The sequence below is a fragment of the Peribacillus sp. NPDC097264 genome (assembly GCF_050277925.1).
GTDB lineage: Bacteria > Bacillota > Bacilli > Bacillales > DSM-1321 > Peribacillus.
Genome location: NZ_JBNNSR010000011.1, coordinates 1 through 57671, shown reverse-complemented (window position 1 = coordinate 57671; position 57671 = coordinate 1). Strand labels below are relative to the sequence as shown.

At 38.0% G+C, this 57671-nt stretch carries 52 protein-coding genes and 1 pseudogene (1 of these 53 running past the window's edge); 44 read left to right on the top strand and 9 right to left on the bottom strand.

Annotation, left to right across the window (positions count from 1 at the left end; all coding sequences use genetic code 11):
• The 23 genes from ACQKL0_RS17175 to ACQKL0_RS17065 all read left to right on the top strand — a co-directional run.
• Nucleotides 1–290: the end of a flotillin family protein gene (locus ACQKL0_RS17175; protein WP_427688805.1), read on the top strand. 1261 nt of this gene lie to the left of the window's left edge; 290 of the gene's 1551 nt are visible here — the last part of the coding sequence; its start codon lies off the left edge, out of view; it ends in the stop codon at nucleotides 288–290.
• A 987-nt stretch (nucleotides 291–1277) separates the two neighbouring features.
• Nucleotides 1278–2516 (top strand): acyl-CoA dehydrogenase family protein, encoded by a 1239-nt coding sequence (locus ACQKL0_RS17170; RefSeq protein ID WP_427688803.1) that lies wholly within the window; start codon nucleotides 1278–1280, stop codon nucleotides 2514–2516.
• 90 nt (nucleotides 2517–2606) lie between these two features.
• Complete coding sequence (locus ACQKL0_RS17165) at nucleotides 2607–3680, top strand: phosphotransferase family protein (RefSeq protein ID WP_427688801.1); 1074 nt, start codon at nucleotides 2607–2609, stop codon at nucleotides 3678–3680.
• Nucleotides 3681–3892: 212 nt separating this feature from the next.
• The gene (locus ACQKL0_RS17160; RefSeq protein ID WP_427688799.1) at nucleotides 3893–4651 is read left to right on the top strand and encodes an SDR family NAD(P)-dependent oxidoreductase; all 759 of its coding nucleotides are present in this window, start codon (nucleotides 3893–3895) and stop codon (nucleotides 4649–4651) included.
• Nucleotides 4652–4919: 268 nt separating this feature from the next.
• Nucleotides 4920–6089 carry a thiolase C-terminal domain-containing protein gene (locus ACQKL0_RS17155; RefSeq protein WP_427688797.1) on the top strand — a complete coding sequence of 390 codons (1170 nt, stop codon included), beginning with the start codon at nucleotides 4920–4922 and terminating at the stop codon, nucleotides 6087–6089.
• A gap of 2 nt (nucleotides 6090–6091) precedes the next feature.
• A complete protein-coding gene (locus ACQKL0_RS17150) occupies nucleotides 6092–6514 on the top strand; it encodes a Zn-ribbon domain-containing OB-fold protein (protein ID WP_427688795.1) in 423 nt (140 codons plus the stop codon).
• A gap of 71 nt (nucleotides 6515–6585) precedes the next feature.
• Entirely contained in the window at nucleotides 6586–8172 is a 1587-nt protein-coding gene (locus tag ACQKL0_RS17145) for an AMP-binding protein (RefSeq protein WP_427688793.1), read from the top strand.
• 342 nt (nucleotides 8173–8514) lie between these two features.
• On the top strand, nucleotides 8515–9111 hold the full coding sequence (locus ACQKL0_RS17140) for a TetR/AcrR family transcriptional regulator (protein WP_427688791.1): 597 nt from the start codon (nucleotides 8515–8517) through the stop codon (nucleotides 9109–9111).
• A gap of 219 nt (nucleotides 9112–9330) precedes the next feature.
• Nucleotides 9331–10110, top strand: coding sequence for an SDR family NAD(P)-dependent oxidoreductase (locus tag ACQKL0_RS17135; RefSeq protein ID WP_427688789.1), 780 nt, complete (start codon nucleotides 9331–9333; stop codon nucleotides 10108–10110).
• A 159-nt stretch (nucleotides 10111–10269) separates the two neighbouring features.
• Nucleotides 10270–11046: an SDR family NAD(P)-dependent oxidoreductase gene (locus tag ACQKL0_RS17130; RefSeq protein ID WP_427688787.1), complete on the top strand. Its 777-nt coding sequence runs from the start codon at nucleotides 10270–10272 to the stop codon at nucleotides 11044–11046.
• Between the two features lie 566 nt (nucleotides 11047–11612).
• Complete coding sequence (locus ACQKL0_RS17125; protein ID WP_427688785.1) at nucleotides 11613–12722, top strand: TRAP transporter substrate-binding protein; 1110 nt, start codon at nucleotides 11613–11615, stop codon at nucleotides 12720–12722.
• Between the two features lie 535 nt (nucleotides 12723–13257).
• Nucleotides 13258–13791: a TRAP transporter small permease subunit gene (locus ACQKL0_RS17120; RefSeq protein ID WP_427688783.1), complete on the top strand. Its 534-nt coding sequence runs from the start codon at nucleotides 13258–13260 to the stop codon at nucleotides 13789–13791.
• On the top strand, nucleotides 13781–15082 hold the full coding sequence (locus tag ACQKL0_RS17115) for a TRAP transporter large permease (protein ID WP_427688782.1): 1302 nt from the start codon (nucleotides 13781–13783) through the stop codon (nucleotides 15080–15082). The genes ACQKL0_RS17120 and ACQKL0_RS17115 overlap by 11 nt, the downstream gene beginning before the upstream one ends.
• 250 nt (nucleotides 15083–15332) lie before the next feature.
• Nucleotides 15333–15743 carry a Zn-ribbon domain-containing OB-fold protein gene (locus ACQKL0_RS17110; RefSeq protein WP_427688780.1) on the top strand — a complete coding sequence of 137 codons (411 nt, stop codon included), beginning with the start codon at nucleotides 15333–15335 and terminating at the stop codon, nucleotides 15741–15743.
• A 14-nt stretch (nucleotides 15744–15757) separates the two neighbouring features.
• The gene (locus tag ACQKL0_RS17105; RefSeq protein WP_427688778.1) at nucleotides 15758–16897 is read left to right on the top strand and encodes a thiolase family protein; all 1140 of its coding nucleotides are present in this window, start codon (nucleotides 15758–15760) and stop codon (nucleotides 16895–16897) included.
• A gap of 54 nt (nucleotides 16898–16951) precedes the next feature.
• The gene (locus tag ACQKL0_RS17100; protein ID WP_427688858.1) at nucleotides 16952–18097 is read left to right on the top strand and encodes an acyl-CoA dehydrogenase family protein; all 1146 of its coding nucleotides are present in this window, start codon (nucleotides 16952–16954) and stop codon (nucleotides 18095–18097) included.
• A gap of 437 nt (nucleotides 18098–18534) precedes the next feature.
• Nucleotides 18535–18753, top strand: coding sequence for a hypothetical protein (locus ACQKL0_RS17095; RefSeq protein ID WP_427688776.1), 219 nt, complete (start codon nucleotides 18535–18537; stop codon nucleotides 18751–18753).
• Nucleotides 18729–19868, top strand: a complete 1140-nt coding sequence (locus tag ACQKL0_RS17090; protein WP_427688774.1) for an MBL fold metallo-hydrolase — start codon at nucleotides 18729–18731, stop codon at nucleotides 19866–19868. The genes ACQKL0_RS17095 and ACQKL0_RS17090 overlap by 25 nt, the downstream gene beginning before the upstream one ends.
• Nucleotides 19869–20575: 707 nt before the next feature.
• Nucleotides 20576–21307: an SDR family NAD(P)-dependent oxidoreductase gene (locus tag ACQKL0_RS17085; protein ID WP_427688772.1), complete on the top strand. Its 732-nt coding sequence runs from the start codon at nucleotides 20576–20578 to the stop codon at nucleotides 21305–21307.
• 96 nt (nucleotides 21308–21403) lie between these two features.
• Complete coding sequence (locus ACQKL0_RS17080; protein WP_427688770.1) at nucleotides 21404–21754, top strand: Rieske (2Fe-2S) protein; 351 nt, start codon at nucleotides 21404–21406, stop codon at nucleotides 21752–21754.
• A 108-nt stretch (nucleotides 21755–21862) separates the two neighbouring features.
• Complete coding sequence (locus ACQKL0_RS17075; protein ID WP_427688768.1) at nucleotides 21863–22996, top strand: amidohydrolase family protein; 1134 nt, start codon at nucleotides 21863–21865, stop codon at nucleotides 22994–22996.
• A 281-nt stretch (nucleotides 22997–23277) separates the two neighbouring features.
• Nucleotides 23278–24045 carry an SDR family NAD(P)-dependent oxidoreductase gene (locus ACQKL0_RS17070; protein WP_427688766.1) on the top strand — a complete coding sequence of 256 codons (768 nt, stop codon included), beginning with the start codon at nucleotides 23278–23280 and terminating at the stop codon, nucleotides 24043–24045.
• Between the two features lie 131 nt (nucleotides 24046–24176).
• On the top strand, nucleotides 24177–25283 hold the full coding sequence (locus ACQKL0_RS17065; RefSeq protein WP_427688764.1) for a TRAP transporter substrate-binding protein: 1107 nt from the start codon (nucleotides 24177–24179) through the stop codon (nucleotides 25281–25283).
• A gap of 77 nt (nucleotides 25284–25360) precedes the next feature.
• Here the strand turns inward: ACQKL0_RS17065 and ACQKL0_RS17060 are convergent, their stop codons facing one another.
• Entirely contained in the window at nucleotides 25361–25627 is a 267-nt protein-coding gene (locus tag ACQKL0_RS17060) for a hypothetical protein (protein ID WP_427688762.1), read from the bottom strand.
• 924 nt (nucleotides 25628–26551) lie between these two features.
• On the opposite strand from ACQKL0_RS17060, the pseudogene ACQKL0_RS17055 reads away from it, so the two are divergent.
• The 8 genes and pseudogenes from ACQKL0_RS17055 to ACQKL0_RS17020 all read left to right on the top strand — a co-directional run.
• Nucleotides 26552–26728 (top strand): annotated as a pseudogene (locus tag ACQKL0_RS17055) (acyl-CoA dehydrogenase family protein); the annotation flags it as partial.
• A 37-nt stretch (nucleotides 26729–26765) separates the two neighbouring features.
• Nucleotides 26766–27554, top strand: a complete 789-nt coding sequence (locus tag ACQKL0_RS17050; protein ID WP_427688761.1) for an enoyl-CoA hydratase/isomerase family protein — start codon at nucleotides 26766–26768, stop codon at nucleotides 27552–27554.
• 104 nt (nucleotides 27555–27658) lie between these two features.
• Nucleotides 27659–28417, top strand: coding sequence for an SDR family NAD(P)-dependent oxidoreductase (locus ACQKL0_RS17045; RefSeq protein ID WP_427688759.1), 759 nt, complete (start codon nucleotides 27659–27661; stop codon nucleotides 28415–28417).
• 72 nt (nucleotides 28418–28489) lie between these two features.
• On the top strand, nucleotides 28490–29701 hold the full coding sequence (locus ACQKL0_RS17040; protein WP_427688757.1) for an acyl-CoA dehydrogenase family protein: 1212 nt from the start codon (nucleotides 28490–28492) through the stop codon (nucleotides 29699–29701).
• Nucleotides 29679–30719: a phosphotransferase family protein gene (locus ACQKL0_RS17035; protein WP_427688756.1), complete on the top strand. Its 1041-nt coding sequence runs from the start codon at nucleotides 29679–29681 to the stop codon at nucleotides 30717–30719. The genes ACQKL0_RS17040 and ACQKL0_RS17035 overlap by 23 nt, the downstream gene beginning before the upstream one ends.
• Nucleotides 30720–30779: 60 nt before the next feature.
• Nucleotides 30780–31928, top strand: a complete 1149-nt coding sequence (locus ACQKL0_RS17030) for an acyl-CoA dehydrogenase family protein (RefSeq protein WP_427688755.1) — start codon at nucleotides 30780–30782, stop codon at nucleotides 31926–31928.
• Between the two features lie 65 nt (nucleotides 31929–31993).
• Nucleotides 31994–33145 (top strand): thiolase family protein, encoded by a 1152-nt coding sequence (locus ACQKL0_RS17025; RefSeq protein WP_402988383.1) that lies wholly within the window; start codon nucleotides 31994–31996, stop codon nucleotides 33143–33145.
• 176 nt (nucleotides 33146–33321) lie between these two features.
• On the top strand, nucleotides 33322–34185 hold the full coding sequence (locus ACQKL0_RS17020; RefSeq protein ID WP_402868785.1) for a 3-hydroxyacyl-CoA dehydrogenase family protein: 864 nt from the start codon (nucleotides 33322–33324) through the stop codon (nucleotides 34183–34185).
• A 439-nt stretch (nucleotides 34186–34624) separates the two neighbouring features.
• Here the strand turns inward: ACQKL0_RS17020 and ACQKL0_RS17015 are convergent, their stop codons facing one another.
• Nucleotides 34625–34885 carry a hypothetical protein gene (locus ACQKL0_RS17015; RefSeq protein WP_402868783.1) on the bottom strand — a complete coding sequence of 87 codons (261 nt, stop codon included), beginning with the start codon at nucleotides 34883–34885 and terminating at the stop codon, nucleotides 34625–34627.
• A 193-nt stretch (nucleotides 34886–35078) separates the two neighbouring features.
• Here ACQKL0_RS17015 and ACQKL0_RS17010 point away from each other — a divergent pair, with 193 nt between their 5' ends.
• Nucleotides 35079–35660 carry a hypothetical protein gene (locus ACQKL0_RS17010; protein WP_402868781.1) on the top strand — a complete coding sequence of 194 codons (582 nt, stop codon included), beginning with the start codon at nucleotides 35079–35081 and terminating at the stop codon, nucleotides 35658–35660.
• Nucleotides 35661–35945: 285 nt separating this feature from the next.
• Here ACQKL0_RS17010 and ACQKL0_RS17005 read toward each other — a convergent pair whose 3' ends face one another.
• Entirely contained in the window at nucleotides 35946–37004 is a 1059-nt protein-coding gene (locus tag ACQKL0_RS17005; RefSeq protein ID WP_427688753.1) for a permease, read from the bottom strand.
• A 167-nt stretch (nucleotides 37005–37171) separates the two neighbouring features.
• Between ACQKL0_RS17005 and selD the strand changes: the two genes are divergently transcribed.
• Nucleotides 37172–38221, top strand: coding sequence for a selenide, water dikinase SelD (gene selD, locus ACQKL0_RS17000; protein WP_427688751.1), 1050 nt, complete (start codon nucleotides 37172–37174; stop codon nucleotides 38219–38221).
• 114 nt (nucleotides 38222–38335) lie between these two features.
• Nucleotides 38336–39373 carry a tRNA 2-selenouridine(34) synthase MnmH gene (mnmH, locus tag ACQKL0_RS16995; protein WP_427688750.1) on the top strand — a complete coding sequence of 346 codons (1038 nt, stop codon included), beginning with the start codon at nucleotides 38336–38338 and terminating at the stop codon, nucleotides 39371–39373.
• A 121-nt stretch (nucleotides 39374–39494) separates the two neighbouring features.
• On the opposite strand, the gene ACQKL0_RS16990 is transcribed toward mnmH, so the two are convergent.
• Nucleotides 39495–41114: an ABC-F family ATP-binding cassette domain-containing protein gene (locus ACQKL0_RS16990; protein ID WP_402958671.1), complete on the bottom strand. Its 1620-nt coding sequence runs from the start codon at nucleotides 41112–41114 to the stop codon at nucleotides 39495–39497.
• A gap of 518 nt (nucleotides 41115–41632) precedes the next feature.
• On the opposite strand from ACQKL0_RS16990, the gene ACQKL0_RS16985 reads away from it, so the two are divergent.
• The gene (locus ACQKL0_RS16985; protein WP_427688748.1) at nucleotides 41633–43876 is read left to right on the top strand and encodes a HelD family protein; all 2244 of its coding nucleotides are present in this window, start codon (nucleotides 41633–41635) and stop codon (nucleotides 43874–43876) included.
• Between the two features lie 53 nt (nucleotides 43877–43929).
• On the opposite strand, the gene ACQKL0_RS16980 is transcribed toward ACQKL0_RS16985, so the two are convergent.
• Complete coding sequence (locus ACQKL0_RS16980; protein WP_427688746.1) at nucleotides 43930–44451, bottom strand: N-acetyltransferase family protein; 522 nt, start codon at nucleotides 44449–44451, stop codon at nucleotides 43930–43932.
• 141 nt (nucleotides 44452–44592) lie between these two features.
• Here ACQKL0_RS16980 and ACQKL0_RS16975 point away from each other — a divergent pair, with 141 nt between their 5' ends.
• Nucleotides 44593–44784 (top strand): hypothetical protein, encoded by a 192-nt coding sequence (locus ACQKL0_RS16975; protein ID WP_402958677.1) that lies wholly within the window; start codon nucleotides 44593–44595, stop codon nucleotides 44782–44784.
• Between the two features lie 78 nt (nucleotides 44785–44862).
• Nucleotides 44863–45276, top strand: coding sequence for a hypothetical protein (locus ACQKL0_RS16970; RefSeq protein WP_427688744.1), 414 nt, complete (start codon nucleotides 44863–44865; stop codon nucleotides 45274–45276).
• A gap of 73 nt (nucleotides 45277–45349) precedes the next feature.
• On the opposite strand, the gene ACQKL0_RS16965 is transcribed toward ACQKL0_RS16970, so the two are convergent.
• Nucleotides 45350–46543 (bottom strand): alanyl-tRNA editing protein, encoded by a 1194-nt coding sequence (locus tag ACQKL0_RS16965; protein ID WP_427688742.1) that lies wholly within the window; start codon nucleotides 46541–46543, stop codon nucleotides 45350–45352.
• 495 nt (nucleotides 46544–47038) lie between these two features.
• On the opposite strand from ACQKL0_RS16965, the gene ACQKL0_RS16960 reads away from it, so the two are divergent.
• From ACQKL0_RS16960 to ACQKL0_RS16945, 4 genes are all read left to right on the top strand, one after another.
• Nucleotides 47039–48490 (top strand): GGDEF domain-containing response regulator, encoded by a 1452-nt coding sequence (locus ACQKL0_RS16960; RefSeq protein WP_402988398.1) that lies wholly within the window; start codon nucleotides 47039–47041, stop codon nucleotides 48488–48490.
• 129 nt (nucleotides 48491–48619) lie between these two features.
• Nucleotides 48620–49003 carry a response regulator transcription factor gene (locus ACQKL0_RS16955; RefSeq protein WP_427591207.1) on the top strand — a complete coding sequence of 128 codons (384 nt, stop codon included), beginning with the start codon at nucleotides 48620–48622 and terminating at the stop codon, nucleotides 49001–49003.
• A complete protein-coding gene (locus tag ACQKL0_RS16950; RefSeq protein ID WP_427688740.1) occupies nucleotides 48978–51710 on the top strand; it encodes an ATP-binding protein in 2733 nt (910 codons plus the stop codon). Before ACQKL0_RS16955 ends, ACQKL0_RS16950 begins: the two co-directional genes overlap by 26 nt.
• 285 nt (nucleotides 51711–51995) lie before the next feature.
• Nucleotides 51996–52868, top strand: a complete 873-nt coding sequence (locus tag ACQKL0_RS16945) for a CvfB family protein (RefSeq protein ID WP_402958689.1) — start codon at nucleotides 51996–51998, stop codon at nucleotides 52866–52868.
• Between the two features lie 48 nt (nucleotides 52869–52916).
• Here the strand turns inward: ACQKL0_RS16945 and cotJC are convergent, their stop codons facing one another.
• From cotJC to ACQKL0_RS16930, 3 genes are read right to left on the bottom strand one after another with little or no spacing between them, the layout of a single operon-like run.
• Nucleotides 52917–53486 carry a spore coat protein CotJC gene (cotJC, locus tag ACQKL0_RS16940; RefSeq protein WP_402868755.1) on the bottom strand — a complete coding sequence of 190 codons (570 nt, stop codon included), beginning with the start codon at nucleotides 53484–53486 and terminating at the stop codon, nucleotides 52917–52919.
• Between the two features lie 12 nt (nucleotides 53487–53498).
• Nucleotides 53499–53765, bottom strand: a complete 267-nt coding sequence (locus tag ACQKL0_RS16935; RefSeq protein WP_402868753.1) for a spore coat protein CotJB — start codon at nucleotides 53763–53765, stop codon at nucleotides 53499–53501.
• A gap of 2 nt (nucleotides 53766–53767) precedes the next feature.
• Nucleotides 53768–54001 (bottom strand): spore coat associated protein CotJA, encoded by a 234-nt coding sequence (locus tag ACQKL0_RS16930; RefSeq protein ID WP_402868751.1) that lies wholly within the window; start codon nucleotides 53999–54001, stop codon nucleotides 53768–53770.
• A 257-nt stretch (nucleotides 54002–54258) separates the two neighbouring features.
• Between ACQKL0_RS16930 and ACQKL0_RS16925 the strand changes: the two genes are divergently transcribed.
• The 3 genes from ACQKL0_RS16925 to ACQKL0_RS16915 all read left to right on the top strand — a co-directional run bounded on the left by ACQKL0_RS16925 (nucleotide 54259) and on the right by ACQKL0_RS16915 (nucleotide 57661).
• Nucleotides 54259–55065 carry a LysM peptidoglycan-binding domain-containing protein gene (locus tag ACQKL0_RS16925; protein ID WP_427688737.1) on the top strand — a complete coding sequence of 269 codons (807 nt, stop codon included), beginning with the start codon at nucleotides 54259–54261 and terminating at the stop codon, nucleotides 55063–55065.
• Between the two features lie 135 nt (nucleotides 55066–55200).
• Entirely contained in the window at nucleotides 55201–57321 is a 2121-nt protein-coding gene (gene recQ, locus ACQKL0_RS16920) for a DNA helicase RecQ (RefSeq protein ID WP_427688735.1), read from the top strand.
• A 133-nt stretch (nucleotides 57322–57454) separates the two neighbouring features.
• Nucleotides 57455–57661, top strand: a complete 207-nt coding sequence (locus tag ACQKL0_RS16915; protein ID WP_402868746.1) for a cold-inducible protein YdjO-related protein — start codon at nucleotides 57455–57457, stop codon at nucleotides 57659–57661.
• The last annotated feature ends 10 nt before the right edge of the window (nucleotides 57662–57671 follow it).

The window sequence follows — 57671 nt, the reverse complement described above, 5'->3', positions numbered from 1 at the left end:
ATGCAAAACAAATAGCTTCTCCACTGGGTAACATTGATAAAATAACGGTAGTGGATACGGGTGGGAACGGTGTAAATGGGGGGGCTAACAAAGTGACCTCTTACGCGACTAACCTAATGTCCACACTACAAGAGTCCTTAAAGGAATCTTCAGGCATTGATGTGAAAGACTTGCTTGATAACTTTTCAGGTAAGCGAAATATATACCCGCACACGGTGAATCAAGAAAATGTAGACATGAATGCGACGATCGGTGCAGGGAAAGAAGAATTGGAGAAGACTATTTTATAAAATAGGGTAAGCAAAACACTTGGTGGGGATTTGTGTGAAATTTCATTGCAAAGAAAAATATGAATTTAAACTAAGGTTTAATGGTTCATCCTACTATTTAGAGAAGAAAAATAAGTTGGCTTATTTTCGGTGAAGGTAAATTACTGCTATACACGGTTTAAATGGGGCTGTCTCATAAGTCCTTTTCTAGTAAATAGCGCAAAATTGAAGAGGCAGAAATGTTGTTAAATCAACATTTCCGCCTCTCTCAGTTTATGGCTTAATTAACCCTTTGGGACAGCCCCATTTAATATGTAGTAAACTAAGTGTTCCATTTAAATGTTAAATACGTAGCACCTCCTGGTACGATGAATAAAAGCGGGTGCTTTACCTATTCCAAAAAATCACATGGAGAGGTTAGGATGAAATAACCAATTTGTAATCAAATCGCCATTAATCCGAAGGAAAGCATGGATGATTTTTTCCTTGAATTACTTCTTTTAAAAATAAAATGGTACCCCCCCTAATAGGTCCTTTGTGGTAGGTACAATTAAGATTTACTTTTAAAAATTGCAAAACACCAGCAGCAGAATATTTAAAATAACGCTAATTTTTTTTGTGGAAGGATAAAAATATTTAAGGGATGAAAGTATGAATATATACATTGAAAGTGGTTTGTGAGGGAGCATGAGCTATTATAGTGAAAAAATATTAGTATACTATTCCTTGTGTTTTTGAAATAGTAATAAGGGGTATTCAGATTAAACATTTGCTTGAGTAATTTTTAAGAATACTTTCGAATAATTATTTATCATAAAACATTTTTTAACAGGAAGAAACGAGATAGAAAATTTATTTTTTTAAAAATATTCTAAATATATTGACTAATCAAAATCCAGTCTATTACAATTAAAGTTGAAAGGTGATTCGAATATTATAAATTAATCAATTTTGCAGGAATGAAAGACTTTTCATAAAAAATCTTAATAATAAGGGAGATGTATTAGGATGAATTTCGAGTTCTCGGATAAAGTAAAGGATCTGCAACATCAGGTAACGGAGTTTATGGAACAATATGTTTATCCAAATGAGACCGTATATGAGCAACAGTTAAATGAAGGCACATCGAGGTGGGAAATCCCTCCAATCATTGAGGAAATGAAAATTAAAGCAAAGGAAAAGGGCCTATGGAATCTATTTCTTCCAGAAAGTGAGTACGGAGCAGGACTAACTAATTCGGAGTTTGCTCCTTTATGTGAAATAATGGGCCGCTCTCCCTTCATTGGTCCGGAAGCTTTTAATTGTAGTGCACCTGACACAGGGAATATGGAAGTGTTGGTACGATACGGTACGGAGCAACAGAAAAAGGATTGGCTGATTCCTTTATTGGAGGGGAAAATCAGATCTGCCTTTGCGATGACAGAACCTGCAGTGGCCTCTTCAGATGCGAGAAACATTGAATCAAGCATTCAAAGAGATGGAGACCATTACGTTATTAATGGGCGCAAATGGTGGACATCGGGCGCCCCGGATCCACGATGTAAAATTCTTATTTTTATGGGGAAATCCAACCCCAATGCCCCAACCTATGAGCAACAATCCATGATTTTGGTCCCGATTGATACTCCAGGAGTAAAAGTTCTTCGAAGCCTCAACGTGTATGGATACGACGATGCACCTCATGGGCATGGAGAAGTATTATTTGAAAATGTAAGGGTACCTGCTTCAAATATGATATTGGGAGAAGGAAAAGGTTTTGCGATTGCTCAGGGAAGACTTGGGCCTGGTCGAATTCACCATTGTATGCGCCTAATTGGTTTGGCAGAAAGAGCATTGGAATCAATGATTGAGAGAGCACAAACTCGGGTCGCTTTTGGAAGCGCTATCTCCGATAAAGGGGTTATCCGGCAATGGATAGCGGATTCAAGGATTGAACTTGACCAAGCACGTCTACTAACTCTAAAAACAGCATATATGATGGATAAATTAGGGAATAAAGAAGCGAAGAAAGAAATAGCGATGATAAAGATCATTGCACCAGAAGTGACAACGAAAATAATCGACCGAGCCATTCAGGTTCACGGAGGAGGCGGAGTTAGCCAAGACTTTCCTCTTGCTAGAAACTGGGCATATGCACGTATTGTTCGACTGGCGGATGGACCCAATGAGGTACACAGGGAAGCTGTGGCAAAACAAGAATTAAAACAGTTTAATCAAAAAGAGGCTAAGTATACTTTAAATCATTAGAATGCTTAATAAAGTCGTAAGGTGCACCTATCATAAACGTTTTCAAGTAATGGAAATAAACTGGTAAATCGACGGAAAGGCGGTAATAAGATGAAATCCCATGAAAGCGATGTGATATCAGTCGTTCGTGAAGGGGAAGATTTTAATAGGGAAGCTTTTCACTCCTATATGCTTAAACATTTAAATTGGTGGCCAAATGAACCGCTTGAAGTGACTCAATTTTCAGCCGGGTATTCCAATTTAACTTATTTAATTCGGTGTGGGGAGGAAGAAGTTGTTATGCGGCGCCCCCCTTTAGGACCTCTTCCTCCCAAAGCCCACGATATGAAACGGGAGTTTTCTTTATTAGAGAAATTATATTCAGCTTTCCCTTATGTACCAAAAACCTACCTGTTATGTGAAGACAAGTCGATAATAGGGGTTCCATTTTATATTATGGAACGGAAAGAGGGCTATGTATTCGATGAAAAATTCCCGCAAGATTTTACAGTTACAGACGAGAAATGCAAACAAATTTCCTTTGCGGCAGTTGATGCGCTGGCACAACTTCACCAAATCGACTATAAGAATGTAGGTTTGGAAAATTTCGGAAGACCTGAAGGCTTTATTGAGAGACAAGTTCACAATTGGATAAATCGGTATGAACGAAGTAAAACACATGATATTCCATACTTTGATAAAATAGGAAAATGGTTTACGGAGAACATTCCTTCTTCACAAAGAGCAACAGTCATTCACAATGATTATAAACTAAACAATATGATGTTCTCCAAACAAAATGTCGAGGAAGTGGTTGGAGTTTTTGATTGGGAATTGGCTGCGATTGCTGATCCTTTATTCGACTTAGCTGCCGCCTTGGGTTATTGGACCCAATCGAATGATTGGGAATCTGTTAAACAGAGTTTACCATCCTTGACGACCTCACCTGGATTTATCACTCGCGATGAATATATACACCGATACTCTTTAAAGACCGGACAAGATATCCCTCCACTTCATTTCTATATGGCGTTTACTTATTTTAAAATTGCGGTTGTGATGCAACAAATCTATTATCGATGGTTCAATGGGCAAACAAAAGATAGCCGGTTTGCGACACTTGATCAATCCATAAAAAGTTTAATGGAATATTCAAATGAAATCATTGAGACAAAGAAGTTCTAAACTACGGAATATCGCTCTTTCATAGTTTCTTGCAAGAACCCACTACTAGGTTAAGTTATGAAACATTGTTTTTGAGACTTTACCATAGTATTGGGGTAAGATCATATAATTGAGTAACGTACAAGCAGAGTATAAAGAAACTATTTATATACAAAGAATGACATAGAAATGAATATTAAGTTGTGCTTTGCAATTTGAAGGAGGTAACTTAATTGGAACTTTTGGACTTAACTGGGAAAATTGCATTAATTACAGGAGGAAGCCGTGGTATAGGAAAAGAGATTGTTAAAACCTATGCTGCACAAGGAGCTACAGTTGTAATTGCCAGCCGAAATCTTGATGATTGTAAAAAAGTGGCCCATGAAATTACTCAAGAGGACGGAAAAGCAATGGCTTTAAGATGTGACATGGCTAATTTAGATGACGTTACAAATCTGTTCAAAGTCATCATGGACACATTCGGTAAGCTTGATATTCTGGTTAACAATGCTGGTGTAAGTATCACAAAACCTTCACTTGAAGTTACTGGTGAAAATTGGGATATGCAGTTTGATATTAATATCAAGGGCTTGTTCTTTGCTTGTCAGGAAGCTGCTAAGATTATGAAAGAGCAAAAGCAAGGAAAGATCATAAATATTTCTTCAGCGGGTGGAATTAAGACATTCAAACGTATCGCACCATATGGAGCTAGTAAAGCAGCAGTTATTCATTTAACGAAATCCCTTGCTTCTGAATGGGCACGATATGGAATTTTGGTTAATGGAATTGCTCCAGGACTAATTAGTACTGATATTAATACAGAACAAATCGGAGATGAGGAGCTAGTAGGAAAGATGCTGAACATGATTCCACTTAGACGTCTAGGTCAACCATCCGACATCGCAACTATGTCCCTATTCTTGGCATCTGATGCATCTAACTTTATAACTGGTCAAACAATCTGTATTGATGGCGGGGTAACAGCAGAATGAGCATTGATACATTTTGAGAGAAAATTCTTGCTATAACTTAACAATTCATCATAAACAACAAAATAAGGAAGTGAATGATTAATAAGGAGGCTAATAATTGTCGACGACAAATATAAACCTAAAGACAGATAGAGGTATTTAAACAAGAAATAAGCTAGAAGAATAAAATTGAAGTAACTTAATCTATATTTACAGTTGTAATTAATTGAATATTTAATAAATTTTAATCTAACACTTTCTTATAATATCCTGTTTGGAGGAATCTTGTTTGACAAAAAAACGACTAGATTATTTAGGCAATACAGCAATCGTTGGGGTAGGATACACAGAATTCTTAAGACAATCGGGAAGATCGGTGCTTGATTTGGCATCAGAAGCATGCTCAAAGGCAGTGTTCGATGCTGGGATGGAGCTGAAAGATATCGATGGAGTTGTCAGTTTTAGTGTGCTAGGAGATTCCGTACCTAGTGAATCAGTCGCTACAGCACTAGGTTTGCCAAAACAAAATTATATTCTTAATTTAAATACAGGCGGCCAGGCTCCGGCATATACTGTCATGCTGGCAGCGATGGCAATCGAAGCAGGATTGGCAGAAAATATATTAGTTTTTCGAGCCCTTAATGGAAGAAGTGGTAAAAGGATCGGAGGCATGCATGTTGCGGGGGAGGCAGCACAATTCCGTGATCCAATCGGTTACATCGGGCAGGCTGCTTATTCGGCTATGTGGGCAAGACGTTACATGATTGAAACCGGGGCAACAATAGAGGACATCGCAGCTGTTCCTATTGCACAGCGTAAATACGCAATGCTAAATGACCGAGCCATTATTAAAAAACTTCTGACATTCGAGGATTACTTAGACAGTCCAATGATTGCAGACCCATTCAGAAAAGTAGATTGTACCCCTGAGGTTGATGGCGCTTGTGCAATGTTAGTAACTTCACTAAAGAATGCACGCCAGTTAAATCATACACCAGCAGTTATTGAGGGTGCCGCCTATATTTGCGGATCAGGATCCGGTCTTGATATGAATGATAGTTTACTATGGGGTGATCTTACCAGAAACTACACAAGTATCTTATCCAAACCATTATTTGAAAGCGCCGGACTTAAACCAAGTGATGTAGATTTTGCAGAACTATATGATTGTTTTTCTAGTGCGGTCTTAATTGCTTTGGAAGGACTAGGTCTTGTTGGACGTGGGGAAGCAGGTGCTCTCATTAGAGCGGGAGAGACAGGCATTGATGGACGTCTTCCAGTCAACACACACGGTGGACTTCTATGTGAAGGATATGTACACGGTATGAATACGTTGGCCGAAGCAGTCCTGCAAATTCAAGGACGTGGCGGTGATCGTCAAGTTCCGAAAGCGAATATCGGCGTTGTAACAAGTGGAAATCAAGTTGACGGTTCGGCATTACTATTAAGGAGGGATTAAAGATGACTCAACAACAAAGCATAGAAAACATGGAAATTTCCATCGAAAAAACTCCGGAAAGTGAATTTTGGTGGGAAGGAATTAATAACCACGAGCTTCATATACAGGCATGTAATGAATGCGACAAGAATTGGTTTCCAACCGTGCACCGTTGTCCTTACTGTGCAAGTACAAACTGGAATTGGAAGAAGGTATCTGGCTTAGGAAAAGTCTATTCTTGGGTAGGTATACACCGTGCCTTTGATCCTTCATTTGCGGACGATGTTCCGTACACAATCCTAACCGTTCAGTTAGATGAAGGTCCGAGAATTTTAGGAAAGTTAATTCCTAGTGAAGATAGTAAAAATTTATATGCGGATATACCTGTTAAAGCTACCTACTATAAAAAAGGTTCTCAAACTTTCTTAGGATTTTCGAAGGCTTAGACTATTAAACATAGTTACAAAATAATAGACGTTATTATTATATAGAGAAAAAATACAAAAGGAGTAGAACTATGTACAGTGGAGTAGAAACATTTGGAAAAGTAGTTGAACATCGCGCTGCAGCCAAACCCTACACAAGATTTATCCGTTTTGAAAATACGGATGTCACCTATAAACAATTTAATTGTAATGGAAATAAGGTTGCTAATTATATAACCGAATTAGGACTCACAAAAGGCTCAACCTGTGCTGTAATGTTGCCAAATAGTCCAGAATTTTTATATACATGGTTGGGTTTGGCGAAGGTTGGTGTAATTGAGGTTCCTATTAACGTTGCTTTCCGTGGACACCTACTGACATATATTCTTAATAAAGCTGAGTGCCAAGCAATTGTTATTTCTTCACAATGGGTTGATCGTTTATTAGATATACTAGGGGATCTAACACATCTTCGGCATGTCATAGTGGTAGGAGATGATTATAAAGCAATTCCCAGTCTATTAACTACTCATTTCTTTGAATATATTCTCGATACCGTTAGTGATGCACCTGTAAATGTTGAAATCAAACCAACTGATCCATCCCTAATCCTTTTTACTTCAGGAACTACAGGGCCGTCTAAAGGTGTTGTACTTACACATCGTTCCAATTTTAAGAATGCATCAAACTGCTGTGATGTAATGAAGTATGGTCCAAATGACCGATTATTTACAGTGTTTCCATTATTTCATGCAAATGCCCGCTATACAACAGTTCTTTCTGCTCTATTAACTGATTGCGATGTAGTTTTACATGATAAGTTCTCCGCATCAAGATTCTGGGATATTTGCCGTGAGGAAAAAATAACCGCATTTAACTTTATGGGCTCAGTTATCACGATCCTTATGAAGCAGCCAGAACGTTCAAATGATAAAGATCATTTGGTTCGTAAAGCGTTTGGGGGACCAACTCCACTTGACCTATATGATGATTTCCAACACCGATTCGGTGTTCAGATTAGTGAAATATATGGTTTAACAGAGCTTGGAACTGTAACCAACAACCCTGCTGAGTCATTCCGTAAAGGCTCTTGCGGAAAAGCTGCTTCCTTTTATGAAGTAGAGATTCATGATGAAGAAGATAATCCATGCCTACCAGGTGTGGCTGGTGAAATTGTAGTCAGACCAAAAGACCCGGGCATCATGTTCACGGAATATTACGGAATGCCGGAAGCAACACTTAAAACCTGGCAAAATTTATGGTTCCATACAGGAGACCGGGGTCGCATGGATGAAGATGGGTATTTTTATTTTATGGACCGGAAAAAAGATGCCATCAGAAGACGCGGTGAAAACATCTCCTCATTTGAAGTGGAAGTCGTTATTAATGAACACCCAAAGGTTCTTGATTCAGCAGCAGTTGGCGTTCCATCAGAGCTGGGTGAAGAAGAAGTTATGGTTGTTATTATTGTAAAAGAAGGGGAAGAGCTGACACCAGGAGAACTGCTAGACTACTGTCAACCGCGAATGGCATACTTTGCTCTACCGCGATTTGTAAGATTCGTAAAAAGGTTTCCACGGACGCCTTCTCAAAGAGTTCAAAAATACAAACTTCGCGAAGAAGGCATCACTCCGGATACTTGGGATCGTGAGCTAGTTGGATATAAAGCACATCGCTAAATTTTATGAAAAAGTTTTAAATCCGAACAAAGGGGGACAAGTTGTTGTTTGAAAAGCGGTCCTCTAAAGTTCGGATTTTCCTTAATCATATATTTTTATAGATTAACTAGATGGTAAAGGACACCTTAAAACAAAGTAAACTTTTAATGAAGACTATTAAGGTTTTAAACGATTTTGAATTTTCACAATAAAATCAAAGATAAAAAGCAATTCAAATATCATTTTTCTGGATTTATGAAAGCGCTTAATGATCTTTTTGTTGAGTTGTTTGGGGCATTTCTCTATAATTATAATTGAAACATGATTCATTTATAATTTTTGAATTTTAAGGAGTGACCTTAAATGTCGAACGACCATTTAATGCCAAAAACAAACAGAGGTATTCAAACCAGGAATAAGCTCCTGCGTTCTGCGGAATATATATTTGGAAAAAACGGGTACCATCAAAGCAGTATAGTCGAAATCACCCAAAACGCAGGGGTATCGCTAGGGAATTTTTATACCTACTTTGAATCCAAATATCAAATATTTGAAGCGCTGCTTTGGGATATGCAAAGTGAACTTACCGGTCTACTTAAAAAACGCACCTCCGAAATCTCGGACAGAATCCAAATGGAAAGAGAGGGAATAAAGGCACTATTCGAATTCCTCAAAGAGCGGCCCTACTGGTATAGTTTATTTCCTCAGGCTGAATTTGTAGATAAAAAGCTCCACCGCCAAATATTTGAAAAATTCACAAAGTCATATATATCACGTCTTGAGGAATCAATAGAAAAGGGTGAAATTAGAAAGCTTGACGCTGAAATGTTAGTCTATTGTTTCATGGGGATTACGAATTACATCGGATTAAAATGGGTGATATGGGATAAAAGGGAAGTTGATGACGAATTAATCGATGAGTTAATGGATTTCATTAAATTCGGTATTATGAAGCGTTAAACTTAAATAGATGCTAGAGGAATAAAGCTGTTTCCATAACCTGGATTTCCTCTAGGTCGCTTCTTGAGCTGTTTAATGATTTCTGATCCTTCGTATCTTTCTGTTCGTATTTTAATAATTTACTATCTATCCAATTCAGCTTATTTCTTAAAATAGAAATGTGAAAATAATTTACTGAAAATTAAATTTATTTAAAACATATTTAGAGGTGAAGTAGAAATGAAAGAACACATGGAAGATAGTAAAAAACAAAAACGGATTGCAATTTTTGGAGGAAGCGGTGCGCTTGGCGATACCATTTCGTTGAAGCTTGCAGAGAATGCTGCCATTACCATTGGGTTTAGAAGCAATCAGGAAAAAGCAGAGGCAACCGCCAAAGCAATCCGTGATGCAGGCGGTAGAGCTGAAATTGGCCATGTGGATATCACCGATGGTGAATCAGTCAGCTCATTTTTCTCCTTAGTAAAAGAGCAATGGGGCGGAATTGATTCCATCGTATCTGCTACTGGTACTGCTTTTAGAATTAAAAAAATTACAGACATGGATGATCATGCTGTTCGCTACATTATGGAAACAGATGCGATAGGCAGCTTTAATATTTTAAAGCGTGGAATTCCAATGCTCCAGGAACAGGGCGGAGGATCGGTGGTCCTTTTCCTTACAAGTGCGATCAACCGAACAATTGAATATGATGGAATGTCATCAATACCAAAAATGGCTGTTGAAGGTCTCCTTCGTATGGCTGCACGTGAATTTGGTCCTGATGGAATTCGGGTCAATGGAGTAGCACCAGGGGTTATCGAATCTTACAGTATACATAAAAATTATGACATTGATGACATCACACGAAATTTAGTTACAAGCTATCTCGAACAAACTCCATTATCCCGAAGAGGATTGCCGCGAGAAATTGCAGATGTAGTGGATTTCCTTGTATCTGATGCATCTAGCTATGTAAGTGGTCAAATTATTAATGTAGACGGTGGTTATAGTGCTTAAACAGCATTCTACACTAGTTTATTAATCTTAAAAACGAGGGTGATCGACTATATCCGACACATTCAGCCACCACAAAACTAGCTGATTTGATGATTCGCTATTTTATAGAAATAATCTAGATAGTGGTTAAAATTCTTTTTAAGAAAGGGAGGCATTCTAGTGAAAATTGATTTTACAGGTAAAGTGGCGTTAGTCACCGGAGGGGGATCTGGAATTGGTCGTGCAATATGCTTAGAGTTTGCGAAAGCAGGTGCTTCTGTCGTTTGCGTAGATATTGATCAAAATGCAGGTGAAGAAACCATATCTTTGGTTAATAAAGAAGGAGCTAAAAGCATTTTTATCCATGCAGATGTTTCTATTGCTTCTGATGTAGAAAACTATGTTAAGCAATCAATGACCCGGTTTGGCAGGATTGATGTCTTTGCTAATAACGCAGGTTGGGAGGGGGTCGTTACACCTATATCCGATTATCCAGAGGATGTTTTTGATAAAGTGATGGATATAAATGTTAAAGGAGTCTTTTTAGGACTAAAGTTTGTTTTACCAGAAATGGTCAGACAAGGATTCGGAGCGATCATAAACACTGCATCTGTTGCAGGAAAAATAGGTGCCCCTGGATTTATTGCATATACAGCAAGCAAGCATGCCGTAATCGGAATGACAAAAACAGCTGCCCTGGAGGTAGCCCGTAAAAGAATACGGGTTAATGCAATTTGTCCTGGTGCAGTAAATACCCGCATGATGCGCTCAATTGAAAAAGGAATTTCTTCATCCAATCCCGAAGCAGTCGTTTCAGAACGAGCAAAGGCGATTCCGGATGGAAGGTATGCTGAAGTACAAGAGATTGCACAAAATGTTCTTTTTCTTGGATCTGATTTTGCAACCCATATTACAGGACATGCCCTAGCCATTGATGGAGGTGCACTCGCTACCTAAGATCAAGGGTTTATTAAAACAATCATGTTGTCAGTTAAAAAGTGTAAAGCACACTTCCTGAATTGTTTTTACAAACTTACAAGGATATCAGCAGTCCATCTTACTGTCCCCTAAAGAAACTACAGATGTTGTAGGTAACTATATAACTGAATGTAAGGCAATTGTTGGAACCACTATTGAGGTAATTGGCTTGGAAAACTACCATACCAAAATTCAAATAAACTGGGAGGACATTTTATGAAATAGAACCTTAAAATACTTCTATGTTATTTTACAATTGCGACAAAAGCTGCCTGAACCTGCACCATATATTACAAATCCCCCAATCTCTGGACTCACCTCTTATTTGATGATAAATCTAGAAAAATTTAATAGTCTATTACCTGATTTTCAAGCAGAAAACTTTAACCTAAAATATCTGGATTAGTTAACGTCAGTTTTGCAAATTCAAGAGAATTAAGCATCGAAAAAATTACAAAAGAGGTTGAAGGTAAAGGTGAAGTTATCAATCCTTCAGAGGAAGAAATACAAGATTTTATGGAGTTATTAAGGGGGGAAAACACAATATGAAGAAGAAACTTAAATCATTTTTTTCAATTAATACGATAGTCATCATGTCCTTTGCTTTAGCGGCATGCGGTGGAAACGAGACAACCAGCAGCAAAAATCAAGCAACTGAAGAGCAAAAGCCCGTGGAATTAAAGTTTGGTTCTTGGACACCAGAGACTCACCATACTCAAATCAATGCATTTGAGCCTTGGGCAAAATTAGTTGAAGAAGAGACTGAAGGTCTTATAAAGGTTGCTGTTCAGGGTGGATCAGTGTTAGGAGGATCACAGTCAACACTTCAAGATGTTAGTGGAGGAGTGTATGATATTGGGTACACGGTTGCTCAATACTATCCTGATACTCCATTGTTCAAAATGACAGTACTTGATTTACCATTTGCCTTTGTAAACGCAGAGGACCATTACGAAAAAAAGGTGAAAGTTGCACAACGTTTTGTTGATGAATTTGTAAAAGATGAATTTGGAAAAATGGGCATAAAACTACTGGGGGTCTATTCCAGCGACCCATTAGCAATTTTTAGTACAGAGCCAATTAAATCAGCTGAAGACTTAAAGGGCAAGAAAATTCTCCAACAAGGAGCTAACTGGGCCCCAATTATTAAAGAATGGGGCGGCATACCAGTTTCAGTAACAATTGAAGATCTATACACTTCTCTTGACCGAGGTACATTAGATGTAAGTTTATATGCGACTGCAGGTGCATATTCTACAAAGATTTACGAGCCTGCACCATATTTTACAAACATTCCAATATCAGGCGTTTCTGCGATTGCAATGATGAACATTGATAAATACAATAGCTTATCCCCAGAATTACAGAAGAGAATAGATGAGGAGTATGCTCCAAAGCTAATGGAATTATGGCAAGGAAGCTTCCTCAGCACCATGAATGATGCAGTAGACAAGCTTGCTGCAGAAATTAAAGGAAAAGGAGAAGTCATCGATCCCACCGCTGATGCTGTTGAAAGCTTTATGGCACCTGCAGAAGGTGTTTGGAAGCAATGGATCGAAGAAGCTAATAGCAAAGGCTATGACGGTCAAGCATTAATGGATGGATTCCTAAAAATCATGGAAGAAGAGGGCGTTGAGCCTCCATTTGATATTTAATTATTCTAGTGAAAAACAATGGCAATAAATAATAAATAGAGCCGAAAAACCCAACCTACTATTTGCGGAGGGAATGAAACAACAAATAGCGGCAATGGAACAGACAGTGGGAAGCAATCAGCACAAGAAACTTTTGATTTAATCTTGAAGGGCGGTCCCTGCTGCACATCCAATTAATAAACTTGCAGCTTAACTTTGGGTGGAAACGGTCAAGAAGATGCAGGTAAAGGTGAAATCATCCAGCCTTCTGAAGATGAAGTAAAAAGGTTTATGGAACCTGCTAAGGATGTCTGGAAGTAATGGATTGAAGAAGCAAACAAAAAAGCTATAACCGCAAAAAACTAATGGATGGTTTCCTGCGCATAATGGAAGAAGAAGGAGTTGAACCTCCGTCCGAAGTGTAGTCATTTGAATTGATTTTTTAGATTAAAGGCACAATCTTTTGCCTTGAGGAATATGAATCAAAAAACCTATAAGCAATTTCTTGTAGTGAAAAATTCAAGAGAATGACCATTTATTGAATAGAGGTGGGAAAATGCAATATCTAGCTAAGATAATAAAAGGGCTTACAACTATTACAAAATGGGGGGCGCTTATCACCCTTTTCCTCATGATGGTGGTAGTTGCCTTTACCGTAATATCCAGAGGTGTTTTTAATACACCAATCGTAGGCGATTATGAATTAGTACAATTAATGATGGTTGTCTTGGTTGCATTAGGATTTGGTTATTCAGAACGGGTTGATGCACATGTGAAAGTTGATTTGTTGGTGGAACGTTTTAGCAGAAAAACACAAACATTGTTGGGTATTTTATCCTACATTCTAGTTGCAACAATCTGTATCGTAGTTGGAACAATACAATTTAACGCTGGTCTAAATGCTCTCTCAACATTTTTAGTTAGTACATCTATACTGCACATCCCTCACTACCCATTTCAGTTCTTATTAGGAATTGGATTTTATATGTGGGGATTAGAGTCCATTTTAAAAATTATCTATAGCAGTATTGAATTGTTTTCAGGGAAAATATACCAACAAAGTGAAGGGAGTGACAAAAATGTCAGTTGAGGTTTTAGGACTTTTAGGAATTATATTAATGTTTGTATTGATGTTTCTAAGAGTTCCAATTGCCATTTCTCTTATAGTACCAGGGCTTTTAGGGGTACTATACATCCGTGGTTGGGCCTCAATAGAAGCAGCCTTGGAATCAATCATTTGGACACACAGCTTCAGTTACACGTTTAGTACTATCCCAATGTTTCTATTAATGGGTGAACTGTTGTTTATTTCGGGTATCAGTACAGATTTATATGATACATTTAGAAAATGGCTTGGACATTTTAAAGGAGGCTTAGCAACCTCCACCATCGGAGCTTCGGCCTTATTTGCAGCAGCTTCAGGATCAAGCGTTGCATCTACTGGCACAATGGGTGTTATTGCTTCCAAAGAAATGAGAAGTTCAGGCTATAATGACAAATTTAGCAGCGGTACCATTGCTGCAGGTGGAACACTTGGTATATTAATACCTCCTAGTGGAGCCTTCATTATCTATGGAATTTTAACGGAACAATCCATCGGAAAGTTGCTGATTGCTGGAATTATGCCAGGGATTATCTTAACCTTGCTATTCATTATAACGATTTATATTTCGGTTAGGTTTCAGCCTGCCTTAGCCCCAGATAATCCAATTAAATATAGCTGGAAAGAGAGATTCTTGTCTATAAAATCAACCATATGGATTATCGTTTTATTTGCAATCGTAATTGGCGGTATGTATGCAGGATGGTTTAGCCCTACTGAAGCGGCCGGAATTGGAGCAGCTGTTTCAGTAATTCTTGCTTTTATCAAAAGAAAGTTAACCTTTAAGACATTGGTTCTTGCATTAGAGAGAACAGTAAAAACAACTGGATTTATCTTTGCGATTATCATCGGGGCCTTTGTTCTCAATTATTTTCTTGCATTAACAGGCTTGCCAGAAGTATTAGCATCTTTTATTTCATCTTTGGATGTTCCTTGGTGGGTCATCATGTTAATGATTTTAATTATGTATTTTATACTGGGAGCTGTTATGGATTCCTTGGCAATGATTGTTATAACAATTCCGATTATTTCCCCAATCATCCAAGCATTAGGGTTTGATTTAATTTGGTTCGGAGTTTGGATCGTAGTTATTATTGAGTTGGCCCTCATTACACCTCCAGTTGGAATGAATTGCTTTGTTTTAAAGGGTGCTGTCCCTGACTTGAAATTAGAGGATATTTTTAAAGGTGCAGCGCGTTTTATTGTCCCAATATTGGTCTTGCTAGTCCTCTTGGTTATGTTTCCTTCGATTGCACTATGGCTGCCATATAATATGTAAGAAATATTCGTTAAAAACGACTAACTTTTACAAATTTAAAAGTAGAAGAGCAGGCAATGAGAGTTTCCTCTCTTCTATTCTGTCAAATTATCTGTCAAATTAAATAATTAAATTGATAAATATTTTAAATATCTTTATTGTTATAGTTGAAAGGTGATTCACTTATTGAGTAGACATATGAATATGACAGACCCTAATCATTTACGTATGTTCGTATTCATTACAAAATTCTTAAAGGGAGGAATGAAACTTGGAGAACTCTAATGAAAGGGTACCTGTTCAAGCAGGTCTCTTTAATTGGCCGGAAGAACCTCATGGTTTGATTGTTTCTAAATGTTCAACTTGCGGAGAATTGGTTTTCCCAACGCAAGACTACTGCCCAGAATGCTGTACAGAAACAATGGAAACAACCACTCTTACCTCGAAAGGAAAATTAAAAAGTTTTACAGAGATCACTGCACCACCGCCGGGCTTTAAAGGGACTATCCCATATACAGTTGGAATCGTAGAATTTCCTGAAGGGATTAGAATTATAGGATTAACAACTGAGAATACGGTTGAGAGCTTGGTTCCTAATATGGAAGTAGAAGTAATTATTAATACAGCCTTCGCTGATGATGAAAAAGAATATGTAACCTACAAATATAAACCGTCAAAATAAAAGGAGGGAATTTAATGGATGAGGTCGCTATTGCCGGAATCGGTATGCATGAGTTTGGCAGATTTAATGATAAGAGTTACCGAGACTTAGGTGCTGTAGCTGCAATGCGTGCTTTGAAAGATGCCAACATGACAATCAAAGATGTCCAGGCAGCCTTTTGTGCCAATGTTTATGAGGTTTCATCATCTGGTCACAACGTGTTGGAAAGGCTGGGCTTACCGGGAATCCCGATTGTTAATGTAGAAAATGCCTGTGCAAGCGGTGCATCAGCCCTACGCCTTGCCTACCAAGCCGTCAAATCAGAAGTTTACGATATTGTTCTTGTTGTGGGCTTTGAAAAAAGTCCAAGAGGTTTCCTCCATGGAGCTGGATGGCACCCTTGGCAGGAATCAACTGGATTAGGAGTAAACCCATTGTATTTTGCGTTAAGCATTCATGAACACATGGTTGAATATGGCACAACTCGTGAGCAATTGGCTCACATAACTTATAAAAGTCATAAATATGCTGTCCACAATCCATTTGCGATGTATAGAAAGGAACTATCGATTGAAGAAATATTAAATGCCAGAATGGTTTCGGATCCTTTAACGCTTTATATGCTATGTGCGCCTAATGATGGAGGAGCAGCGGCTGTTATTTGTAGTGAGAAAACGGCTAAAAAATTCACAAAAAATTATGTCACGATTGCCGCTTCAGTCTTGGAAACTAGAAAAAGAGGGGATATGTTCGTTCCCGCTTTATCAGCACCAACAAAAACATCTTATCCAACACTAGCTGAACGGGCTGCACAATCTGCCTACAAGATGGCCGGGGTAGGACCTGAAGACATTGATGTTGCTGAAATTCAAGATGTAGATGCAGGATCAGAAATCATTTATTCTGAGCGTCTTGGTTTCTGCCCAATTGGCGAAGGCGGCTCACGTGCCCAAAAAGGTGAAACATCAATCGACGGTAGAATTCCGATAAATGTGAGTGGGGGAATCCTTTCAAGAGGTGAACCTGTGGGAGCATCCTCTCTTGGCCAAATTTGTGAAATTACACGTCAGTTAAGAGGAATGTCCGGTCCGAATCAAGTAGAAGGAGCAAAGGTTGCCCTTAGCCATAGTGAAGGTGCTGGTGGAAACTCTTGTGTAACAATTCTAAAGAGATAGAGTCATAGATTAAGAACATAAAAAATGATAAGGAGTGGAATAATGAGTAGAATAATGAGTCGGTCATACTTAACAGAAGATCATAATATTTTCAGAAGTGCATTAAGAAAGTTTTTAGAAAAGGAAGCTTTACCAAATTTTGAACAGTGGGAAAGAGACAAACTTGTACCGCGTTCTTTTTGGAATAAAATGGGTGAACAAGGATTCCTTGCTCCATGGGTTGATGAAAAATACGGCGGTGTCAATGCTGATTTTGGTTTTTCTGTTATTATTAACGAAGAATTAGAAAGAGTGGGCGGAGGCCTAGTAGGAATTAATAACCATAACGATATTGTTGTTCCATACATCAATACATTTGGAAATGAGGAACAAAAGCAACGCTGGATTCCTGGCTGTTTAACTGGGGACATTATTACAGGAATTGCCATGACGGAACCAGGCGGAGGTTCTGACCTTGCAAGCCTAAGAACAACAGCTGTTAGAGATGGAGATTACTACATCTTAAACGGCGAAAAAACGTTCATCACTAGTGGTGTTATTGGAGATTTGTTTATTGTTGCATGTAAAACGGATCTAAAAGCTGATCCGGTTCATAAGGGAATTAGTTTAATTGTAGTAGAAAAAGATACTCCTGGATTTAAGAAAGGAAGACAGTTAGAAAAGGTAGGTCAGCATTCTTCTGATACATCTGAACTCATTTTTGAAGATGCGCGCGTACCAGCTGCAAATTTATTAGGTGAGGAAGGAAAAGGCTTCTACTATTTAATGGAAAAGCTACAACAGGAGCGCTTGCTTGTAGCTGTCGGTGCTGTTGCAACATCTGAAAAAATGCTGGAAATTACCATTGATTATGTAACACAAAGAGAAGCTTTCGGTAAAACGATCAGCAAGCTTCAAAATACCCAATTTAAAATTGCTGAAATGGCTACAGAAATCCAAATTGCTAGAACATTTGTCGATGATTTAATTGTTAACCATATGGAGAAAAAAGATGTAGTGACTCAAGTATCTATGGCAAAGTGGTGGACAACGGATCTGACGAAAAAAGTAGCAGCTCGGTGTTTACAACTCCATGGCGGATATGGATTTATGGAAGAGTATGAGATTGCAAGAAGATTTAGAGACGTTCAAGCACTTTCTATTTATGCAGGAACAAATGAAATTATGAAAACAATTATTGCGAAGAGAATAGGACTATAAAATCTTTAATAATTCTCTGGCAGTCTATACTATGACTCCTTTAGCTTATATACCCTCATCATTAAAAATGTTCTGAAGACTAGGAAGAAGCAAAATGCGTGAAGTTGTAATTGTCGGGTGTTAGACCGGTTGGAAAGCGAAAAGGAGTTCTTACTTTCCATCCGGAAGATTTAGAAGCTAAAGTTCTAAGAGAATAAGTGAATCGCGCCGGAATAGATTCAGGTCTAGTTCAAGATGTAATATTAGGTTGTGTCTCACACATTGGGGAACAAACTTATAATATTGGCTCTAACAGCAGATTTCCCTATTCATATGTTCCGGGAACAACAATAGATTGCCAAATGTGGCTCTGGCCAGCAGCAGGCAATTCATTTTGCAGCTCAGGCAAAATTATGAGTGTGACATGGATATTGTGATTGCTGGGCGGAGTTGAAAGTATGACCCGTGTTCCAATGGGATCATCTCTTCAAGACGTTGATTGGAATAAAACCTTAACCTCCCGTTATGAAATTATCAACCAAGGCCTATCTGCTGAAAGAATTGCAGAAAACTGGGGCTTTACCCGTAGGCAGTTAGATGAATTTTCATTAGAGACCATAATCGTGCACTTAAAGCTCAAGAAGAAGGACGATTGGATAAAGAAGTCATGCCATTAGAAGTGACGTTAAAGAATGGAACAACTGCAATTGTAAAACAGGTAAGGGTTTTTATAGCTACAACTCCTAATTTTTTCTTTTTCGATAATTATGATAAGGATTACCCATTTACTATTTCTATAGGAGGGCTTAATGTGTTCAAAATAACCAACCAGGGTGTTGATCTTATCGAACTTGATACAGGCTCACCCGTTGGCGGGGTTAATACGTATTTAGTTTTTGGTGAAAAACTAACTCTCATTGATACCGGGGCAAATTTAGAAAAAAACTGGGAACTCTTGATAAAAGCCTTAGAAGAACGTCAATTAACAATTTATGATATTGAACAGGTATTGCTAACACATCATCATGTTGATCATGTTGGGCTATTAGACCGAATTTTAGAATTGCATCCCGTTCCTGTATTGGGTCATCCAAATAACAGGCCATGGTTGTTGCCAGATATACAGTTTGTGGAATGGCATCATGAATTTTTTCAGCAATTTCTCAGCGAATTTGGTGTACCGGCTGAATTGTGCGGAGCAGGTAAAGAGTTTTTCGATAATTTGCAGCCATTATCATGTCATAACGTAGAACTGACTTTGGAACTAAATGAAGGAGATAGCATTCCAGGATTGTCCGAGTGGCAAATCATTGAAACAAAAGGTCATGCACAAAGCCATATTTCTCTCTACCGCAAAAAAGATCAATTATGGATTGCAGGAGACCATATCATTAAACACATTTCTTCTAACGCATCCATTGAACCGCCACTCTCCCGGAATCAAGAAAGGGTAAAACCATTGATCCAGTACATGGATAATTTAAAAAAATGTGCTAATATCCTAACCAGTACGGTACTAACTGGCCACGGTTCTATAGTAACGAATTTACCCGAACTTGTCAGTGAGCGTTTAAGCGATATCGACGATCGTGCAGCCCGTATTAAAGATATTATAAAAGATAACGACAAAAGCGGTTTTGACATAGTAAACGAATTATTTTCTACTAAAACCGTTAAAGAGCAATTAATCCTAGTTGTGTATGAAACAGCGGGGCATTTAGACTTACTTTTACACCGTAGAGAGATTGTTGAAATGAAAAAAAATGGAATAAAATACTACCGTTCATTCTGATTATCAAGCAAGAAAAAATAGAATTTTATATACTAAATATACCAACTAAAAAAGCGGTTATTTAACAAACTACGCACTTTGAAATGGACAAAATAATTAAAAGAGGTAATAAAGTGGAGGGAATCTTCTACGAAGATTTCCTTTTTAAAATATGTTAGTTAGGTATACTTTGACAACGGAGTTAATATACGAGGTCATTATACTTGGCAATTTCCGGACAGGTAATAACGTCAACTTCTGCAATTTTGGATTAGCAAAAACAACACCGGTCTTTATTCTTAGTTGGTATATTGTGTATTTTTAGATAATTTTAAATTTTCTTGGTAAAAATTGACACTGCATAAAGTTTTGTAATAAAATATAGTTGAAGGTCAATTCATAAATTAATCTTTACAAAGATTATGAAAGCGCTATATTAAACCTTTTATATTGTTGAGTAAAAGGCATTTTTTAAAAATGTTAAGTGAAAAGTGATTCAACTTACAATAAAAAATGAAGATTACTTTACATGTAGAATGATCAATAAATCCTACTTTTCACTAAGTTTTGAAACATACATGCTCCTAAAAATATAGTAATTTATATTTATCGTCAACCAACTATTGTATTCCTCTCTTTAATATTTTCGAAATATTATGATTTTTTCAAAAATACTCAATAGCACTTCAGAATTAAGTTTCGTATTTCAAGGAGGTGAGAAAGAAATTATGTCAACTAATGAAAAAAGTATATATAAAGTTGCACTAGTGACTGGTGCTGCTAGAGGTATCGGGCGTGAAATTGCCCTAACTCTTGCCGAAAGAGGGATTGCTGTAGGATTATGTGATATCTCACCAGATGTTCACAAAACCTGTAAAGAAATTCAAGGATTAGGCGTTTTATGTGCTGCAGAAGTAGCGGATATTTCTAAAGAGGAGGATGTGATCCGAGCATACGAAGCCATATCTAGTAAACTAGGTGCAATCGATGTACTGGTTAACAATGCTGGCATTGGTAAATTAAAATCCTTCGTAGACTACAGCATATCTGAATGGGACCAAACATTTGCGGTTAATGTCCGAGGTGCCTTTTTATTAAGCCAAAAGGTACTCCCTAATATGATGGAGAATCATAATGGGCTTATTGTTAATATCGCCTCAATTTGGGGATTACGAGGTACCAGTGGACGTTCAGCTTATGCAGCTACTAAACACGCACTTGTTGGAATGAGCAAATGTTTGGCTGATGAATGTCACCCATACCGGATTCGAGTTATAGCACTATGTCCAGGCAACATTCTCACAGATTTAGCAAGCGGAAGCGAAGCTGACACAACAGATTGGATGCATCCTAAAGATGTTGCAGATGTTGTCGGGTATTTGTGTGACCCTGGCAGCAGAGCGATTGTTAGAAGTATAATCGAGGTAAATGGGTGGGGAAAGCCACCTGAATTTAAGTAGTATTTGGAGAATTATAAAAAACGAGTTTGTTGACTTTGGTATGGAACTCGTTTTTCTAAAATTGATGGCTTTGCCATAAAGGGGTGTAATTCAAGAATGAAACAATGGGTTTGTAAGGTAGATAACCTGGAATCGGGAGAAATGAAAACGTTTAAAATTAAAAATCGGCAAATTGTTTTGGTTAGAAATGGGGATGATTTTCATGCGGTGAGTGGCATCTGTCCACATCAAGCAGCATTAATGGGTGAAGGAACACTAAAGGGAACCAATTTAACAACAGCGGAAGTAGGTCATTATTGTTATGGGAAAGATAGCCAGATAATCACTTGTCCTTGGCATCATTATGAGTTTGATGTAACAACTGGTGAATCGCTATTTGATTCTAAATATAAATTAAAAACTTATACTATTGAAGTTTCAGAAGAAGATGTATTAATTGATATTTAACTAATTTAGCAGAAACCAAGAAATATTCACAACTAAAGTAAAAGTAATTTGTTTTTAGATTAATGGCTAATCATATTTATATATTTATACAAATTAGGAGGTTATATTATGGAAATGGTAGAAGAACAATTAACTAATAAGCGTAATTCATTAAAAGTGATTGATTGTGATGTTCATGTTCAAGAACGTTCTTTTGATGAATTGATTGAATATATGGATCCACACTGGAAAAATTTTGCGCACTCTGCCTCTCAATTTAGACAAATTATGAATATCAGTTATGCAATTGTGGCAAATGGAGGAGTAAGAAAAGATTCTTGGACTCCAGATGGTGGTTATCCAGGAACGTCTATTGAATTTTTGCAGAAACAACTGATGGAAGAACACCGTATAAATATGGCTGTATTATACCCGAATAGTACTTTTTGCCTTAACAGTTTACCTCAGGACCATTGGGCTTCTGCAATTGGAGCTGCGTTAAATGATTGGTTAATTGACCAATGGTTATCAAAGGATCCTCGTTTCAAGGGGTCAGTTTCGATTGCTGCTGCCGATCCAAAGGCTGCCGCACGTGAAATTGATCGCGTTGGAGGGCATCCTCAAATGGTTCAAGTCGGTCTAGCTATTCACTCACCTCACAGAGGATATGGAGATGAATTTTATGATCCGATTTGGGAAGCTGCAGTCCGTAACAACTTAGTGTGTACTTTCCATGTGTCACTTCCTGGTGGGCAAAATAAGTATCATGCTACGGGTGCACAGAAGTACTACGGTGAATATCAATCTCTTAATTGCTTAACGTATCAGGCTCAAATGGCGAGTATGATTTTTGGAGGAGTTTTTGAAAAGTTTCCAGATCTTAAAGTCGCTTTTGTTGAAGGCGGTTTTGGCTGGGCACCTAATATGATGTATACAATGGATACTCATTGGAAGGCTTTACGCCTAGAAACACCATGGGTGAAACGTTATCCAAGTGAATATGTTCGCGAACATTTTTGGTTTGGAACACAACCATTTATCGAGTCAGTACAGGACCATAACAATATCCTTCAATTAATTGAAATGGTTGGAACGGATCGGTTGATTTTCACAAGTGATTATCCGCATTGGGAGTTTGATTCTCCAACGTCAGCTTTTAATAAACTTCCTCCTGATCTCAAGAGAAAAATATTATTTGAAAACCCAGCTAAATATTTAGGTCTTTCTGCTGAGGATTTAAAAATTATTGAAAATGGAATCTAGCATTTCATAACTGGTATAAATCTAACTTATCAATAGATTTAGAGTGGAAGCAGCATTACAATTTCTAAAACTACTTATCGACTCCTAAAATCTGTAAACTATAGAAACCTACGCTCCGTTTAGCTTCCTCATATATGTTAGCCAAACGGAGCGTAGGTTTTGTACTAGTAATGGTTTTCTTGAAATTAGTGATTTTTCAGAAAACTAATTTCGAAGAGACAATATTTAATTAATGCAATGTGAGTCAATAAAATTATTATGGATTTTTGGAGGAATTCATTTTGGGTAAATTAGAAGGCAAAGTTGCAATTGTTACCGGAGCTGGTTCTGGCATGGGCCGTGCTACTTCAATATTGTATGCGAAAGAAGGGGCTAAAGTTGTCTTAGCCGAATTTAATGAAGTTTCCTTGAATGAAACATTAGAAGAAATTAAATCTACTGGTGGTCATGCAGTTGCAATTAAAACAGATGTTTCAAAAGAAGCAGATGTAGAGGCAATGATTAAGAAAGCTTTAGATGAATTTGGTAAATTAGACATTTTAGCAAATGTTGCAGGAATTGCTGATGACCTGACATCCATTGAAAATTACACCAATGAATTATTTGAACGTGTCATGGCCGTTAACGTTAACGGTCCATTCTATGCATCACGTGCTGCTGTTAAGGTATTCAAAGAGCAAGAATCAGGTGGAACGATTATTAATGTTTCTTCTATTGCTGGATTTCTTGGTGCTCGTGGTGGGGCAGCTTATACCATGTCTAAACATGCACTCATTGGTCTTACCAGACATATCGCCTCATTTTATGGCAGAAACAACGGAAAGATCCGTGCTAATGCAATCGCTCCTGGGTCTATCATAACAGGAATGACTAAAAAAGATCCTTCGCATATAGACAAAATAGGAATGGAAGCTTTTTCTGACCTTGGACCATTTAATAGTGGAGTTCCAGAAGATATTGCTACTTCAGCATTATTCCTTGCTTCGGATGATTCAAAATTTATTAATGGTGAAGTCTTAACAGTAGATAGTGCTTGGACGGTTCGGTAAAGAACATAATCAATAAAATCAATTACGAATAGTTAATTGGGTTAGATAGAGTATATATGATAGCGCTTTTGGAGGACTTCTAAAGAAAATCAATAACACATCAATCACCTTTTTTCAGGAGGAAATCTTATATGATCAAACGAAGCAAATTATCTTTTTACAGTTTAACCTCTATTATCATAGTAGTTATGTTAATTTTAGCAGCCTGCGGTGGGAATGAAACAGCAAACAGCTCGGGTGAATCCGCTCAAAAACCAATTAATTTAATATTTGGAATGGCGGTTCCCGCCACACATCCACTTAACGCTCTCGCTGCTGAACCTTGGGCAGAAACAGTCAAAGAAGAGACTGACGGTTTAGTTGAAGTTGATATCCAACCCGGAGCTGTATTAGGACCTTCCTCTTCAGTCCTCCAAGACGTAAGCGGCGGTGTATATGATATTGGTTTTGTTGTTGGTCAGGGCTTTCCGGATACACCATTATTTAAAACAACCGTTCTAAATTTACCTTTTGCATATATCAACACAGATGATCATTTATTAAAGGCAAAAATTGCCCAAAGATTTGTAGATGAGTACATCAACAAAGATTTAGAAAAATTAGGAATTAAGGTAATGGGAATTTACACCAGTGATCCTGCTGTTCTTATTAGTCAAGAACCAATCCGCACGGTAGATGACTTAAAAGGAAAGCAAACACAGCTGCAAGCGCCTTCATGGCTGCCGCTCCTTAGTGGTTGGGGGGCTTCTCCAGTTTCTGTTGCTATTGAAGATATTTATACTTCTCTAGAAAGAGGAACACTAGATGTTGCAGTTTATGCATATGGTGGCGCGTACTCTCAGAAGTTCTATGAACCTGGACCATTTATAACAAATTTACCAATATCAACTGTTGCCCAAGCTGTAGTAATGAATCTTGATAAATGGAATAGCATGTCTCCAGAGCTGCAAAAAAAATTCGAAGAAACATTCAATCCAAATCTAGAGGAATTACTTAATATTTCTTATTCTAAAGGAGAAAAAGAAAGCTATGAAAAAATTAAAAAAGAAGTTAAGGAGAAAGGCGAAATCATTCAACCTTCTGAAGAAGAACTAAAAAGATTTATAAAACCAGTAAAAGATGTTTGGAAGCTATGGGTTGAAGAAGCTGACAAAAAGGGCTATAATGGCCAGGAACTTCTAGACGGACTATTGAGAATTATGGAAGAAGAAGGTGTTGAACCTCCGTTCGAAATTTAATCCTGGTCTTGTTGATTTTAGATTTAAAGCTCCAGCTACTACTGTAGGTAGCTGGAGCTTTATTTATGTCGATCATTTTACATATCGACTTTCCTATATCTATTTACCGTTTCTGCTACTAGATTTTTAACGGATTTTTCTTCAGAACATCTGCCATTTTCCCTCAACTCTTTTCCGACCAATTCTCCTGATTGCTCGTACAAATCAGAGATTACAACTGCTGCCCCTTTTTCAACCAATGTCTGAAGCTCCACCGTTACGATAGCTGCTTTCCATTCTAGTTTCCCATATTTCCTAATATTGATGGTGTTAAAAATAGTTACCAGATAATTAAAAGTGTCCATAATTGTCCTTATCTATATTTTGCAATATTCTAGGTTATTTAGTATATAGAATCTTTTAAAGAGGGGGAAGTTGATATGGTTCATGATTATTCAATCACAGCTATTTAACAGGGGCTACTGGTGGGAGTGGGAGGGCCCATGATCAAAGTTCTGGTAATAAGAGGTTAAAATTAGTACCTTTTGTGGACTTGGCAGAAGAAGGGCTTCAAGGGATTGTGTCAGAGGACTTGATTAGAGAAATCGAATGTTTTAGCTGTAGCAGCAGATGTTTCTAGTAAGCACTGTATGTCCTAGTACGATAAATAAACAAATGATAAGGAGGATTGGAGAGTAATCTGGTAATTTATGGAAACATGAATCGTTTAATAGGGTGGCTACACCTTTAGGACAGTATGGGGAACCGGAAGAATCAGCAGTAATGAATTTTCTATTATAAGAGAAATCCTCTTTTGTAACAGAATCATTATATATCGTTGATGGCGGGATGATAGGCTAGTAATAAGTTTGAAACTAGAAAGGAAAAAAGTATTTTAAAAGGATGAGTAGTTTCGTATTATTAGGAGAAATGTAATTGAATCAAATCGATAGAATACTTCCAAATTATTATTTATCATAAAAACCTTTTTAACAGGAAGAAACGGGATATAAAATTTATTTTTTAAAATATTCTAAATATATTGACTAATTAAATTCCAATCTATTACAATTAATATTGAAAGGTGATTCAAGTATTAGAAAACATTTTTTAAGCACTATGAATGTAAGGTCATTTTTTGAATTCCTAATTTGTTAGAGGAGGGTAATTAAACGATAACAAAACACCAACATTAATTTTCTCCTTTTACTCTGGGACCGATTACCTTGAGAAATCGAATTGTTAGAACTACTGATGGTACTACAATGATTACAGAAGGGTTCCGATAGGTGGAACGCGATACGCCTGGCTTTTCTAAAGGACGCCAGTTAGAAAAGGTTGGCCAACACTCTTCGGATACATCTAAACTCATCTTTGGTGAAGCTCGTGTACCAGCTGAAAATCTATTAGGAGAAGAAGGTAAAGGATTTTATTACTTAATGGAAAAACTTCAACAAGAGCGGTTATCATGTTTAAAAAAGCTTTCCGGGAGGGAGCACTACAATGGAAAATGAAGCGGTCATAATGCAAGTAAATAATGGGATAGCCACAATCACTCTGAATGAACCTAATTCTCTCAATGCCCTTTCAGGTGCAATCATTGAGAAGTTGAACCATTTCTTCAATTCTATAAAAAATGATTCTTCTATTCGTGCTGTTATTCTAACAGGAAATGGGAGGTCCTTTTGTGCTGGTGGCGATATAAAGGGGTTTTCAAAAGTGACTTCTGCAGCCAGCGGGAGAAAATATATGCAAAAGCATAGTTCCTTTCTAAAGGAATTGGTTAATATGGAAAAACCCGTAATAGCGGCGGTTAATGGTTTTGCTATCGGAGCGGGATTCAGCATTGCAATCGCATGTGATATTGTGATTGCCTCCTCTAAGGCCAAATTTGGATTGAGTTTTAATAAAGTTGGCCTAGTTCCTGATCTAGGGGCACTCTATCATTTACCAAGAATTGTTGGGATGGCAAGAGCAAAGGAGCTTGCGTTCTCAGATAGAATTCTTTCCGCAAGCGAAGCGAAAGAGTATGGCATATGCCTAGAAGTTGTTGAGGAAGATAATCTGTTGAATTTTTGCACCGACTTAGCGAATTCATTTGTCGCTAATCCGCCTATTGCCATTGGGTTAACCAAAACAATGTTAAATCACAGTATGGAATCTTCATTGGAGGATATTCTCAATGAAGAAGCTATGGTCCAAGGGATTGTATTTAATACACAGGATCATCAAGAAGGGGTTCGTGCTTTCATTGACAAAACAAAACCTAATTTTACGGGTTCTTACCAATAAGGTGTAAAATTTTTTCTTTTGTTACTTAGATTACTGATCTAGCCTCGTTGTTTGTAAAGGAGGGAAATTCGCTTCTAGTTAATAATAAAAAAGGATGTGAATCAGTGAGAAGATTTAACTTAGAGAATAAAGTGGCAATAGTGACTGGAGGCAACCGCGGATTAGGAAAAGCGATTTCGTTAGCGCTAGCGGAAGCTGGTGCAGATATTGTTATCGTCAGTCGAGATGAGGAAAAAAATAAAGAAGTGGTTAACGAAGTGAAAGAGTACGGAAGAGAGGCAATCAGTATTCCAACGAACCTTCGAGATATCTCAGCAACCAAAGAAATGATGGAGAAAGTAGTAAGACACTTCGGAAAAATCGATATTTTAGTTAATAATGCAGGAACCTCCCATACGCAGCTAGCTTTCGATATCTCCGAGAATGATTGGGATAAGGTAATGGATTTAAACGTAAAATCGCTGTTTTTCTGTTGTCAAGCTGCGGGGAAGGTAATGAAAGAGCAGGGGTATGGGAAAATTATCAACCTTGCCTCTGTAGCGGGGGCTGTCGGTGATTATGGGATAGCTCCTTATACGGCAAGTAAAGCTGCAGTAATTAATTTAACAAGATCACTGGCGCTTGAATGGGTAAGACATGGCATTCAAGTGAATGCGATTGGCCCTGCCTACATTGAAACAGAGTTGAATAGACAAGAATTAAGCAATCCAAAGGTCCGGGCCAAACTGATTGGGAAGACTCCGATGAATCGTTTAGGAGAGCCAGAAGAGATAGCTGGTGCTGTTATTTTGCTAGCTTCGGAGGCTAGCAGTTTTATCACGGGGCAAACGATTTATATAGATGGTGGATGGTTGGCTCAATAAGTATTCTCTTTAGGGAGGCAATGTTTCCCTATCATGAAATAAATGAAGAAAAAAACAAAAGGAGGGATAATCTTGTTTGACTTTACCCCAAATGGAGCGCAAAAAGCAATGGTAGATAAAGCAACCGAAATTATGCACAATTATGTTTTTCCAAATGAAAAATATATGATCCCGCATCGTGGATTACCTCAGGAAATCTTAAAGCCATTACAACAAATTGTGAAAGATAATGGTTTATGGGCTGGACATCTACCAAAGGATGTAGGTGGAATGGGAATGGGTTTTGTCTCATTAGGATTGCTGTCAGAAGTGATTGGTCAAAGTCCTATCGGCCCATATGTTTTTGGTTCAATGGCTCCTGATGCTGGTAACGGTGAGATTTTAGTTCATGCAGCGACTGAGGAACAAAAACAAAAATATTTAAAGCCACTGGCAGATTATGAAGTTCGTTCCTGTTTTGCTATGACGGAGCCGGAAGTATCAGGTTCTGACCCAAGAACACTCCAAGGAACAGCAATAAAAGATGGAACCGAGTGGATCATCAATGCCCATAAGTGGTTTACCACTGGTGCAGAGGGAGCTGCTTTTGCCATTGTGATGGTCGTAACAGACCCGGAAGCCGAGCCTCATCATCGCACGAGCTTGTTCCTTGTAGATACTGGGACACCAGGCTTTGAGATTGTGCGTGAAGTTCCTGTCATGGGAGATCATTATATAGGAGGACATTGTGAAGTTCGGTTTCATAATTGCCGAATTTCAGAGAATAATTTGCTGGGGAAACGAGGAGATGGATTCAAACTAGCTCAGCTTCGATTAGGTCCTGGGAGGATTACCCACTGCATGCGCTGGCTAGGTGTAGCACGACGGTCCTTGAATGAAATGATAGCCTATTCTTTAACGAAAAAAGATGGGGCTAAAACACTGGCAGATTCGCAAATTATTCAAAACGATCTTGCAGATTCAGAAGCAGAAATTCAGGCTTCCAGATTACTAACACTACAAGCTGCCTGGAAAATGGACCAAGGGGACCAAGCAAGGAAAGAAGTTTCACTTGCTAAGTTATATGGTGCTCAAGTCTTAAATAATGTCATCGACCGAGCTATTCAAAATCTAGGAATGTTGGGATTGACGCCAAATACACCACTAGAAGGGTTATATAGAGAAGCAAGAGCCGCTCGAATTTATGATGGAGCGGATGAGGTACACCGAATGGTGGTTGCTCGACAGGTATTAAAGAATTACCAATCAAAGGAGAAACTATATGAGCAAACTACAAGTCAATGAGATTAATTGGTCCATTGTCGAGGAGTATCTCCGTCAAGAAATACAAGGGCTCAGTTCTTCCCCCCTTGAGGTAAACCAATTCTCAGCAGGATATTCGAACTTAACTTACCTTATTTCTATTGGGGACTGGCAAGGAGTTTTGAGAAGGCCACCATTTGGTCCCATTCCTCCCAAGGCTCATGATATGAAAAGAGAGTTCGAAATACTTGAAAAATTGAATCGTGCTTTCCCGCTTGCACCAAAGCCATATTTATACTGTGCGGACCCAAATATTATGGAACGCCACTTTTATGTGATGGAGAAAAAAGAGGGGTGTGTGTTTGATGAAACTATCCCAAATGAATATGAAAATAAGGAAAACGTAGGACAACGTGCATCAAAAGCTTTGGTTAATACACTAGTCAAATTGCATGCTGTTAATTATAAAACTGCTGGGTTAGATACCATTGGTTATCCAGATGGCTATTTAGGTCGACAGGTGAATGGGTGGATCAAGCGGTTCCACCAAGCGAAAACAAATGATATTCCTGCTGTCAGCTCTTTGGAAAATTGGCTTCTTGATAATATACCACCTTCTCTTTCGCCAACCATTGTTCATAACGATTTTAAATTGAATAATATGATGTTTGCAGCTTATGACCCGGGAGAGGTAATTGGTGTTTTTGATTGGGAGTTAAGTACGATTGGTGATCCACTAACCGACTTAGGTACAACACTTGCCTATTGGACCGAATCCGATGATAAAGTGACAGGGTTATCATCCGTTACAATGAATCCTGGATTTTTTACCAGAAGAGAAATATTAGAACTTTATGGTGAAAAAAGCGGTCGGGATATCACACATATTGACTATTACTTGACTTTCGCCTTTTACAAAATTGCCGTGATTCTTCAGCAAATCTATTATCGTTGGAAAATCGGGGAGGCAAAAGATAAGCGGTTTGGAAAATTGCATATAGGCATCAAGAATTTATTAGAACAAGCCACTAAGGCGCAGAGAAAAGAAATTCTTCGCTGAGACTCTTCTGTATCCATTAGTTAAGAAAATAATCCAAATTATGATGGGGGTGGAATGACCTTGGCTAACGAATTATTGAAACCGGAGATAGAAAATGTAAAAGAAATTTTATCATCCATTTTATGCGATTATGCAGAAGATGCTGAGAAGTCATTCAAAAGAGATAGAAAAGAGTTGTCGAATGAAATCGTTAAACGTTTAAAACAAGTAGTTGATGATTATGGTTTAGATGGAATCGGTACAAATGAGGAATGGGGCGGCGCGGCGATATCCTTACTTGATAGAACGAAATTAGTAGAGGAAGCTTCCAAGCACCCATTTGGTCTTTACCATCCAGCTGCAGATGTGTTCGGAGGGGCATTTCCAAGTTTTTTAACTGAGTGTACGAACAAACAGCGGGACTATTTTGTAAAGCCTGCCATGAAAACTGAAAAAGGCTGTTTTATCGCAGTTTGGGAGAAAGCTGAAGATAATGATTTAACCAAATTAACCACTTCAGCTATTCGAGATCAAGACAGTTGGATCATCACTGGTGAAAAGTCCTATATACAAAACCTAGATACATCGGGTTTTGGTGTTATCCTTGTAAATTGTCAACTTGAAAGTGGAGAGCTTAAACCAACTCTTTTTCTATTAGATTCTGTTGACCAATTGGAAAGGAAAGAAATGACTTTAATTGATGTACATTCTGCACACTCTATTATTTTTAATCAAACACGAATTTGTGACAATCAACGTATTGGTGCGATAGGTGATGGAACGAGATTTATAAAACAGTGGTTAGCCGAATCACAAGTTTTACTTGCCGCAAAATGCTTAGGTGTTTCCGTTCAAGCTATTGAATATGGGAAAGAATTCGCGAAAAAGAGGATTACGAGAGGAAAACCGCTTGCTGAATTTCCAACAATTCGAAATATGCTCGGGAAAGCGTATATCTCGTTGCAATCGGCTAGATTAATAGTGCAAGATGCTGCAAAAAGGATCGATAAGAATGAAGAGGATTGGGAGCTAATTGCTCAAACTGCGAAACTTCAGGCTACAGAAACTGCTTCAAAAATTGTGGATGATGTCTTACAAATTCATGGAGGTGCTGGTTTTGCTGGTGACTTGCCAATAGAAAGGTGGTATAAGGAGATTCGAATAGCAAGAGTAAACCATCTTAAATCGGAAACAATTATTGAAAATGTCTCATCTAAAGTATTGGAGTAACAAAAAATAATAAAGTAATAGTTTCATATAAAAGTTATTAAGTATCCATACTAGGAGGAATGTATATGCGTGAAGTGGTCATTATAGAGGGAGTTCGGACTCCTGTTGGAAAACGAAAAGGGGTTCTCAGTTCTATTCGTCCGGACGAATTAGCTGCTCATGTTTTAAACGAAGTAGTAGTACGTGCGGGCATAAGCACTAGTCTCGTAGAAGATGTCATATTGGGTTGTGTAACCCAAATAGAAGAACAAACATATAACATTGCCCGAATATCTGCCTTAATGGCAGGCTTTCCAATTCAGGTACCAGGGACAACAATTGACCGCCAGTGTGGATCTGGTCAACAGGCGATACATTTTGCGGCGCAAGCAATTATGAGTGGGGATATGGATATTGTGATCGCTGGCGGTGTGGAAAGTATGACTCGTGTCCCAATGGGATCATCGCGGAAAAATACCGATTGGAGTGAGATGCTGACTTCTCGCTTCGACATGATCCACCAGGGGTTGTCTGCGGAAAAGATTGCAGACAAATGGGAATTTACCCGGAAACAGTTAGATGAGTTTTCTCTAGAAAGTCATAATCGTGCATTGAATGCCCAAAGAGAAGGAAAGTTTGAAAGGGAGATTATGCCTCTAAAGGTCACACTTGAAGACGGAACAGTTATCAAGGTTAAACAAGATGAGGGTCCACGGGAAGGATCAACAATTGAAAAACTAGGAACCCTTAAACCAGCATTTGCGGAGGATGGAAAAATTCATGCAGGCAACTCAAGTCAAATGAGTGACGGCGCCGCAGCATTACTACTTATGTCCAAGGAGAAGGCGGAGGAATTAGGGCTTAAACCTAGGTTCCGAATCGCTGCCCGTGCAGTGATTGGTTCTGATCCTATCTTAATGTTGACGGGACCTATTGAAGCCTCTAAACAAGTATTAAATAAAGCAGGACTAACGATTGAAGACATGGATGTATATGAAGTGAATGAAGCATTTGCGTCAGTTCCAATGTGTTGGTTAGAAGAAATGGAAGCAGACCCTAGAAAATTGAATCCAAATGGTGGCGCAATTGCTTTAGGTCATCCTCTTGGTGCTACAGGTGCTCGTCTTATGGTTTCGATGATGCATGAACTCGAAAGAACTGGTGGTAGATTTGGACTTCAAGCTATCTGTGAAGGTGGTGGGATGGCTAATGGAACTATTATAGAAAGAATCTACTAACATTTAACTCATGCAGGTAATCTATAGGTTTAAATGAGGCTCAAAAAGTCTCTAAACGGAAGGGATAAATACTTCCACTTGAAGAAGGATAGAAAATGTGTCAAAGCATTTTATAAATAACGTACAACTTTCACGCATTGTTAATCATAAAATTAAAGAACATGAGGAGTGAGTTTTTGAAAAAAATAATCAATCGCCTTACTGTCATTGGATCAGGTGCTATGGGATCACAAATTGCGATGGTTTCAGCCCTTGCTGGTATAGATGTTTATTTAAGAGATATTAGTGAAGAAAGCCTAAGAAAAGCAGAAGAATCATTGAATGGTCATATGAAAAAAAGAATACTCAAAGGTAAATTATCTTCTCAAGAAGTGGAAGAAGCTTTTTCAAGACTGCATTTTGTAACGTCTTTAGAAGAAGCACTAAACGATACAGAATTTGTGATTGAAGCCATTGTGGAAAATTTGGAAGTAAAACGGCAATTATTTTCCGAAGTAGACAAATTGGTTTCAGAGGATGTGATTATCGCGACGAATAGCTCGACGATTGTAAGTTCGAAACTAGCGGATGCGACAAAGCGTCCACACAAGGTATGTAATCTTCATTTCTTTAATCCTGTGCTAGTAATGGAATTGGTGGAGGTTGTAAAGGGGCTCCATACGTCAAACGAAACAGCGGCCACTGCGGTTGAGTTTGTAAAACAAATCAACAAGACTCCAATTTTATTAAAAAAGGAAATTTCCGGATTTGTCGCTAATAGAATTTTGGGTGCACTAATTGATGAAGCAATTTATTTACTAGAAAATGATGTAGCGACTGTAGAGGAAATTGATCTTGCTTGTAAGAAAGCGCTTAATCACCCGATAGGTCCGTTTGCTTTGCTTGATTTAACCGGAATTGATGTGAATTATTATATCAGACAAATCCTATATGAAGAAACTGGCGACGAATCAAAAAAGCCGCAAAGGGTCATCAAAGAAAAATATTTTAATGGAGAATATGGAAGGAAAACAGGAAAAGGTTTCTATACTTATAGTTAGTAGCAGTATAATCCATTAACAACCCATGAGTTCATCAGTCGTTTGAACAAAAGGATATGCCGTCACCCAAGAAAAGCTAATGATCCTTGGCGAGTCGTTGTAACGTTTATAAAGAGGGCGAATGGATATACCTCTAAAGTTCAATAAGTTCTATAGGGAATACAATTATTTTCACTTGAAAATTCGATACCAAAATAGGCCAAGCACTTTCCCAAAGATGCCTTGGCTTATTTCACTTTTTGAATAATTATTTTGATCACTGAATAGAGCATGAAGAACTTAATGAATATCTCTATGATTATTTCAGGAAAAAGGCTGGATCTAAAAAAGGTTAGCTAGCATGGGTTTGGTCCAATACCGTATTCACACTAGATAATTAATGGTCGAATACATAACTCGTCAGTACATCTTTGGTACTTTTTTCATTAAAGTAGGACTGTTAATCCCATTCAGGTTGTAGAATAGAACAATACTCAGCCTTTTGAAGGGAGTAATGAAAACTTCTAAAGAAATAAGAGAAATCATCAAAAAGGAGTGTATGATTTTCATTGAAATCATACGAATCCAGAAATTTTTCAATAATGGATTGTTGATCTACTAGGTCGAATAATCCTGTTACATAAAGTTGATAGCTGAATTTATCATATAATGAATGAAAGCCTGTATCTTCAAAAATTTGCTTTACTAAATTTAATTCCACCTGTATTCACTCCTTTAAAACAATATACCTTTATATCCTTTTAGCTATTCAAAGATAATGGAATAAATGATTAAATGACATGATATATACTGGAATAATAAACAGAAATGGTATTTACTTTATCACTATCATATTTATATGGTAAGATTGAAAAGATTTAAAAAATAAAAAGTTAGAGTAAAGGAAGATACCGTTGAAAAAACCAGTAAAACTCATAATTGCACTTTCACTCATTATAATTGTTATATTGATGTTTTTTGTGTCTAAGGTAGTTTTTAACTCGGATAATAATTCTGAAGAAGCTGCTGATACGACTGTAATTTCTAAAGATTCAAGTTATCTGAAAGATACGGAAAAAGTATATATAGTCCAGGAATACAATGCAAAGAAAAAGAAAGATATTAAATTTGAACTAAGCTTTATTGGAACATCTAAAGGGTATGATACATGGTATGGAGCGGATACTTATTTAGAGAAGGAAAACAAGTATGGCTTATTTTACGGTGACGATAAACTACTGGCTTACCCGGTAGAGGTGGGCAAAAAGTGGGATGTCAAGCCTTTTACTTTCAACATTGAATCTGTTGATGAAACGGTTACAACTCCAGCAGGAACCTTTAATAACGTCGTAAAGGTTAGAACGACTGAAAATGGTTCAGATGAATACAATCTTACCTATTATGCAAAGGGTGTAGGTCAGATTTTAAAGGAATCTGTTGATTCTTCTAATAAAAAGACCATAAGGTTTGAACTCCAGGAAATAAAAGAAAAGTAATTGAGAAGTCGGCCTGTTTTTAAGAGAACCCACAGAGAGTTTCATTCTCTCTGTGGGTTTTTTTTGAAGTGGGGCAAAAGAAAAGGTAACTTAAGTGGTAGTCCTCTAGATTATGACAGATCTTATATCGTCCAAGTCTTTTCACGTTTAGAGGGTTGTCAGATGGGGATAATGTTCATACAGAAGAGATGTAAAAAAAGAACGGATTGAACTAGCCCTAAGCTAATCCATTCCGTTCTTTGATTTTACCAAAAAAACTATACTTAATAACGATTAAAATCATGCTTATAAGAGGACCATTCCTACCAATCCACTTATAACTCCAAGAATCACTACAGAGGCCACGACAAACAATAGGACTCTTTTAGGGAATGACTTAGCGACAAGTATTAAAGATGGTAGACTGATTGCTGGTAGTGTTAGTAGCAAGGCAGCAGCAGGTCCTCCACCAAGTCCTAAAGACATAAACGTTTGTATAATTGGAATTTCAGCAGCAGTAGGTATAACGAAAAGCATACCGGCTATTGCAAAGATGACAATGGCGATTAGACCGTTTGTAGATGAGTCTACTTGAGGGAATAGCCAAACACGCGCAGCCCCTATAAGCAATACAGATAGAACATATGCAGGAACAATGTAAAGAACCATACTTCCTAAACTTTTTAACCATCTAGAAAGGAAGTTTCCAGTAGGTTCAGTGTCCGTTATTATCTGGTCTATATCAACCGGTTGTTTGTCTTTAACAAAGCGATTAGCTAAATAGCTGATTCCGAAAGTTAAAATCAGTCCGAAAAATAGGCGAATCAACGTGAACTTCCATGATAAAACAAATGTCATAAAGACAAGCGTCGCAGGATTGATGGTTGGATTTCCAATCCAAAATGCTAAAGCTGCACCAACCGAGACATTTTTTTTACGTAGTCCAACCGCCACTGGGGCTGAACAACAAGTACACATCATACCAGGGACCGAAGCTAGCCCTCCGATGAATGTGCTGCCGAACGATGTTTTCCCAAGCCATTTAAGAAGCCATTGTGTTGGTAATAAGACTTGTACCAAAGAGCCGAGCAGGATTCCTAGTATGGCCGCTTTCCATACGGACGAAAAATAAACCTGTGCATAATCCCAGGCAGATTTCCATGATAGGGTGGCGCTTGACTGGTCTCCCAAAATAGATGTTCCAATGGAATGTGTATCGGCTGCTAGCATCCCTTTTTGATAATAGGGCCACCATTTTATATAAAGTAATCCTACAATAGCGATTACTAAAAATGAAACGATAAACCACAAAGCTTTAGTATTTGACGAGTGTTGTTCATGTAGAGTAGGTCTTAGCTGTGACATGGTTACCTCCCAATAAAATAAAAAAATTTCAAAAGACAATATATTATACCACTAATCTCTAATTTATTTTGGTGAAATAGTAAATTTCACAAATTTAAGCCTGAATTATGCTTTTATTGACTATGTGTTTTATAATAATTAAGACGAAAAGAAAGGTTGATTTAATTATGACAAATTCAAATAGTGTTAAGCTTACTTCATTATCCTCAAAAGGAGGTTGTGGCTGTAAAATCGGCCCAGCAGACTTGGCTCAGGTTTTACGTGGTTTACCACCTACTCTTCCTAACCCGAATTTATTAGTTGGTTTAGATACAAGTGATGATGCTGGTGTTTATCGTTTAAATGATGAATTGGCGATTGTACAAACCGTTGATTTCTTCACACCCATCGTTGATGATCCATATTCATTCGGACAAGTTGCGGCAGCCAATGCCATCAGTGATATTTACGCAATGGGGGGGAAACCGCTAACTGCGCTAAATATTGTTGCCTTCCCAATTTCCAAATTGGACAAACAAGTCTTGACTGATATCTTACGAGGTGCAGGAGATAAGTTAAAAGAAGCAGGTGCCACTCTTGTCGGGGGACATTCAATCGATGACAATGAGCCAAAATTCGGTCTTGCCGTGACGGGGCTTGTTCATCCTGACAAGGTCCGTACAAATGCAGGGGCAAAACCAGGGGATAAACTTATTTTGACTAAACCTATTGGTGTGGGCATTTTAACGACATCGATTAAAAGGGACCTTCTAACAGAGGAAGAAATCGCCCACGTTACAAAAGTAATGTCCACGTTAAATAAAATAGCTTCAGAAACGATGGAATCCTATGATGTCCATGCGTGTACGGACGTTACTGGTTTTGGTCTATTAGGGCATGCTTCAGAGATGTCAAAAGGAAGTAATACCGGCCTTCGTATCCATCATGCCCAAGTGCCGATATTGCCGAGGGTTAAAGAGCTAGCTGAAACTGGTGCCGTGCCTGGGGGAACAAAAAATAACTTTGCCCATCTTCAAGGTGATGTCACTTTCCCAGAAACAATGGATCGGATAGATCAATGGATATTATGTGATGCCGTAACATCTGGAGGACTTTTGATTTCCGTAGCAGGTGTAGAAGCAGATGCATTATTATCCGATTTACTAGATGCAGGAGTGGAAGCCGCAATAATTGGTGAAGTTACCGAAGAGAATCCAGGACACATTGTTGTCATATAATTAACGAAAAATTTGCTTGGAAGAAATCGACGAAAGCTGATTTCTTCCATTCTCATTTCTCAACGCTTGAAGATATTCAAGTTTTTCTTACAGATCCAGAAAGGTGGAAACATTGTGTTCCAAGATATTTCAGTTGATGAATTGCTCGATTTAAAGGATAAGAAAGAACTCACGGTAATTGATGTACGTTCCCCATCTGAATATAAAGATGCCACCATTCCTGGCAGTTTAAATATACCGTTTTTTGATGATGCAGAAAGAGCAGAGGTTGGAACGCTGTATAAACAAGTGAGTGCCCAGGCTGCTAAAGAACGAGGTCTAGAAATTATTTCAGTAAAATTACCGCAGTTTATAAAGGATTTTGCTAAGATAGAAGGCAAAAAAGCCGTTTTTTGTTGGCGTGGGGGTATGCGAAGCAGGACCACCGCCACTGTCCTATCCTTAATGGGAATTAAAGCCCTTCGATTGGATGGAGGGTATCGTAACTATCGTAACTGGGTGGTAGATCACTTAGAAACACTGGACATGAAACCCGAAGCCTATGTATTGAACGGTTTTACCGGAACAGGAAAAACGACGATTCTGCATCGACTTAGGGAAGATGGATACCCTATTTTAGATTTTGAAGGTATGGCAAATCATAGAGGGTCTGTTTTTGGCCAGATTGGTCTGGAACCGAATAATCAAAAAAAGTTCGATTCATTACTTCTCGAGAGCGTCCAAAAAGTTCAGCAATCACCTTTTGTTCTTATTGAAGGAGAAAGTAAAAGGATTGGTAAAGTCATAATTCCCGATTCCGTTTTAGCAAAAAAGGAACAAGGAATACAGGTATTCATCGATTTACCCATAGAAGAAAGAGTTCTTCATATTTTAGAGGACTATCAACCTTGGGAACACGAACAGGAGTGTCTAGAAGCCTTTTTAAGGATTAAAAGACGGATTCATACTCCCATTGCTGCTCAAATAGAAAATGATTTGAAATCCGGTAACTATTCGTCGGCAGTCGCACTATTACTTGAATACTACTATGACCCTATGTATCAACATACTGCCGACCATTTTCCCGATGATCGAAAAATCACAATCCAGGCTAAAAATGTGGATGAAGCAATTGAGATCATTCGTGAACGGTTACGTGTAAAGCATGGATAAGCAGTAGTGCTGTTTGGGTTTTCCTTTTCCAATCAATAATTAATCGGTTACCTGAATCCTAATTCGTTTTATAATGCAAAAAAGCACACCCTAAAAAAGGTGTGCTTTTTTTGATATTCTATTATTTATACATGTCAGCGATTTGCTTTTGTAATTTGCTATCTTCAAGGTACTCATCATAGCTAATTTGCTTATCGATAGTTCCTTTAGGTGTAAGTTCGATTATACGGTTTGCAACTGTTTCAATGAACTGGTGATCATGAGAAGAGAAAATCATAGCTCCTTTGAAATTGATTAATCCGTTATTCAAGGCTGTGATAGATTCTAAATCAAGATGGTTGGTCGGTTCATCAAGCATTAATACATTAGAACCACTTAGCATCATTTTAGAAAGCATACAGCGGACTTTTTCTCCACCTGATAGTACGCTGGCTTTTTTCGTCACTTCATCACCGGAGAATAGCATTCTGCCTAGGAAACCGCGCAGGAAGCTTTCACTTTGATCATTAGGAGAGTACTGACGCAACCAATCAACAAGTGTCAAATCGACACCTTCGAAGAATTCAGAGTTGTCTTTCGGGAAATACGCTTGTGAAGTGGTAACACCCCATTTGTAAGTACCGCTATCTGGTTCCATTTCTCCAGCAAGGATTTTGAACATGGTCGTCTTAGCAATTTCATCTCTACCGACAAATGCAATTTTATCTTCTTTGTTCATGATGAAGCTTACGTTATTCAACACGGTCACACCATCAATGGTCTTTGTGATTCCATCTACACGTAGGAGGTCGTTCCCAATTTCACGCTCTGGTGAAAAACCTACATAAGGATAACGGCGGGATGATGGTTGAATATCATCTAGACTTATTTTATCCAATAATTTTTTACGTGAAGTGGCTTGACTTGATTTAGAAGCATTGGCACTGAATCGGGCAATGAAATTTTGAAGTTCTTTAATTTTTTCTTCTTTTTTCTTATTGGCATCTTGTGTCAATTTAAGAGCTAGTTGGCTTGATTCATACCAGAAGTCATAGTTACCGATGTAAATTTTGATTTTACCGAAATCCAAATCCGCAATATGTGTACATACCTTATTAAGGAAGTAACGGTCATGGGAAACGACGATAACGGTATTTTCGAAACCAATCAAGAATTCTTCCAGCCATCTAATTGCTTTTATGTCCAAGTGGTTGGTAGGCTCATCAAGTAAAAGAACGTCAGGCTTGCCAAACAGGGCTTGTGCAAGCAATACTTTCACTTTGTCGCCACCAGTTAATTCAGCCATTTTCTTTGTATGAAGGTCTTCAGAGATGCCAAGACCTTTTAAAAGGATGGATGCTTCAGGTTCAGCTTCCCATCCGTTAAGTTCTGCGAATTCACCTTCAAGTTCGGCGGCTTTCATACCGTCTTCATCAGTGAAGTTTTCTTTCATATAGATTGCATCTTTTTCTTGCATGACTTCGTATAGTCTTTCATGGCCCATGATGACAACTTTAAGGACCTCTTCTTCTTCAAAAGCAAAATGATCTTGTTTCAAAACGGCCAGGCGTTCGCCAGGTCCCATATGCACATCACCGGATTGTGCTTCAATTTCTCCGGAAAGAATTTTTAAGAATGTGGATTTACCGGCACCATTTGCCCCAATCAATCCATAACAGTTACCAGGCGTGAATTTTATATTAACATCTTCAAACAGTTTACGATCGCCGTAGCGCAAACCAACGTTATTTACTGTAATCATTTATTTACATTCCTCCAATGACAATATCTTTAAAATTATAACATGAAAGAGGGGTCAATAAAAATATTTTAGGTTAACATAAGGGAAAAGTGATATATGCATGATAATTTGGCAATTTGCTCTATACACCGTTCTTATAAGAAAACTACTCTAATCCTTTATGTGAGTGATGTGGATGACTTGGTACTAGTTCTTTTATTTTGGCTTAATAAAGAAATATTTGCTCCCGTCAGCCCATCTAGATAGCCGTAACTATCATATCTCCGATATAAATATAACAAGATATTTCCTAATATTTAATTCTAATAGATTCTTTTCTGGAATATATAGTTTTTCATTCGAAATATAACGTAAACTGGATTCACTGCATTAAAAAAGATTTTAAAAAAACCCGTCTGAGATAAATAAAAAGGTTGAATGTAATTGTCAATTGCCTTTTTCTTTGATAATATGTATGTCCATTTCCGAGGGCATGGTTTAATTTCACATGTTCTAACATGTAGAGGGGAAGGATCAGAATGATACGACATCCCGATTTCGAAAAAGAACGTGAGCGGTTGGATTTTACAAAAAGGTACATTGATGTAGTGATCAAAACTTCAGAGAGCAATAAGGATCAATTCCAGAAGAATATGCAAGAGGCTTTTGGTGATGCGGATTGGTCGGAGTCAGGTTTATACTCCCAGTTACTGACTACCGCCAATTTCTTTGAAATGTCTCAGTCTGAATTGGATAGTTTGAAAATAGCAAAGAACAAACCATACTTTGCAAGAGTAGACTTTGTCCGGTATGACCATACTCAAGGAGAAATTCTTTATTTCGGTAAAACATCTTTGTATCAACGTGAAAGCCAAGAACAGATTATCGTCGATTGGCGTTCGCCCATTGCCAATCTATATTATGAGGGTCGAATTGGAGAAGTGAATTATCAAGCGGAGGGAGAAACATTTAGCGGGGATATCACGTTAAAGCGGCAACTGATGATTGAGGATGGCGAGTTGGAAGAGGTCAGGGACATTGACTTGACTACAACGGATGAATTGTTGCAGGAATCCCTTTCTAAAAGCTCAAGCAATCGCTTGACAGACATTATCACGACGATTCAGGAAGAACAAAATAAAATCATTCGTGCCGATTTAAATAAACCCATTATCGTACAAGGGGCGGCTGGTAGTGGTAAAACGACGATTGCCTTACACCGGATTTCTTATTTCATTTACCATTACAAAGATTTATTTGACCCACGTCAGTTAATGATCCTTGCCCCAAGCCGAGTATTCATCGACTACATATCCGAAGCTTTGCCGGAACTGGGAGTCGATAAAGTCAAACAGTTCACATTTGCTGAATACGTCCAGGTGGCAATTGGGCGGCCTTTAAATCTAATACATGATGATAAGTTGATGCGTATATTGGAGGAAAATAATGACGAAACGAAAGTGGCAATCTGGATATCGGGTTTAAAAGGATCTCCTTTATTTAAATTGATTTTGGACGGATATATAAAAGATATCTTCCGGAGCTTTCACCCAGTGGAAGATTTTTATTGTGATAATTACCGGTTATATTCTGCCAAGAAGTTTATTAGATTATTAGAAGAAGATTATTGGTACCTGCCACTTTATGGACGCCTTGATAAGTTAAAGGACATCTTACAAAATGAAGTGAAATTGAAAAAGAAAAAAATGTTGGATCGAGTTGCTGATTTTTATCAAACGAAAATTGATAAAGCCTTCGCCAGGAACATTGACCCTGTAAAGCGGAAGGAATTTGTCACAAAGTGCCATGACAAAATGATAGAACGGACCGAACGGATGAAAAAGGCGATTCGTACGTCAGTTAAAGCTTATTTTAAGCCATTCACAAACAAAGGCTTGCTACAGTATTATCAGGAGTTATATCAGGATCCTGAACGTCTTGCCTTCTACAGCAACGGTAAACTAAGCTTCGAGGATGCACGTACGTTATGTGAATATAACCAAAAATTGTTTCATGAAAAAAGCTACGAAATCGAGGATTTAGGTGCCTTGTTATATTTACAGGAATTAATTTTTGGTGTTAATAAAGACCATAAAGCCAAAAACGTTGTCATAGATGAAGCCCAGGATTATAGTTTTATGCAATTGCAAGCATTGAAGACAGCCTTTGACACGGATATGTTCACACTTGTTGGAGACCTTGCCCAGGGCATTCATTCGTATAGGGGACTTCAAACATGGGAAGATGTTCATCGTTCCATTTTTCCTAGAGCGACTTATACAGAACTGCAAAAAAGCTACCGGACGACCATTGAAATCATGGGGCAGGCCAATCGGATTCTAAAAATGTTACCTTATGATTTCCCTGAGGTCGAGCCTGTGGTCCGTCATGGAAACGAACCTGAATTCATATCCATCAAAAGCAATTGGGAGGGGCAATTGATTGATCTTATCGAAAAGTTAAAGGAGGAAGGGTATCATACATTTGCCATCATCGCCAAAACGATGAAAGATTGCGTGCTCGCGAATGAAAAATTGAGTAAGCTGTCCAATGATTTTCATTTAATTAATGAAGAGGGTATGATTCCGAAGCATAAAACGATGATAATCCCATCCTATCAATCCAAAGGTCTTGAATTCGATGTTGTCGTGGCCTTATCTCTGGAAGAGACATTTCTTCTGGAGAATGAACTTGATTTGAAATTGCTTTATGTCACCATGACAAGACCTTTACATCGCCTTTACTTTTTTGGAAGTGAAAAAGAAGATTTTCTTTTAGCTTGATGGATAAGATAGGAGGCCGATAGACGTCTGTGCCTCCTATTTTGTCCTGCCTATTATAATTTCACTAGGATATCTAGGATATTATCCCAGCCATAACCAACTTCGGCTAACTCGATTCCGGCCATTTTAACCGTTTTTTCGCTGATTATGCGGCCGCCGAGTGCTTCGTAAAAACCCCTTGATGGATTGTCCTTTAACGCCCATATAATTAAATTAGCATGTTGCTTTTGTACAAGTTCATCTACCACTGCTTTCATTAGTTTTCTTCCGATCTCTTGCCGTTGGTACTCTTTTAACAGATAAATGGCGTATACCTCACCTTGGATATGAAGATGATTCGTTTGTTCTGGACCACCTGCTGCAAAGCCGACGATCTTTCCATCACCATTTTCAGCTATATATGTTGCACTATGAAGCATCGTTAGATTTCTTGACCAATTTTTTTTCCTGGTTTCTAAATTTAAAGAGTTCAGATATGAGTCTGGGAGAATTCCTTTGTAAGTGGATTGCCAACTTTTTATATGAACGTGGGCTATACCAGTTATATCGTTTTCTGTAGCCTTTCTGATTTGCATGTGAAATCACCTTCCATTTAGTAGTTTTCCATAGAATATCATGACAGAAGAGAATAAACTTCAGATTTATGTTTAAAAGTTTCTTATAAAGGAAAAGAAATAAAAGAGTCATTCAACGAGATGAAGGGAAGGTTGAGAAAGATGAAATTGAAAGTTGGTTTTTATTTTCCAGGTGGTAAAGAGATTGAGCATGAGGTCGATGGGGATGACAGTACACAAATCATTTCAAATATTCAGAAGCACCGCTTTTATAATTTAGTTAAAGGCGATACACATTATGTGGTAGACACTGAAAAGGCTGCATACTTCTCGGTGACAGAAATAGCTGATTGATTTTTAACCGTATTGGACATTTGTTCCGATACGGTTTATTCTTTTTTTTGAGATAGAAATACTTTAAAGGAGTCAGTGATGAAAATTAATTTTACGAACAACCAATATAATACATTAATTAAATTGGTGCAGTATGGATATTGGATAGCATCTGATATGGAAAAAAATGAAGAATTCAGTGAGTTAGAGCAGTATTTGAATTCCTATGCGAAGAATTTTGGCGTGAAAGGAATTGAATATATAGAAGAGTATGGGATTTACGATGTGAGTCGTGAGCTTGAAGAAAAAATCCAAGAAGTAATTAATGAGTATGAAGATGGTGTTTTCCTGGATAAGCTTGCCTATCACATGGCAAGAAACGAGTTTGTGAAGGAATCGAAGCTCAAAAATTTCAGCCAAGAGGAAGCATTTTTACGAGTACTTGAACTTGAAGAGAAATACCATCTGTATATAGAAGAGAATGGTCTGGAACATTTGAAAATTGAAAAATGAAGAAAACATGAAAGGGAGAGGAACCTCAATTATTCCTCTCCCTTTCATTAACCCAATTTCTCCATTTAAGTTATCAGGTATTTCCATGAGTGTTACCTAGCTTATTAACGGCAAATGTATAAAATGCCATCATATCTTCCCGCGAAGAAAACCCCGCTTGAGCCGATTTTTCATTGCCCCCACCTTTACCATTGTGTGAAGAAAGCCATTCCCTAAAGAATTGTCCACAATGAATGGAGATGGTGCCATCGTGTGAAAGCAGAGCCTTTTGTTCCTGTAACGTTATAAATAGGAGAAGTGAGCTTTCTTTCCGATGTATAGCTGAAGAGAGCAGTTGTAGATCCTTCAATGTATGGTCTTCAAAAACATGAGCGATCATCGACCCATCTTCTCTATTTGCCAACAACGATGAAGCGAAAAACTCCATGTTTTCCAGTTTAAGCTTTTCATAAGCCATTGATAGCTTGTCGTGCTCGTTTTCCAATCTTTCCACCCTATTAAGGATATCTATACGACCTGTATTAAATTTGTATGATAACGTAGAAAGTAAGGTCAAGCTGTCAGTATAATCGTTTAACGCCCTTAAGCCACATTTAAAATAGAGACGTGTACTTTCTTTCTGTTTTTCCGTTTTGAGGATTTTAATAATTCCTATTTCTCCGGTTTGTTCCACGTGCGTTCCACCACAAGGATTAAATTCAATCCCCTCGATTTCTACAATTCGAATGTTTTCTGTCACCGTAGGCATTTTGACTACGGGTATGGTCTTCAATTGATCTTCAGATACAAAGTATGTATGTAACTTACGATTCTCATAGATATACTGGTTGGCGATCCGTTCCGTTTCAACTGTTTGGACATCAGTCCAGGAAGGTGTATCAATATCAATGGAGACAATGTCTTGGCCAAGATGGAAACTGACGGTATTTGCGTTGAAAAGGTCCCTACAGACGGCTGAAAGTAAATGCTGTCCGCTATGCTGCTGCATATGGTCGAAACGGCGTTCCCAATCAAGCTTGCAATGTACGAAAAGGGAGGCGGGGCTGTTTCCAACCTTATGAAGGATATCTTCATTTTCATTTTTTGAAATTTCAAGAACGGGTATACCATCTATGCTACCAATATCCCCAGGTTGACCTCCACCCTCAGGGTAAAAAGCTGTTTCATCGAGCAGTATATAATAAAAGCCTTCTTCTTCAAAAATGTCGAGGACCTTCGCGCCCCATTCAGATACCTTGGATGATTCATAATATAGTTTCTTTGTCATAATAACCCCTATCCCATCTTTATTCAGTAAATTATATCACCCCCAACCATATTAATGGAATAAGGAACCTTTATCGGATGTTACAGTAAAATATGTAGTCTTTATGACAAAGATTCAAAAAAATTCATGAGACCGTCATTATACTATTTATAGAAAAAACCTTTTGATGTAAAATATTCCTGAAAGAATATACTTTAGACCTAATTAAAATAAAAATATGGAATTGGGGCTCGACTATTTACAGGCTTTGTGTGAAAGTCGACTATCTTTTTTTCTATGCAATATGTTTATTTACGTAGGTTAGAAAGGGTCAAGTGATTAGAATTGCACATAGTCAATATGGAAAAATACAAAAATACTCTCTATCGAAATATTAAAAAACAGCTTTCTGATTGGTTGGAATTAGATAAAACGAAGATGGTTACTACAAATGAGGTATACCGTTTTCTTCATTCTATTAAAGGGACTGCAGGCACCATAGAGTTAGGTGGTCTCATGTTAATATCCGAAAATCTGTTAGGAAAGCTCGATGAAGACAGTGATGGAGTATGGAAACAAGATGACCTTGAAAATCTACTATTTGCTTTAATTGAACATACCTATGAATATGAGCATTTTGCAGAAGTGGAGATAAAAGAAAAGCCAGCCCATGATACACAGGCCCCACTCATTCAAATCATTGATGACGATATATCGATGCTGATTTTATTAAAGGACATCCTTGAAGAAAAAGGGTGGATGGTCATAACGAGTTCTGATCCGGTTAAAGCTACAAAACAATATTTTGAGATGCAGCCAGATTGCTTAATTCTAGATATTCAATTACCTACGAAAGATGGTTATCAAGTTCTGCAGGATATCCACTTTCATAATGAAAAATATTTCATTCCTAAAATCATGATTAGCATTCAAAATGACAAACAATCACGAATTAAAGCATATAAAATGGGGGCGGATGATTTCATTAGTAAGCCTATAGATATTGAAGAATTTGTTGTGAAAATAGAAAGACATATTCAGCGTAAGAAAATTTTCGATCAATCCGTCCTAATTGATGAACTTACTCAAGTATATAATCGTAGGTTCTTTGAAGATATGCTACCGCGTTATTTTCAGGATTTCAAACGAAACGGAAATCTGTTTTCGATTAGTATCATAGATCTGGATCACTTTAAAAGAGTAAATGATACATATGGACATGCGATGGGTGACGTCGTTTTGTTGGAGTTTGCCCAATTTATTAAAAACAATATCCGTAGTTCCGATTTGATTTGCCGGTATGGCGGTGAAGAATTTGTCATTATATTTCCTCAGACAGCAAATGAGGAAGCCAGGAATAAACTAACAGAATTAATAAAGATTTTCTCTACCAAAAGTTTCACTTATGAACAACAACATTTTTCTGTTTCTTTTTCTGCTGGTGTTTATACGGTACATGATGAGAGCATTACTCCTAAAGAGGCTTTTGAGGAAGCGGATAGTTCCTTGTATGAAGCAAAGCGTTTAGGGCGAGCGCGGGTGGAGAGCATTCAAAAAACTAGCATTAAAAAGAAATACCTTAATGTATCAGTGATAGATGACGATATCATTATTAGAACGATCTTAACGAAAATATTGCAGTCGATGGATTTTCCTCTTTATGATTTACATATAGCCGTATATGAAGATGGGGATTCTTTTTTGAATTCAAACCGGGCAAACGAAAACATCTCCCATTTTTTGATACTTGATGGAGTAATGCCAACTATGGATGGCATTGACGTACTGAAGAAAGTGAAAAAGGGTAGCAATGCCGATTCTTTTACCGTTTTGATGTTAACCGGTAGAAAAAGTTCGGGGGACATTGCTACAGCATTAAAATTGGGAGCGGATGATTATGTCACAAAACCTTTTAATATTACTGATCTTCAGGCAAGAATGGAACGTCTGATAAAAAAAATAATGTAAGCAGTAGACCATTTTTTCTATTCGATAGGAAAATAAAAGAGAAAGTAGGGTTGCGGTTTCAAAGAGTCACATGCATTTGAAACGAATTGATCCTTCTATTGCAGTACTGATCGTAAGGAGAATGAAAAAGTGAAACGGATTTTATTAGCTGAAGACGAAGAAATTTTGCGTATGCTTGTTGTGGATACATTAGAGGATGAAGATTACGAAGTCGATGAAGCTTCTGATGGTATTGAAGCGGTTCAATTACTTGAAAAGAATAGCTATGATCTCATCATCTTGGATTATATGATGCCAGGCTATACCGGTTTAGAAATCATTGAAAAAATCGAATCAACTGAAATTGAAAATAAAGGGAAAATCCTGATGCTATCAGCGAAAAGCCAGCAATTTGAACAAGAGAGAATTTTAGAAGCGGGAGCGGACTATTTCATGGCCAAGCCTTTTAGTCCAATGAAGCTTTTAGAGAAAATAGAGGCCATTTTAGATGAAGCTGAAACGTTATTCAAATAAGAGTCTTTCTCGTCAAGTAGTGAGTCTAATGACTGCTTGTATCATTTTATTCATAGTTGGTACAGGGATTTTATTTTATGTGCTGCAGACTGTGAATGCAGAATATATCCAGAAAAGAAATGGAATTGTTGAGAAAGAATTGTTGTTGGATGAAATTTACGAGCAATATAATAATGTCTTTTTGGATGCTAGAGGTTATATTGCATTTGGAAATGAGACATATAAAGACAAAGTTTGGAGCAGGGAAGATAAGATACGACATGATATTTCCACTTTCAAGGACCTATCAAGTTCAAAAGCCGATGAAAAAGCCCACACCGATCTCGTGAATTTTACTGATTATTATTTTAATGCCATTAAGCCTGTTTTTTCGAATATGGAAATGGACGGGAGTAGGGATAAGGGTAAGCAAATAGAAAATGAGATCACTGCCCAAGTTGCGGATTTTCGCGACAGTGTAAGGTCGTATTCGTCTGCGCTTTCAGAAAAGCTTGATGAGAATGTGAATGCATTGGCAAAAGAACAGTCCATTTTACAAGGGACCTTTATCGGATTCGTACTTGTTTTCTTATTGGTCTTTCAGAAAGTCGTGAGAAGCATTATTAGGAATATCGGAAAGCCTTTGGCTGATTTTTCATTTGCAGCTAATGAGATTGCAGCTGGTAGGGACGCCATCATTTCAGTAGATGAAGGCCGGGGAGATGAATTAGGGGTTTTGGCCATTGCCTTTAGAAAGATGATTGTAAGCATTCAGGATAAAGAGCAGGAATTGATGGCTCATAATGAAGAATTGCTTGCTCAGCAAGATGAACTTCAGGCCCAGCAGAATGAATTACAAGAAACGTTGGGGCTTATAACGAAGAATGAGAAACAACTGACTAGAAGAAATGAACTAATAAATGGTATTTCCACTTCTTTGGATAAAAATGACGTTCTTAAAAGTATTGTCTGTAATATGAGCAGTTTGATTGGAGCTGACCGTGGTATGATTACTCTAATTAATGAAGATGCATATTCTTCTTTCGGCATATCGGAATATGGAGTACAGCAATACCGAAAGAATATCAATACTGGGTTAAATGAACGCTTAATAGAAGGAAAAAAGCCATTCACTGTTAAAAGAGAGCAACATGTCAGTGAAAAGGGATACCATGAAAATACGAATTACAGTTATGATTTATTTCTTCCCGTTCTATCCGCTTTGCAAGAGGTCGACGCAATCATGGTTTTCAGCCGTTATGGATCCGCTTATACAGAAGAAGAAATGAGTGAATGTGAAACATTGGCTAAGCAGATTTCAACTTCACTTGATAAAATCAAGCTGTACGAGCAAACGGAAGATAATCGCCGGTTAAATCAGGATATCCTGAGCACTATACAGGAAGGCATTCAATTAATAGACCAAGATAGAAAGATTGTTCAAGTGAATCAACAATTTTGTGACCTATTCAAACCGGGGTCAAAACCAGTACATGTCATCGGATCTCCATGGGAAAGATGGAGTAGTGAAATGGATAGCCGGATTGCCCAAGAAGATTTCTTGGATACCTTGGAAAAAGCATTAAAAAGAGCGGATGAAGAAGCGGACTCTGAAGAGCGCACGTTCACTTTTCACAAGAAAGAAAACAACCAGGTTCTCAAGGTGTACTTTGAAACCATAAAGTATGGTGAAGAAGCTTATGGCACCATTTTGGTTTTTCGTGATATTACGAAAGAATATGAAGTGGACCAAATGAAGTCCGAGTTTGTCAGTACTGTCAGTCATGAATTGCGTACCCCGCTTGCGAGTGTTCTAGGCTTTACCGAATTAATGTTAAATAAACCGTTAAAACCGGAAAGACAAACAAAGTATTTACAGACTATTTATAATGAGGCGAAGAGGCTCACCGCTTTAATCAATGACTTTCTGGATGTGCAACGAATGGAATCGGGTAAACAAACATATGAGAAGAAATATGTTGAGATTCTACCGTTGTTGCAAAAGGTCATAGAGAACCTTGAAATTAGCACATCACTCCATGATATTCGTCTTCTTGCGGAAACTGATGATCTCGTGATTATAGGTGACCGCGCAAAAATCGAACAAGCTATCATGAATCTATTGAGTAATGCAATTAAATACTCTCCAGATGGAGGGAAAGTTCTTATTCGGGTGTACAGCAAGAAAGAAACGTTATCCATCGATATCGTGGATGAGGGGTTGGGAATCCCACAGGAATCCCTTAAACATTTGTTCCAGAAATTTTACCGTGTGGACAATTCGGACCGCAGGCGGATAGGAGGAACGGGTTTAGGGTTATCCATCGTGGAGGAAATCGTCAAATCGCATGGTGGGCATATATCCGTAAAATCAGAGTACGGTCGTGGAAGTACATTCACCCTTTCATTCCCTAAGATAACCCTTAAGGAAGAACGTACCCCGAATGATGAACATTCAAAAAAATTGAGCTATGATATCATGGTCATTGAAGACGATTTCAATTTAGCGGAGTTATTAAGATACGAACTGGTTGACAGCGGTTTTCAAGTCAGTTATTTCAAAAGCGGAAAGAAGGCGCTTCAGAAATTGAAGCAATCGCCTCCGGATGCCATCGTCCTTGACATTCTCCTTGAAGAGGGGGAAATGGATGGGTGGTCAATCATGAAAGAGTTGAAAGGAAGACCGGAGTTAAAGGACATCCCCATTTTTTGTATCGACTGCGCTTGATGAAAAAGAAAAAGGTTTTTCGCTTGGGGCAAAGGAATACTTGGTTAAACCTTATAAACCAAGTCAATTATCAAAGGTGATCATGCATACGTTATTAAGCAATGGAAAAAAAGGCCAGATTATGGTCCCACGTCCATCCTGGGAAGCCGAAAGAAGCCTTTGAAAAATAAAAATGTTAGAATAGGTGTACAGAAAGATAAAAAAATGATAGATTCAAATATGATGGAAAAATAAATATTTGGGTACAATTGTAGGTAAAGGTAAGTTACAGGAGGATTTTTATACATGCAAAAAATTCAGGCCGGTTTGGCTGTAGAGTTACAAGTAGAACGTAAGGCTGATTTCGGATGGTTCTTGACTGATGGTTCGGAAGATGTCTTGCTACACCATAATGAAGCGAATGAAGGTACTGAACTTGAAATTGGTGATGAAGTTACAGTATTTATCTATCATGATAAACAGGCACGGTTAACGGCTACCATGAATATTCCGGAAATACAGATTGACAAATATGGCTGGGCAGAAGTCGTCAATGTACAAAAGAAGCTAGGCGTCTTTGTGAATATTGGGCTTTCTAAAGATATTCTTGTATCTTTGGACGACCTTCCGAACATCGATCGTTTATGGCCGGAAGTGGGGGATCGTCTCTATATTTGCCTGAAAACAGATCGGAATGATCGTTTATTCGGCAGACTTACAACGGAAGATATCATTCAAGAAATCACTGTTCCAGCTCCATTAAAAGGAGTCCGCAATACTACCGTAAAAGGGAATGTATATCGATTGCTGATGGTCGGTTCCTTCTTTGTTTCTGAGGAAGGGTATCGTTGCTTTATTCATGAAAGTGAGAGAAAAGAAGAGCCGCGCCTAGGAGAATTTGTTGAGGGGCGTGTAATCGACAGTAAGGAAGATGGCACACTTAACGTTTCTCTATTTCCATTCAAGCAAGATCTAATGGAAGAAGATGCTGATATCATCTATACTTATTTAATGAATCGCGGTGGAGCCATGCCATATGGTGATAAGACTCCGCCTAGTGATATCCAGTTCCATTTCGGTTTAAGTAAGGGAGCCTTCAAACGTGCTCTTGGTAAATTGATGAAAGAAGGAAAGATTTATCAAGAAGAAGGATGGACATACTCTTCTGATCGTAAATGATAAAAAAGCAGCGGAATGAACTTCTCCGCTGCTTTTTTATGGTTCTTATTAAAAGATTTTCTTTTTCCCCTTTTCTTCTTTTAAAATCTCCACCGCTTCACGAAATCTCATGGAATGAACAATTTCTCTTTCTCTTAAAAACCTTAATGAATCGTTGATGTCCGGATCATCCGAAATGTCAATCAACCATTGATAGGTTGCTCTGGCCTTTTCTTCTGCTGCAATATCTTCATATAAATCTGCTATGGGATCGCCCTTTGCTTGAATATACGTAGCCGTCCATGGATTTCCTGCTGCATTTTCATAGAAGAGGGCGCTGTCGTGATTAACATAGTGGTCACCAAGACCGGCCTCTAGCATTTGTTCCGGTGTGGCGTCTTTTGTAAGCTTATAAATCATCGTTGCAATCATTTCTAAATGGGCAAATTCTTCCGTTCCAATGTCGGTGAGCAATCCGATCACTTTTTCCGGAATTGTATAGCGTTGATTTAAGTATCGTAGTGCGGCAGCCAATTCACCATCAGCGCCTCCATATTGTTCTCTTAAATATTTAGCCAGTGTGGGATTACAAGTACCAACCTTTACTGGATATTGTAGCTTTTTCTCATATATCCACATAGATATCTCTCCTTAAACCTGCCATGGCCAGGGTCCTTGGCCCCATTCCCATTTATTTTCACCATCTGGACTGTTTCCAAATTGAAACAATGGGCCGTATTTAGGTTCAAATGCTGCCTTCAATTTGGTTGAGTATTGTTGAAATTGGTTGAATTGTTGTAAAGCTTGCTGATCATGGGGATGTGTATCCAAATACAGAGTCAGCTCGACTAACACGAAATCGGCAGCTTGTATTTGGCCGAGTAACTGGTAATATTCATCATCCAGTTTCCTATTCATTACTATTTCTCCCTTTCACGATATGGATTATCATAAAAATCGTAGAAAAATTTCCAAAGCGTACCATACCTCAAAGCTTCTTCTGGAGAAAATTGTTCCAGGTTAGGCGGCTGAAAATTAATATACAAATTCGGAGGCGTACGGTAATACTTTCTTCCGATTGGTGGACATGGATCGAATTTGCTATGAAAAGGCTTATAGGACTTGATTAAGGTAAAAGTCTTTTCACTTGCCAAGGAAACCCCTCCTTTCAATATAAGGTCAGCCATTAATAATTATGCTGTTGTTAATAAAATATGCCTAATGAAAAACGGTCAAAAGGTAGGACAGACTCTACTTGGAATCATTTTTGTATTTTTGGGCTTGTTATCCTCTTGTTATCTTTCTGTGATGTTTGACATCTATTCTTCATCTGTTTGTTCTTTGTATAGGAACAATCTGTGATAGTATTTAGAACATAGCTTTTGAAAGAGTTCACAAGGAGGTACGATATATGAAAAAATCAATTTTATCGTTAACGGCCGTGGTGGCCATATCAGGAGCATTTACAATACCGGTTCAAGCTGAGGAAGTTACAGTCAAAAATGGTGACACACTATGGGGATTATCTCAATCACATAAAGTTTCAGTAGAAGATATTAAATCATGGAATCAATTAACGTCAGATTATATATATGTGGGAGACTCTTTACATATTTCTCAAGAAGAGCAATATACCGTAAAGGCTGGAGACACATTATCGAAAATAGCGAATAAATATCATGTTTCGATTAAGGACCTTAAATCATGGAATAATTTAAATACAGATACAATTCATCCAAAACAGGCCCTAGTTATTAAACCAGCGGCAAATAAGGTGGAGGCAGCAAGTACAGGTCCAGATAATAAGGCAGAGCAAGCTGCACCAGCACAAGAGACTGCACCAGTACAAAAAACTGCACCTACACAACCTGAAAAAACAGAAAAAGAGAAAAATGTATCGCAAAATGAATCAAATCAAGACAATGTAGCAAAAGAAATGACTGTAAGGGCAACAGCCTATACAGCAGATTGCCAAGGATGTAGCGGCGTCACAGCGACAGGGGTGGATTTGAAAGCAAATCCAAATCAAAAAGTCATTTCCGTTGATCCATCTGTCATACCGCTAGGAACAAAAGTATATGTAGAAGGCTACGGTTATGCAACGGCAGCTGATACAGGTAGTGCGATTAAAGGAAATAAGGTCGATATTTTCATTCCAAATAAAGAAGATGCTCTAAACTGGGGCGTCAAAAACGTTAATCTAAAAATCCTTAATTAAGAACTGACAATTGCTCTATATGAAAGAAGGAATGGACACAGATAATAACTGTGTCTATTTTTTATTCTTTTGGTGTATGAAAAAAACGAGTACAATAGAGATATTAAAACAATAGTCAATTGGGGGAGTCACACTTTGATAGAAAAAGCACGCGAATATTTACAGCAGTATTTTGGTTATGAATCATTCAGGACAGGCCAAGAAAAGATTATCGAGCAAGTCTTAGATGGAATAAACACAGCTGGAATTATGCCGACTGGAGGAGGAAAGTCAATTTGCTACCAGATTCCAGCCCTACTTTTGCCAGGCGTCACACTCGTTATATCCCCGTTAATCTCCTTGATGAAAGATCAGGTTGATGCCCTCGAACAAAACGGCATCGATGCCACTTTTCTCAACAGCTCCATATCTGGTACGGAAGCTTCCAATAGGATGAGAGATATTAAGCAGGGAAGGTACAAGCTGGTATACCTGGCACCGGAACGATTGGAAAACCATATTTTTCAGAGGGATCTGGCTAGTGTGGATATATCGATGGTCGCGATAGACGAAGCTCACTGCATCTCTCAATGGGGTCATGATTTTAGACCAAGTTATTTAAAAATCAAAACCTTTTTGAAAGAAATGCCGACTGCTCCGACCATTCTTGCCTTAACAGCGACAGCAACCCCGCATGTAACAGAAGATATCTGTCAGTCATTGGGAATTACTGCAAACCATACGGTATCCACAGGATTCGCTAGGGAAAATTTATTTTTTTCCGTCGTCAAGGAAGAGAACCGCAGTCGATATTTAATGCGTTATATTGAGAAGAATAAAAATGAGTCCGGTATTATATATGCTGCAACAAGAAAAGAAGTCGATTCATTACATGCCAAACTCAACAAAGCGGGTATTAAAACAGGGCGTTATCATGCTGGAATGAATGAACATGATCGATCTGAACAACAGGAGCTATTCATTCGTGACGATATATCTTTGATGATTGCAACCTCAGCTTTCGGTATGGGCATTGACAAATCAAACGTTCGTTATGTCATCCATTACCAAACGCCGAAGAATATGGAAAGTTATTATCAAGAAGCAGGTCGTGCAGGACGTGATGGATTGGATAGTGAATGTATTCTGCTTTATTCACCTCAAGACATGCAGATTCAGCGTTTCTTAATCGACCAATCCAATCCCTCTCAAGAATGGCAAGCCCAAGAACTGAAGAAGCTGAATAGGATGAAGGATTATTGTTTTACAGAAGGGTGTTTACAAGCATTTATCCTTCGATACTTTGGTGAAGAGAATCCGGAAGATTGTGGTCATTGTGAAAACTGTACGGATAAACGTGATGCCGTAGATGTGACAACTCAGGCGCAAATGGTCCTTTCGTGCATGTTGCGAATGGGGGAAAGGTTCGGCAAGACGATGATCAGTCAAGTGCTTACAGGTTCAAAAAACAAAAAGATAGAACAATTTGGATTCCATAAGCTCTCGACATATGGAATTATCAATAATCAGTCAGCTAAAGATGTTGCCGATTTCATAGATTTTTTGACCGCCAAGCAATTTATCGAAATGACAGGTGGGCAATTTCCTGTTCTTAAAGTAACAAATGCTGGTAGGGAAGTGTTGCTAAATCAGAAGCAAGTGCTACGCAAAGAAGTGAAACAAGTCACCAGCATTAATGTGGATCATGGTTTGTTTGAAGAATTACGACGTGTAAGAAAAGACATCGCAAGTACGGAAAATGTGCCGCCATTCATTATTTTTTCGGATGCCACTTTAAAGGATATGGCAACAAGGTTACCTGTGACAGAACAAGATTTCCTTGAGGTCAAAGGCGTGGGCTCACAAAAATACGATCGTTTTGGTAGGACATTTTTAGAGGTAGTTTCGAATTATTTACAAGCACATCCTGACATTGAGTCGAATAGAATATATAAAAAAGAAACGACGAAAAGCAGTACAGGACCTTCACATATCGAAAGTTATCGTTTATATCAAGAAGGAAAGTCAATCAAAGAAATTGCAACGATAAGAGGCCTGTCTACAATTTCCATCGAAAATCATTTATTAAAGTGTGCGGAAGAACAAATGGATATCAAATGGGAGGGTTTCTTCAATCAAGAAGAGTACGATTTAGTACTGGAAACTGCTAAACAACTTGATTCCGGAAAGCTAAAACCTCTTAAAGAGGCCCTTCCCGAGCATTTTTCATACTTTCAGATAAAAGCGATCAAGGTAAAAGCCACATTAGCTAACTAATTGATCAAATAATGGTTATTTTTTAGCGCTGGATAAATAAGAAGTTGATTTGATACGTATACTATAGAAGTAAAACAGCCGAAAAGTTCATTGGCTTAAAACTTGGTGTGTAATTTGAAAAAGGAGGTTGCTCATGTATTTTGGCAAAAAGAATTCAGAGGAACCAGAAATCATAATGGAAGATACTATTGTATATGCGTGCGGATCAGCGGATTGTAATGGCTGGATGAGGAAGGACTTTGCCTCAGTAAACTATGATTGTCCAATGTGTGGAAGTCAATTAATTGAAGAAGTTAGAGAACTTCCGAAAATTGAAAATGAATATAATGCGTATAAATAAAAGGGGTAAG

Excerpts from the sequence above, each read along its gene's own strand:
- ACQKL0_RS17170 (WP_427688803.1), top strand. The coding sequence starts at position 1,278 with ATGAATTTCGAGTTCTCGGATAAAGTAAAGGATCTGCAACATCAGGTA.
- ACQKL0_RS17080 (WP_427688770.1), top strand. The coding sequence starts at position 21,404 with ATGAAACAATGGGTTTGTAAGGTAGATAACCTGGAATCGGGAGAAATG.
- ACQKL0_RS17075 (WP_427688768.1), top strand. The coding sequence starts at position 21,863 with ATGGAAATGGTAGAAGAACAATTAACTAATAAGCGTAATTCATTAAAA.
- ACQKL0_RS17145 (WP_427688793.1), top strand. The coding sequence starts at position 6,586 with ATGTACAGTGGAGTAGAAACATTTGGAAAAGTAGTTGAACATCGCGCT.
- ACQKL0_RS16925 (WP_427688737.1), top strand. The coding sequence starts at position 54,259 with ATGAAAAAATCAATTTTATCGTTAACGGCCGTGGTGGCCATATCAGGA.
- ACQKL0_RS17105 (WP_427688778.1), top strand. The coding sequence starts at position 15,758 with ATGGATGAGGTCGCTATTGCCGGAATCGGTATGCATGAGTTTGGCAGA.
- ACQKL0_RS16990 (WP_402958671.1), bottom strand. The coding sequence starts at position 41,114 with ATGATTACAGTAAATAACGTTGGTTTGCGCTACGGCGATCGTAAACTG.
- ACQKL0_RS17140 (WP_427688791.1), top strand. The coding sequence starts at position 8,515 with ATGTCGAACGACCATTTAATGCCAAAAACAAACAGAGGTATTCAAACC.
- ACQKL0_RS17125 (WP_427688785.1), top strand. The coding sequence starts at position 11,613 with ATGAAGAAGAAACTTAAATCATTTTTTTCAATTAATACGATAGTCATC.
- ACQKL0_RS17095 (WP_427688776.1), top strand. The coding sequence starts at position 18,535 with ATGACCCGTGTTCCAATGGGATCATCTCTTCAAGACGTTGATTGGAAT.
- ACQKL0_RS16950 (WP_427688740.1), top strand. The coding sequence starts at position 48,978 with ATGAAGCTGAAACGTTATTCAAATAAGAGTCTTTCTCGTCAAGTAGTG.
- ACQKL0_RS17150 (WP_427688795.1), top strand. The coding sequence starts at position 6,092 with ATGACTCAACAACAAAGCATAGAAAACATGGAAATTTCCATCGAAAAA.
- ACQKL0_RS17115 (WP_427688782.1), top strand. The coding sequence starts at position 13,781 with ATGTCAGTTGAGGTTTTAGGACTTTTAGGAATTATATTAATGTTTGTA.
- ACQKL0_RS17100 (WP_427688858.1), top strand. The coding sequence starts at position 16,952 with ATGAGTCGGTCATACTTAACAGAAGATCATAATATTTTCAGAAGTGCA.
- ACQKL0_RS16985 (WP_427688748.1), top strand. The coding sequence starts at position 41,633 with ATGATACGACATCCCGATTTCGAAAAAGAACGTGAGCGGTTGGATTTT.
- ACQKL0_RS16975 (WP_402958677.1), top strand. The coding sequence starts at position 44,593 with ATGAAATTGAAAGTTGGTTTTTATTTTCCAGGTGGTAAAGAGATTGAG.
- ACQKL0_RS17135 (WP_427688789.1), top strand. The coding sequence starts at position 9,331 with ATGAAAGAACACATGGAAGATAGTAAAAAACAAAAACGGATTGCAATT.
- ACQKL0_RS17165 (WP_427688801.1), top strand. The coding sequence starts at position 2,607 with ATGAAATCCCATGAAAGCGATGTGATATCAGTCGTTCGTGAAGGGGAA.
- ACQKL0_RS17085 (WP_427688772.1), top strand. The coding sequence starts at position 20,576 with ATGTCAACTAATGAAAAAAGTATATATAAAGTTGCACTAGTGACTGGT.
- cotJC (WP_402868755.1), bottom strand. The coding sequence starts at position 53,486 with ATGTGGATATATGAGAAAAAGCTACAATATCCAGTAAAGGTTGGTACT.
- ACQKL0_RS16935 (WP_402868753.1), bottom strand. The coding sequence starts at position 53,765 with ATGAATAGGAAACTGGATGATGAATATTACCAGTTACTCGGCCAAATA.
- ACQKL0_RS17035 (WP_427688756.1), top strand. The coding sequence starts at position 29,679 with ATGAGCAAACTACAAGTCAATGAGATTAATTGGTCCATTGTCGAGGAG.
- ACQKL0_RS16980 (WP_427688746.1), bottom strand. The coding sequence starts at position 44,451 with ATGCAAATCAGAAAGGCTACAGAAAACGATATAACTGGTATAGCCCAC.
- ACQKL0_RS17005 (WP_427688753.1), bottom strand. The coding sequence starts at position 37,004 with ATGTCACAGCTAAGACCTACTCTACATGAACAACACTCGTCAAATACT.
- ACQKL0_RS16915 (WP_402868746.1), top strand. The coding sequence starts at position 57,455 with ATGTATTTTGGCAAAAAGAATTCAGAGGAACCAGAAATCATAATGGAA.
- ACQKL0_RS16970 (WP_427688744.1), top strand. The coding sequence starts at position 44,863 with ATGAAAATTAATTTTACGAACAACCAATATAATACATTAATTAAATTG.
- ACQKL0_RS17065 (WP_427688764.1), top strand. The coding sequence starts at position 24,177 with ATGATCAAACGAAGCAAATTATCTTTTTACAGTTTAACCTCTATTATC.
- ACQKL0_RS16960 (WP_402988398.1), top strand. The coding sequence starts at position 47,039 with ATGTTAATATCCGAAAATCTGTTAGGAAAGCTCGATGAAGACAGTGAT.
- ACQKL0_RS16945 (WP_402958689.1), top strand. The coding sequence starts at position 51,996 with ATGCAAAAAATTCAGGCCGGTTTGGCTGTAGAGTTACAAGTAGAACGT.
- ACQKL0_RS17120 (WP_427688783.1), top strand. The coding sequence starts at position 13,258 with ATGCAATATCTAGCTAAGATAATAAAAGGGCTTACAACTATTACAAAA.
- selD (WP_427688751.1), top strand. The coding sequence starts at position 37,172 with ATGACAAATTCAAATAGTGTTAAGCTTACTTCATTATCCTCAAAAGGA.
- ACQKL0_RS17060 (WP_427688762.1), bottom strand. The coding sequence starts at position 25,627 with ATGGACACTTTTAATTATCTGGTAACTATTTTTAACACCATCAATATT.
- ACQKL0_RS17025 (WP_402988383.1), top strand. The coding sequence starts at position 31,994 with ATGCGTGAAGTGGTCATTATAGAGGGAGTTCGGACTCCTGTTGGAAAA.
- ACQKL0_RS17050 (WP_427688761.1), top strand. The coding sequence starts at position 26,766 with ATGGAAAATGAAGCGGTCATAATGCAAGTAAATAATGGGATAGCCACA.
- ACQKL0_RS16965 (WP_427688742.1), bottom strand. The coding sequence starts at position 46,543 with ATGACAAAGAAACTATATTATGAATCATCCAAGGTATCTGAATGGGGC.